General features: G+C 29.5%; 46 protein-coding genes (2 of these 46 running past the window's edge). 17 read left to right on the top strand and 29 right to left on the bottom strand.

Translation table 11 applies throughout. The features are described 5' to 3' along the window. On the bottom strand, window positions 1–746 hold the 5' portion of the coding sequence (locus EGM88_RS06370) for a GH92 family glycosyl hydrolase (protein WP_123897127.1). The gene continues 1,582 nt to the left of window position 1, outside the view; only the first 746 of its 2,328 coding nucleotides appear in the window; the start codon lies at window positions 744–746; its stop codon lies beyond the left edge, outside the window. A gap of 432 nt (window positions 747–1,178) precedes the next feature. On the opposite strand from EGM88_RS06370, the gene EGM88_RS06365 reads away from it, so the two are divergent. Then, window positions 1,179–3,194 carry a T9SS type B sorting domain-containing protein gene (locus EGM88_RS06365; protein ID WP_123897126.1) on the top strand — a complete coding sequence of 672 codons (2,016 nt, stop codon included), beginning with the start codon at window positions 1,179–1,181 and terminating at the stop codon, window positions 3,192–3,194. Between the two features lie 99 nt (window positions 3,195–3,293). Here EGM88_RS06365 and EGM88_RS06360 read toward each other — a convergent pair whose 3' ends face one another. The 14 genes from EGM88_RS06360 to EGM88_RS06295 form a co-directional block, all read right to left on the bottom strand. Next, window positions 3,294–4,802, bottom strand: coding sequence for a carboxypeptidase regulatory-like domain-containing protein (locus EGM88_RS06360; RefSeq protein ID WP_123897125.1), 1,509 nt, complete (start codon window positions 4,800–4,802; stop codon window positions 3,294–3,296). Between the two features lie 27 nt (window positions 4,803–4,829). Beyond that, the gene (locus EGM88_RS06355) at window positions 4,830–6,215 is read right to left on the bottom strand and encodes a CsgG/HfaB family protein (RefSeq protein WP_123897124.1); all 1,386 of its coding nucleotides are present in this window, start codon (window positions 6,213–6,215) and stop codon (window positions 4,830–4,832) included. Window positions 6,216–6,221: 6 nt separating this feature from the next. Then, window positions 6,222–6,623: a curli assembly protein CsgF gene (locus EGM88_RS06350; protein ID WP_123897123.1), complete on the bottom strand. Its 402-nt coding sequence runs from the start codon at window positions 6,621–6,623 to the stop codon at window positions 6,222–6,224. Window positions 6,624–6,634: 11 nt separating this feature from the next. After that, the gene (locus EGM88_RS06345) at window positions 6,635–7,351 is read right to left on the bottom strand and encodes a CsgE family curli-type amyloid fiber assembly protein (RefSeq protein WP_123897122.1); all 717 of its coding nucleotides are present in this window, start codon (window positions 7,349–7,351) and stop codon (window positions 6,635–6,637) included. 68 nt (window positions 7,352–7,419) lie between these two features. Continuing rightward, window positions 7,420–7,848, bottom strand: a complete 429-nt coding sequence (locus tag EGM88_RS06340) for a hypothetical protein (protein WP_123897121.1) — start codon at window positions 7,846–7,848, stop codon at window positions 7,420–7,422. An 88-nt stretch (window positions 7,849–7,936) separates the two neighbouring features. Further along, window positions 7,937–9,337, bottom strand: a complete 1,401-nt coding sequence (locus tag EGM88_RS06335) for a hypothetical protein (protein ID WP_123897120.1) — start codon at window positions 9,335–9,337, stop codon at window positions 7,937–7,939. Between the two features lie 1,006 nt (window positions 9,338–10,343). Next, a complete protein-coding gene (locus EGM88_RS06330; RefSeq protein WP_123897119.1) occupies window positions 10,344–11,675 on the bottom strand; it encodes a Gfo/Idh/MocA family protein in 1,332 nt (443 codons plus the stop codon). A 12-nt stretch (window positions 11,676–11,687) separates the two neighbouring features. Further along, window positions 11,688–12,485: a 3-keto-disaccharide hydrolase gene (locus EGM88_RS06325; RefSeq protein ID WP_123897118.1), complete on the bottom strand. Its 798-nt coding sequence runs from the start codon at window positions 12,483–12,485 to the stop codon at window positions 11,688–11,690. A 121-nt stretch (window positions 12,486–12,606) separates the two neighbouring features. Further along, entirely contained in the window at window positions 12,607–14,916 is a 2,310-nt protein-coding gene (locus EGM88_RS06320) for a beta-N-acetylhexosaminidase (RefSeq protein ID WP_123897117.1), read from the bottom strand. A gap of 3 nt (window positions 14,917–14,919) precedes the next feature. Then, window positions 14,920–17,127, bottom strand: coding sequence for a GH92 family glycosyl hydrolase (locus EGM88_RS06315; RefSeq protein WP_123897116.1), 2,208 nt, complete (start codon window positions 17,125–17,127; stop codon window positions 14,920–14,922). Between the two features lie 72 nt (window positions 17,128–17,199). After that, on the bottom strand, window positions 17,200–18,273 hold the full coding sequence (locus tag EGM88_RS06310) for a carbohydrate-binding family 9-like protein (protein WP_123897115.1): 1,074 nt from the start codon (window positions 18,271–18,273) through the stop codon (window positions 17,200–17,202). A gap of 77 nt (window positions 18,274–18,350) precedes the next feature. Further along, window positions 18,351–19,340, bottom strand: coding sequence for a glycoside hydrolase family 130 protein (locus tag EGM88_RS06305; protein WP_317126534.1), 990 nt, complete (start codon window positions 19,338–19,340; stop codon window positions 18,351–18,353). Window positions 19,341–19,395: 55 nt separating this feature from the next. Then, window positions 19,396–21,273 carry a sodium:solute symporter family protein gene (locus EGM88_RS06300; RefSeq protein ID WP_123897114.1) on the bottom strand — a complete coding sequence of 626 codons (1,878 nt, stop codon included), beginning with the start codon at window positions 21,271–21,273 and terminating at the stop codon, window positions 19,396–19,398. Then, the gene (locus EGM88_RS06295; protein WP_123897113.1) at window positions 21,273–23,528 is read right to left on the bottom strand and encodes a GH92 family glycosyl hydrolase; all 2,256 of its coding nucleotides are present in this window, start codon (window positions 23,526–23,528) and stop codon (window positions 21,273–21,275) included. The genes EGM88_RS06300 and EGM88_RS06295 overlap by 1 nt, the downstream gene beginning before the upstream one ends. Window positions 23,529–23,952: 424 nt before the next feature. Here EGM88_RS06295 and EGM88_RS06290 point away from each other — a divergent pair, with 424 nt between their 5' ends. Next, window positions 23,953–24,753: a sensor histidine kinase gene (locus EGM88_RS06290; protein WP_317126533.1), complete on the top strand. Its 801-nt coding sequence runs from the start codon at window positions 23,953–23,955 to the stop codon at window positions 24,751–24,753. Continuing rightward, window positions 24,750–25,451, top strand: a complete 702-nt coding sequence (locus EGM88_RS06285; protein WP_123897112.1) for a LytR/AlgR family response regulator transcription factor — start codon at window positions 24,750–24,752, stop codon at window positions 25,449–25,451. The genes EGM88_RS06290 and EGM88_RS06285 overlap by 4 nt, the downstream gene beginning before the upstream one ends. Window positions 25,452–25,581: 130 nt before the next feature. Here EGM88_RS06285 and nagB read toward each other — a convergent pair whose 3' ends face one another. After that, window positions 25,582–27,495 carry a glucosamine-6-phosphate deaminase gene (nagB, locus tag EGM88_RS06280; RefSeq protein ID WP_123897111.1) on the bottom strand — a complete coding sequence of 638 codons (1,914 nt, stop codon included), beginning with the start codon at window positions 27,493–27,495 and terminating at the stop codon, window positions 25,582–25,584. 187 nt (window positions 27,496–27,682) lie between these two features. Here nagB and EGM88_RS06275 point away from each other — a divergent pair, with 187 nt between their 5' ends. The 3 genes from EGM88_RS06275 (at window position 27,683) to EGM88_RS06265 (ending at window position 32,172) form a co-directional block, all read left to right on the top strand. Beyond that, window positions 27,683–28,807, top strand: coding sequence for a DegT/DnrJ/EryC1/StrS family aminotransferase (locus EGM88_RS06275; protein WP_123897110.1), 1,125 nt, complete (start codon window positions 27,683–27,685; stop codon window positions 28,805–28,807). Window positions 28,808–28,921: 114 nt separating this feature from the next. Beyond that, complete coding sequence (locus EGM88_RS06270) at window positions 28,922–29,719, top strand: polysaccharide biosynthesis/export family protein (protein ID WP_123897109.1); 798 nt, start codon at window positions 28,922–28,924, stop codon at window positions 29,717–29,719. A gap of 17 nt (window positions 29,720–29,736) precedes the next feature. Continuing rightward, the gene (locus tag EGM88_RS06265; RefSeq protein ID WP_123897108.1) at window positions 29,737–32,172 is read left to right on the top strand and encodes a GumC family protein; all 2,436 of its coding nucleotides are present in this window, start codon (window positions 29,737–29,739) and stop codon (window positions 32,170–32,172) included. 78 nt (window positions 32,173–32,250) lie between these two features. Here EGM88_RS06265 and ppk2 (EGM88_RS06260) read toward each other — a convergent pair whose 3' ends face one another. The 8 genes from ppk2 (EGM88_RS06260) to EGM88_RS06225 all read right to left on the bottom strand — a co-directional run bounded on the left by ppk2 (EGM88_RS06260) (window position 32,251) and on the right by EGM88_RS06225 (window position 39,784). Then, a complete protein-coding gene (gene ppk2 / locus EGM88_RS06260; RefSeq protein WP_123897107.1) occupies window positions 32,251–33,039 on the bottom strand; it encodes a polyphosphate kinase 2 in 789 nt (262 codons plus the stop codon). 2 nt (window positions 33,040–33,041) lie between these two features. Continuing rightward, a complete protein-coding gene (gene ppk2 / locus EGM88_RS06255; RefSeq protein WP_123897106.1) occupies window positions 33,042–33,905 on the bottom strand; it encodes a polyphosphate kinase 2 in 864 nt (287 codons plus the stop codon). 359 nt (window positions 33,906–34,264) lie between these two features. Beyond that, the gene (gene rocD / locus EGM88_RS06250; RefSeq protein ID WP_123897105.1) at window positions 34,265–35,506 is read right to left on the bottom strand and encodes an ornithine--oxo-acid transaminase; all 1,242 of its coding nucleotides are present in this window, start codon (window positions 35,504–35,506) and stop codon (window positions 34,265–34,267) included. A 65-nt stretch (window positions 35,507–35,571) separates the two neighbouring features. Continuing rightward, window positions 35,572–36,492 carry a prolipoprotein diacylglyceryl transferase gene (gene lgt / locus EGM88_RS06245; protein ID WP_123897104.1) on the bottom strand — a complete coding sequence of 307 codons (921 nt, stop codon included), beginning with the start codon at window positions 36,490–36,492 and terminating at the stop codon, window positions 35,572–35,574. Between the two features lie 395 nt (window positions 36,493–36,887). Further along, on the bottom strand, window positions 36,888–37,601 hold the full coding sequence (locus EGM88_RS06240) for a head GIN domain-containing protein (RefSeq protein WP_123897103.1): 714 nt from the start codon (window positions 37,599–37,601) through the stop codon (window positions 36,888–36,890). A 24-nt stretch (window positions 37,602–37,625) separates the two neighbouring features. Beyond that, on the bottom strand, window positions 37,626–38,705 hold the full coding sequence (locus tag EGM88_RS06235) for a DUF4097 family beta strand repeat-containing protein (RefSeq protein WP_123897102.1): 1,080 nt from the start codon (window positions 38,703–38,705) through the stop codon (window positions 37,626–37,628). After that, window positions 38,686–39,243, bottom strand: coding sequence for a hypothetical protein (locus EGM88_RS06230; RefSeq protein WP_123897101.1), 558 nt, complete (start codon window positions 39,241–39,243; stop codon window positions 38,686–38,688). The genes EGM88_RS06235 and EGM88_RS06230 overlap by 20 nt, the downstream gene beginning before the upstream one ends. Then, the gene (locus EGM88_RS06225; protein WP_123897100.1) at window positions 39,233–39,784 is read right to left on the bottom strand and encodes an RNA polymerase sigma factor; all 552 of its coding nucleotides are present in this window, start codon (window positions 39,782–39,784) and stop codon (window positions 39,233–39,235) included. Before EGM88_RS06225 ends, EGM88_RS06230 begins: the two co-directional genes overlap by 11 nt. Window positions 39,785–40,046: 262 nt before the next feature. On the opposite strand from EGM88_RS06225, the gene lon reads away from it, so the two are divergent. Then, window positions 40,047–42,476, top strand: a complete 2,430-nt coding sequence (gene lon, locus EGM88_RS06220) for an endopeptidase La (RefSeq protein ID WP_123897099.1) — start codon at window positions 40,047–40,049, stop codon at window positions 42,474–42,476. Window positions 42,477–42,571: 95 nt separating this feature from the next. Next, window positions 42,572–43,390 carry a sterol desaturase family protein gene (locus tag EGM88_RS06215; protein WP_123897098.1) on the top strand — a complete coding sequence of 273 codons (819 nt, stop codon included), beginning with the start codon at window positions 42,572–42,574 and terminating at the stop codon, window positions 43,388–43,390. A gap of 41 nt (window positions 43,391–43,431) precedes the next feature. Here the strand turns inward: EGM88_RS06215 and EGM88_RS06210 are convergent, their stop codons facing one another. Then, complete coding sequence (locus EGM88_RS06210; RefSeq protein WP_123897097.1) at window positions 43,432–43,923, bottom strand: type III secretion system chaperone family protein; 492 nt, start codon at window positions 43,921–43,923, stop codon at window positions 43,432–43,434. A 158-nt stretch (window positions 43,924–44,081) separates the two neighbouring features. On the opposite strand from EGM88_RS06210, the gene EGM88_RS06205 reads away from it, so the two are divergent. The 6 genes from EGM88_RS06205 (at window position 44,082) to EGM88_RS06180 (ending at window position 51,095) form a co-directional block, all read left to right on the top strand. Continuing rightward, a complete protein-coding gene (locus EGM88_RS06205) occupies window positions 44,082–46,025 on the top strand; it encodes a BatA domain-containing protein (RefSeq protein WP_123897096.1) in 1,944 nt (647 codons plus the stop codon). Window positions 46,026–46,101: 76 nt separating this feature from the next. Beyond that, window positions 46,102–47,358, top strand: a complete 1,257-nt coding sequence (locus EGM88_RS06200) for a dihydroorotase (RefSeq protein ID WP_123897095.1) — start codon at window positions 46,102–46,104, stop codon at window positions 47,356–47,358. Between the two features lie 49 nt (window positions 47,359–47,407). Further along, window positions 47,408–47,740 carry a DUF4870 domain-containing protein gene (locus EGM88_RS06195; RefSeq protein ID WP_123897094.1) on the top strand — a complete coding sequence of 111 codons (333 nt, stop codon included), beginning with the start codon at window positions 47,408–47,410 and terminating at the stop codon, window positions 47,738–47,740. Between the two features lie 101 nt (window positions 47,741–47,841). Beyond that, window positions 47,842–48,492 carry an alpha/beta hydrolase gene (locus EGM88_RS06190; protein WP_123897093.1) on the top strand — a complete coding sequence of 217 codons (651 nt, stop codon included), beginning with the start codon at window positions 47,842–47,844 and terminating at the stop codon, window positions 48,490–48,492. Window positions 48,493–48,535: 43 nt separating this feature from the next. Next, entirely contained in the window at window positions 48,536–49,390 is an 855-nt protein-coding gene (locus EGM88_RS06185; RefSeq protein ID WP_123897092.1) for a metallophosphoesterase, read from the top strand. Then, window positions 49,386–51,095 carry a phytoene desaturase family protein gene (locus tag EGM88_RS06180; protein WP_317126536.1) on the top strand — a complete coding sequence of 570 codons (1,710 nt, stop codon included), beginning with the start codon at window positions 49,386–49,388 and terminating at the stop codon, window positions 51,093–51,095. The genes EGM88_RS06185 and EGM88_RS06180 overlap by 5 nt, the downstream gene beginning before the upstream one ends. A 12-nt stretch (window positions 51,096–51,107) precedes the next feature. Here the strand turns inward: EGM88_RS06180 and EGM88_RS06175 are convergent, their stop codons facing one another. Continuing rightward, window positions 51,108–51,869 (bottom strand): MBL fold metallo-hydrolase, encoded by a 762-nt coding sequence (locus EGM88_RS06175; protein WP_123897090.1) that lies wholly within the window; start codon window positions 51,867–51,869, stop codon window positions 51,108–51,110. Window positions 51,870–51,956: 87 nt separating this feature from the next. Here EGM88_RS06175 and EGM88_RS06170 point away from each other — a divergent pair, with 87 nt between their 5' ends. Further along, a complete protein-coding gene (locus EGM88_RS06170) occupies window positions 51,957–53,417 on the top strand; it encodes a TonB-dependent receptor (protein ID WP_123897089.1) in 1,461 nt (486 codons plus the stop codon). A gap of 34 nt (window positions 53,418–53,451) precedes the next feature. On the opposite strand, the gene EGM88_RS06165 is transcribed toward EGM88_RS06170, so the two are convergent. Beyond that, the gene (locus EGM88_RS06165; RefSeq protein WP_123897088.1) at window positions 53,452–54,936 is read right to left on the bottom strand and encodes a sulfatase family protein; all 1,485 of its coding nucleotides are present in this window, start codon (window positions 54,934–54,936) and stop codon (window positions 53,452–53,454) included. A 210-nt stretch (window positions 54,937–55,146) separates the two neighbouring features. Continuing rightward, on the bottom strand, window positions 55,147–55,596 hold the full coding sequence (bcp, locus tag EGM88_RS06160; RefSeq protein ID WP_123897087.1) for a thioredoxin-dependent thiol peroxidase: 450 nt from the start codon (window positions 55,594–55,596) through the stop codon (window positions 55,147–55,149). Between the two features lie 46 nt (window positions 55,597–55,642). Between bcp and EGM88_RS06155 the strand changes: the two genes are divergently transcribed. Next, window positions 55,643–56,305 (top strand): endonuclease III domain-containing protein, encoded by a 663-nt coding sequence (locus EGM88_RS06155; protein ID WP_123897086.1) that lies wholly within the window; start codon window positions 55,643–55,645, stop codon window positions 56,303–56,305. Between the two features lie 443 nt (window positions 56,306–56,748). On the opposite strand, the gene EGM88_RS06150 is transcribed toward EGM88_RS06155, so the two are convergent. Then, window positions 56,749–57,333, bottom strand: coding sequence for an RNA polymerase sigma factor (locus EGM88_RS06150; RefSeq protein ID WP_123897085.1), 585 nt, complete (start codon window positions 57,331–57,333; stop codon window positions 56,749–56,751). 264 nt (window positions 57,334–57,597) lie between these two features. On the opposite strand from EGM88_RS06150, the gene uvrA reads away from it, so the two are divergent. After that, window positions 57,598–57,671: the start of an excinuclease ABC subunit UvrA gene (gene uvrA / locus EGM88_RS06145; protein ID WP_123897084.1), read on the top strand. 2,704 nt of this gene lie beyond the right edge of the window; the window shows 74 of its 2,778 coding nt (coding positions 1–74); it begins with the start codon at window positions 57,598–57,600; its stop codon lies beyond the right edge, outside the window.

Raw genomic sequence — 57,671 nt, 5'->3', positions numbered from 1 at the left:
ATTGCTCCTACATGCCCTCCTTCACTTGTTATAGTATTTTCCAATAATTTCCAATTGTCTGTCCATGTATGGTTAACATTAAAATCTTTATCAAATTCAGCTACAAAATAATTGTGAAAGTTTTCAGGCACTCCTCCATGATTATTTCTACAATACCCAATTATTTTACGTTGATCAGGTAATATTTTTACCATAGAGCCTTTAAAAAAAGCATCTAAAATTATATGTGATTTTTCAGATTCTGGAAATGTAAATTTAAAATGAGCTGCTCTTTCTGTAGGAGTAACTTCTGCAGTAACATCATAATCCGCTAAATATACTTTATAATAATGAGGTTTAACTATTTCTGCTTTATGAGAAAACCAAGAAGCCCTTTCATCTTCTTTAAACTTTAAGTCTCCTGTAGTTGCCATTAAAGAAAAAGCCGCATAATCATTTAACCAAGGACTTGGCTGGTGGGTTTGTTTAATTCCTCGTATTTTATATTCGTCATATTTATATGTCCATCCATCTCCCATTTTAGAAGTCATAGGTGTCCAAAAATTCATTCCCCATGGCGTTGCTATTGCTGGATACGTATTTCCATTTGATAAACTAAATTCAGAATCAGTACCCATCAATGGATTTACATAATCTACTAAATTAATTGATGGATTATCTAAAGATTTTGTTTTAGATAAATCAGTTTCTTTTTGGCAAGAAACAGTAAAGATTAATAATGATAGAGCTAAGTATTTAATTTTCATTTTTAATATAATTGGTTGATTTTATTCTAATAAATAACTATCTTGTAGCAGTTATTTAAATTTTAAAGCAGTTTAGCAAAAAAAAATGAAACATTTATCTTTTTTCGACCAACGACCTTTTTTTTATTCTAAAAGATAAAAACACTAATAAATGAAACTTACCACTACAGAATACCTGTTAATTTCACCTCAGATTATTGGACTACTAAAATAGCGAAAACCCTATTTATTTAACTATTCTCCTTTATCCTCAAACTAGAAAATCTTTACTTTTATAGAAAGAAAACCTAATTTGATTAAAGTCCTAATAATTATTTAGTCATCATCAGGCTATTACTTTTAACCCTTTATTACTTAGATGTATACAATTATTACCTTTTTTATCGTTTTATTAGGATATTTGCTTATTTTTAACACAAATTGCCCTATTTAATGCACTTAAAATCCTATTATAGTATTCTTTTTTTTTTGCTAGTCTCTTTGTTTGGTCATACACAAAATGGCAGTTCAAAAGAAACTACCAACCAAGCTTACTGCCCATTATCTGAAATTAAAATTGCTCCAAATTTTACAACAAAAAATAACTCTATAAATAGTATAACAATTAAAATTACTAATGGTTATCAAAAAAACAATGATCTATTAAAATTAACAGATGCTTTAAATCATTTATCAATTTCGTCTCGGTGGATTGTAGCCAAAGGAGAATTGGCTTTAACAGCTAATGAAAACAAGCCACTATCTGCTGAAAAATGGATTTCTGCCGTTAGAAATGTTGTGTTTACAAACAACAATCCTCAAGTTTCAGGAAAACGTACATTCTCTATTTCTGTAAATAAAAACACTATAAAAACACAACTATTTGTACCAACTGTTATAGAAGTTATCTCTGCAGAAAGATGTGGCCCTGGAAGTGTAACCTTAACAGCAAAAGCTGAAGGCGATGTTTATTGGTATGACTCTCCAACACTTGGTGTACCTATTTTTAGAGGTGAAAACTTTATAACTCCATTTCTTTCAAATACCACCACTTATTATGTAGTTTCTGGTACTTCAGATTGTCTAGACGGTAAAAGGACACCTATAACTGCTACTATATTAAATATACCTACCGCTCAAAAAAAGACTAAATTAGTGAATTGTGACGAAGATGGTGTTGCCGATGGTTTTACGTTTTTTAACTTAAAAGAAGCTACAAATTTTATAACATTGGGCTATACCGATGATGTAAATATTAGCTATTATTTAACAGAAGCAGATGCCCAAACAAAACGAAATGCTATAAAAAACCCTGATACCTTTAGTAATGAAAATGCAATTACAGTTTATGCTCGAATAGAAAACAAAGTGGGTTGTTATGTAATTTCCGACCTCATACTAAGCGTTTCAACCACCTCTTTTCCTGAGAGTTACCACCGTAATCTAGTCGGTTGTGACAACGACATGGTCAATGACGGAATAACTGCTTTTGACTTAACAATGGCAGGTACAGATTTTATAGCACAATTTCCTACGGAACAAAATTTAGAAGTATCTTATTATAGAAGTTTTATAGATGCTCAACTAGAAAAAAATAGAATTTTAAACGAAACAAATTATTTTAATAAAACTCCGTATAACGAAACTCTTTTTGTAAGGGTTGAAAATAAAGATAATGGTGCCTGCTTTGGTATTGGAGCTCATTTAACCTTAACAGTAATGCCTACACCTGAATTTAAGGTAAAACCAACAGAAATACTTTGTTGGGAAGAAGGTTCTGTAACTCTAGACATTCTTGAACCAAAAGACAGTTACCGTTACGAATGGTTTAAAGATGGTGTTTTTGTGGGCAACACCAGAACTTTAAAAGTGAAAGAAGGAGGCGAATACAAAGTTGTTGGTATATCTACTTACGGATGTAGATCTATACCAAGAACAATTAATGTAAGAGAAGTTAATATTGCTGAAGTTTCTTTTGATGATATTATGATAAATCAAGATATTTCAAGTAATACAATTACTATAAATGATAAAAACTTAGGCTTAGGTGATTATGAATACGCTCTTGATTCTATAGAAGGAGCATACCAAACTCAACCTATTTTTAAAAATGTATCTTCTGGTAATCATACAATTTATATAAGAGAAAAACATCAATGCGGAACGTCAAATATAAAAGTAACCGTATTGGAATATCCTAGAGTTTTTACACCTAATAATGATGGTATTGATGATTATTGGCAAATAACCGAAGGATTAGATGCTAAACTTTATACAATTACAAACCTTTCTATTTATAATCAATTAGGAAAACTAGTTGCTGAAATAAATCCATTTGATATCGGTTGGGATGGCAATAGCAAAGGGAAACCCTTACCAGAAGGTGAATACTCATTTGCTATAACTTTAATAGACAAATCTGGTAAAAAACAAGAACGAAAAGGCAATTTTAAATTAAATAGAAATTAACATGTAGTTTGTAATTACACGTTAATTATAATTTGCGTTTTTTAACACCTCTAAAATAAAAATTAAGATTGTTCTACTATTAACTTGACAAACACTATCCTATTCCCAATCAGGCATTAAACTATTAGAAAACAATAATACTCGCTCTCCACTTTCAGTAATTTTCTGAATATAAACATCCTTTTGAGAAATACCGTCATTGGATGTATTTACAAAAATAACATAGGCTTCATTTGGTGAAAAACGCACATCCAAATCATTAGTTCCAAGTTCTTTATTATCTTCTGATAAATCTATTACATTGTCAGTAGATAGATTATAAATAAAAATATGAGAGTCTAACTGTCTGTTTGAAACATTTTCAAAACCTGAAATATCTCTAGTATACAATAACTGCTGACCGTCAACCGAAATATTCAAACCTCCTGCGGCTCCAACTTCACCACTTAAAATATTTTTTAACACGTTTCCATTCATATCAATTGTAAAAATTTTAACACCATATCCATTGACGTCATTAGTTTTTAAAGCAATAAAACTTTCATCGAAACTCCAGTCTACTTCAGTTATAAAACTTCCATCTGTTGTTTGATAAATCTGTTGTAAGCCACTACCATCTTTATTAATTACATAGAGTTTATCAAAATTAGGATATAAAAAACGATCTCCATTGGCTGACCAAGCAAAGTCAATTTCATTTTGATTGAACCCAGCAACTGGAACAGCTGATGTTACTTTTTTTACATTAGAGCCATCAGGAAACATTGTAAACAAATGAGATTCAGTGTTCACAGTCCTTAGAAAACCAATTAACCCCGAGGCTTGATTTGCCCTTGGTCTCCAACTATTTTGATTATTTGTAGTTAAGGCTATTTCAGAAGTCCCCTCTTGATTGTTTGAATAAATAATAGTATTATGATAAATAGAATCCTTTTTCACATAAAAAAATCTATTTTCTGGAAATTGATTTACTTGGAACTTGTGCACAGCAGTTAAAACATCGTCATTAATACCATCAGAGACCGCAATTTGCCAAAAATATTTTACGCCATATCTTAAATTAGTCAAAGTATATGTTGTGTCAATTATACTTTCTACTTTTATAACACTATCATCATAATCATTTTTTACAATTATGGTATATTCTAATTCATCATCTTCATCAACATCTTCAGCAGAAAACCATGTTAACGGAACACTAATTGGCAATCCTGTAGCATTATCTACAGGACTATCAATAACTGGAGCTGATGGCGGTTTATTTAATGCGGTATCATCCTCTAATTCAAATATTAAATTAGTAGCATTGTCTGCAGTTACTGTGACTGCTTCAATTTTAGCTAAATACCCATCTTTTTCTGCTTGCCCAGAATAATCACCAGCTGGTACATCAAAAATTGTAAAATTACCTGTAGAATCTGTAAATGCAGTATTATTAGTTGGACTTATTGAAACTTTAACATTAGCAATTGGTTCAAAACTTTTTGCTTTAACAACCTTACCAGTAATTGTACCTTCTCCAATTGGATCTATACGATCTTCACTACAAGAGGTAAGCAACACTCCAGTAATTACAAAAAGAGTTATTATTTTATAAAAATGCTTCATTTTAGTAAGTTTTTAAATCCTTAAATACTAGTATTTAGTTTTTGCTCTATTGTAAGTTTGTCCTAGATATAAAGTAATTCCGACCCCAAATCTCCAATAATAATCATCTCGTTTTCCTGCTACCAAATTGTCTAAATTATCATCAAATAACACATTTTGCTCGCCATAGACCTTAAAACCGATTTTTTTTGTTAGTAAATATTCTAATCCTAAACCATATTGTAATTTAGGAGCATCGAATCCTTTTCCAAGCATTACTCCACCACCGGCAAATATGTAAGGACTCAACCGGTCGTAGGGCAACATAATATATTCTAAATTAGCGTCTAAAGCAGTAAAGGTTTTATTAAAAATATTCTTATTTCGTAATTTAAACACACTACCATTTACTCCAAAATTAAAATTGGGGCCAAAAAGAAAAGTTTTAAAACCAAATGTAGTTTGTAGCCCCATTCGCGGGTTTGCATAATCACCATCCATTAATGAAGTACCTGCCAAAAAATCAAATCCTGTTTTTCCTCTGCTATCTCTAAAATTTCTGTCTAACAATTTCGTAGATTCTGCTAATGCTTGTTCAGCTTGATAATCTGCCTTTATTTTATCAATCACTTTTTGTCCTCCTTTTGGTTGCCATAAACCATCTATAATACCTTCTATAATTAAATTTTCTACAGCTTTTTCAATAGCTTCTTTCACAGCCATTTGAGCAGGTTCATTTTGAGTAACTCCAGTTTCTACTTCTAACAATCGTTTTACATTAACATATCTAAATAAGCTAACATCAATAGCTTGTGAAAGAATTGTTTTAGAAATATAAACTGTTTTTAAGATTTTACCATTTGATGTAGAAACTGCTCTTAAATATATTGAAATGATATCTTGTCTGTACTGAGTAGAAGCACCTGCTCCAAAATATCGTGCTCCTGCACCACCAGTTATCATATTGGTATCATACGAAATTATACCACCTTCTAATAAAATTCCTGCAAAAAGTAATGGTGGCAAATTCCCTGTTTGGTCTACAGCAAGATTGTTTTTTCTATTGTATTCTTGCCTAGTTGAGCGAATAATCTGACGTTCGTTTAATAGATTACTAACATTTTCTCGTTCTATTGGTGTAAACCATTTAGAATCGTCAAGAGCTTTTATAAGAATAGAAGTAGCACCTTGAGTAACAGCAGTACTATAACTCACACCACCTTCTACCAATTTATATTGTCCAGTTTGGTCTCTAAATTTATAAACACCAACCTCAATAGGTTTAATAGGACTTATATTATTCAATCTACTTTTAAAACTAGTTTCTCCTATACGTGCAGGTTGTGTAGTTAGGGGCTGATTCATATAAGCTCCACAACTAGCAAATAGTAGTATTATCGCAAATAGCGATCCTATTTTTACTTTATTTAGCATCAAAAATTAATTTGGTATGAATATTTGTGATTGTTCTCCGGTATCTGTATCTAAAATACCTATTGACAAACCTGTACTAGTAGGTACCATATCCACTACCAAACTACCAAAGGTAAAGGTACCTTCTTTAAAAGATTCGTTTCCAAAAGTATTGGAAAATAAATCTCTTGATAATGAACTCAACAATTGTCTATTTAAAGTTTCTGTAAACTGCTCAAGCTCTGTAGATTGATTATTAGCGTTAGTCTCCTCTTTTAATTTATTTTGAGATTCTGCTGAACTCAACAACCAAGATGCATTAAAAGAATTTCCTCCTAAAAAGGAAGGGTTGATAGGACTATAAACGAGTTGTTGTGCGGTTAATATAGTAGGTATAAAAAATAGTAAAAAAAGTAATATTTTTTTCATTTCAATTGGGTTTAGAATCTTATTTTTCGCTTAGAAAACAATGCTCGTTGTTTAGCATAGTTGTTAATTGCCAGAATAGCTTGTTGTGCCATTACCTCCAAATATTCCTGTTTTGGATTTGTCATGGTTTTAAAAATATCTACATCATCAATAACAATAGTAATTTCACTACTTATACCTATCATTGGTTTTTCATTAACATGAATAATGAATGGGTATTTTAAACTACTAGAACTGTATTTCTGATAAAAATAATCATAAAAGTCTTTACCAAGTTTAGTAATTACATCGTCTACAACTAAACCAATCATTTCATAATTTTCAGCTTCAGCTTGATTAAAAGCCCGTTCTTTTTTATTAGAAATAACTAATGTGTCTTTTGATATTAAAAGTTTTTCTTTTCGAATATACAAGAACAATTTAATTTCTTCATCAGGTTGAATATTGATTTTTAATGTAGATAGCTTTTTACTTTCTTTAGGCGAAAGGGAAAATTTACCAGACTGAGAATTTTTAGACAAATTACCTGTCTTACCAGTTTTTAATGACAAAAGTAAGTACTCAAGATCTGACTGAAATATATCTTCTAAGTTTTCAGCATAACCTTCAACATCTATTAATCCTTCTGAATTATCTACTTTAAGATTAGCTTTTACAGCAATATGATTTTCTTGCCCGAAAAGAATTAAACAAAAAAAGAAACATAATATGGTCAAAGAAAATCGCATAGTTCTTGATTAATTTAGTAGGTAATGTTGATACAAATTTTATGAGTTTAGATAGTTATTAAATACACTTATTTATAATTAGTAATAAAAATATGTTGATTATTGGATTGTTGATTTATAATTAAATCTTTACTTAAATTATTCTCTCCATAAATGTAAACCCCATTATTATTCCCTTTTTGAAAAACCTGAATGTTACTATCTTTTGAACCATAATAGCTGATAAACTCATAAAAATTATCATTTCCTTGTTGAGAGACTTCCAATTTATTTTTAACTGACGTATTAATATTCATGTAATTATTATCTCCTATTTGGTATAATGAAGTTTGAGAAAGTAAACTATTTTTCTGATTAGATTCCTTATTTTTAACAAAATTATTACTCTGATTAAAATAGGCATTTATCAAAGCAGAATTATCGTCTTGTAATAACTGAGCATTACAAAATGATACAGTAACTAATAAAATTACAGAAGCTATATATTTTAAATTCATATTTTTTTGTAATAATTTGAAGACTAATCAAATATAATAAATAAAAATTAAAAGAAGCGAAAACTAAGTTTTCGCTTCTTTTTTAAATTTAGTTAGACTGAATTACACCAGCAGTATTTCCATTTCCAACTTGATGTACGGTATTAACATGATTTGCTCCAACTTGAATAGTTCCTGAAACATTCCCCATTCCATTTTGAAGAGAATAAACCTTGTTATTATTTCCAAACTGAGCTACTCCTGAAATGTTTAGAGTACCATCTTGAGTTATCCAAGCTCCATTACGATTTCCTAATTGAGCTACACCAGAAACATTGGATAATCCATCTTGATCAATTACAGCATTATTTCTATTACCTAATTGATAAATTCCACTTAAATTTGATATTCCATCTTGATTCACAGTAGTTTTATTTCTATTTCCTTCTTGCACTGAATGACTACTATTATTAGCAGTTAATAAAGCTAAAGTTTGTCCCTGATTTACGTCAGATTCATTAAGGTTTCCATCTTGCTCTTGAACTGAAACATTAGAAGCTCCGCTTTGAGTAGCTTCTACACGGTTGTCATTACCAACTTGAAACTGATATGCCTCATTACTATATGAATTAGCGTTTTGATTAACTGTAGCTCTATTTCTATTTCCATCTTGAACTTGTAATGCAAGATTATTGTTAGAAGCAAATAACCAAGAAGCATCATCTTGATTAACTTTAGCCACATTCTCATTACCATTCATTTGTGTTTGATAAGACTCGTTATCAAAACTTTTTTGGAAAGAATAAGCTTCATTATCATTACCGCCTAATTGATATTGCTCTGCATAATTATTTTCAGCATAATCACCATCTCCACCTTGATGAATTAATGCATAATTGCGGTTACCACTTTGAAATTGTGAAGCATAATTTTCTCCACTATAGCTAGATAAGTTCTGGTAAATATCTGCATGGTTTTTATTTCCAAATTGTGTTTGATAAGCTTCATTAAACTCATCACCTTGAAAAATATGAGCCCAGTTACCATTACCATATTGCTCTTGATAAGCCGTATTGATAAAACTAGAATTATAGTTTTGCCCAACTATAGCTTCATTATTACGTCCATCTTGATATTGATCTGAAAAATTTCCAAAACCTTCTTGAGTTGATTTTGCTAAATTATTGTAGCCATATTGCTCTTGATATGCTTCATTTAACAAACCATCTTGGTTTATCATGGCAGAATTCATAGTACCTGATTGGAAAACTTCACCATAATTAAATGCTCCTGCTTGGTCAACATCAGATACATTCTTGTTCCCATTTTGTGAAACCCATGTAAAGTTGTCGTTGTCGACTTGATCTACATATGATTTGTTTTGGCTACCAATTTGACCAACCAAGGCGGCTTGATTAGTCCCAGTCTGGTTAACTGTACTCTCATTACCCTGAGCAAAGGAAATACTAGTTGCACCTATAACAAGTGCAGCAATCATTAAATTTTTCATTGTAAAAAATTTTAAGTTAAAATTAAAGTTTAATATAAAGTTAGTTCATACGTTTTATAAAGTTTTAAGACCTTATAGAGCATATGTAATTAATTAAATTTTCTTTTTTTTAAATTTAATTAATGGGTCAAAAAAAATAGAGTTACTTAAAATTTTTGCTAACAAGCAAGCACAACCTTATTTTTTCCATAAAAGCATAAAGCTTCATAAAAAATAAGTAATTAGATAAACCTTAATTTCTAAATTTATCTAACAGATCCAAACAATAATGTAGAGTTACTTAAAATTTTTGCTACAAAGTAAACATAACAATAGCAATAAAAAGTTTTGAATTTTAATTCTGTATTCTTTTTCATAGCAAATTAAAATAAATAACATCTTTTTAATACATTTTTTACATAATAAACACCTTAATTTATTAAGACTTTAAGAAAAATATATATTAAAATTATTTGAATTTTTTGCTACAAAGCAAGTGTGAAGAATGCAATAGAAATTGGTTGATTGTAATCTTGTTGTCTTTTTCATAGCAAATAAAATCAATAACACAACAAATTTAACATTTTTTTTCAATTAATCAAACCCAACTAAAAAAAAGGGGGAAAACACCCGTTTAAAAGGGGAAAAACCCCTTTTAAAAATTTCAACCTACAACACTAATAATCAACAAAATAAAAACAAACATTCAAAATAACCTCCTAGTTAGCAGGTAATATATGATAAAAATTACCATATTAATATAAGAAAGACTTACAGAGATTTTTTTAACAATTATCATAAAATATGACATGTTATTTTGCTAGAAAACTGATTAAAAACACAAAAATAACGTTCAAAAAATTACTTCTATAAACACAGTACTATCTCCTATTTTTATTGTAAAATTCTATCAAAATAATTTTTAATAAAAACTTGTGTTATTACAAATTTTTAACAAACCAAATAAACATTTATTACAGGCATTGTTATTATTTGGTATAAGATGCGTCTATTTTAATTCTTTCTCTTAAAATTTTCGATACGGATTATCTAAAAACTCATTAACCTCTTCTTCCAAAAATTTTCCATTTTTGCTATCCCAATGTAAAGTTTTATTTGGAAAACGACCAGCAATTACTCCTAACAAAATAGTTTCAGTTAACCTTGAAGCATATGAAAACGGTGCAGAACATTTGCCTTTACCTAAACAAGCATCTACAAATTCATGATAATGTTTTAGGCTATCTTTATCATAATCACTTACAGGCTCTCCTAATGTAGCATATTTTGAAAGGTCTAAATCTAAATATTCCCCATTAACAATATGTCTAGGTAGTAACATAAAATGTGGTAATAATAGTCGACCTTTTTCACCTACAAACATAGCTCCTTGATTTGGTAATTTTTCATTATTTGGCAACATTAAGTCTTTATGTTTTTTAGGAGCTCCTTTACCATCATACCAATGCCATGACATTTCTTCTGTAGTATATTTTGTTCCTGGAAAAATATAGGTTACCTCATTTTGTTCAGGAAAGCCAACTCCATTAGGTTTTCTACATTTATTTTTAATTGTTTTGGGAACATCTAATTCTAACGCATTATAAGGTGTATCAAAAATATGCACCCCCATATCACCTAATGTACCACAACCAAAATCTAATAATTTACGCCAATTCATAGGATGATAAAAGCCTTTCTTATAAGATCTTTCCTCAGCTGTACCTAACCATAAATTCCAATCTAACGTATCTGGAATAGGATCTACATCTTTAGATAAAGTCCCATCATATCCCCAATTTTTGGGAGACCATGCATGAACAGATTTTACTTTTCCGATTATTCCATCTCTAATTAATAAGGTAGCTAGTTTATAATCATAAAAAGAATGCACTTGAATTCCCATCTGAGTCACCAAATTTTTCTCTTCAGCAATTTTTCTCATTACTCTAGCTTCAGATACAAGGTGTGTTAATGGTTTTTGACAATAAACAGCTTTTCCTTTCTCCATTGCCATAATTGATGCTGGAGCATGAGTGTGATCAGGAGTAGAAACTACAACTGCATCTATACCTTCAGACATTTCTTCAAACATGACTCTATAATCTGCATATGTTTTAGCCGCAGGATGTAATTTTTTTGCATCAGCCAAATATTTAGAATCTACATCACACAATGCAACTATTTCAACCATTGAGTGTTTAGATATAGCCTCGAGATCTGCAGCCCCCATATTACCCACTCCAATTTGAGCAACTCTTAATTGATGCTTATTTTTGGCCAAAGACCAAACAGAACCTGGCATAGCTGTTACAGCTGCTAATGCCACTGCACTTTTTAAAAATGTTCTTTTATCCATAATGAGTAGCTTCTATAATTTTCTTATTTTAATATTTCTAAACCAAATTGGACTCGAATGATCTTGAAAGCCAATATAACCAGTTTTAAATGAGCCATAAAGTTCTTCATTTTTCCATTTACCAGCATTTTTTCTAGCATACCAATCTTCAGACCAAGGAACAAACTCTAAAACTTTTTTACCATTTAACCAATGTTCAACTTTTTCTGATGTAAAAATTATCCGAGTACTATTCCACTCTCCAGCTGGATTTAATTGTTTTACTTCTGTATTAGCAGGATACATTGCATAGTCAGCCGCAGTAGCTTGTAAGGGATGTAATTCTGAAGGGTTTTCGTAACCTAAACTAGTGTTATATTCGGTTAAATCATGAATTTTAGCATAATTTTCATCATCAATCAATTGATATTCTGGAGCAATATCTGGAGGACCTGCATTTGGAATATTTTCTTTTAAGTGATAAAAAATACCACTATTACCACCTTCTGGTATTTTCCACTCTACGTATAATTCAAAATTATCAAATTCTTCATCTCCATAAATGATATCTTTTCCTCCAGTATAGTCTTGCTCTAACCCTAGTTCTGTATCAAACGTTAAAACACTATCTTTTACTATCCATCCTGGAGGCATTGCATCTCCATTATAAGCTCGCCAACCTTTAGTATCTACACCATTAAAAAGAGAAATCCAATCTTCTGAATTTTCCATCTCTTTTTGTGCTACTTCTTTATTTTGATGATTATTTTTCTCTTTTTTACAAGAAAAAGCTATAAACAAGATTAATAAAACTGCAATTTGTTTTTTCATAAGTTTGATTTTTGTTGTTGAACGCTAATATCTAAAACAAACTTCTATACAAAACCAATTGATTACCTATTTATAAAAAAGAATAGGATTTTATAAAAGGAAAAAATTGTTAGAATTTTTATTACTCTACCAAAATTTCATCAATAAATAAAAACACACCTCCATTTGAAGGGGTTTTCTTTAAATTAGTAGCAATAACTTTAATAAATTTTGTTTTAGTTTCTCCAAATTTAATAATAAAATCTTTTAAGACTGCATCTTTATTTTCTGTATATGGCCTTTCTACTTTGCCTAAACTTTTAAATTTTGCACCATCATTAGAAGCTAAAACTTCTATTTTTACTGGAAAATAAATTCCTGGCCCTTGATTTTCCATAGATCCAACAGTAACTTTACTAACAGAAGTTGGTTCTTCAAACTCAATAACTACATCCATATCATCTTGTAACCAAGCCTGCCATTGTCCGTCATGGAAATTTTTAGACCCCCTTAAACTATTCACTAACGTATATTCTCCACTTCCTTTGTATCTATTATTATAAGGCGTTAAATACTCAACTTTTTTAGCTATAGCTTTATGAAATTTTATGGTATCTGTATATATACTACCAACTGGTTTATTATTTTCAAACAACGAAGCTTTTACTATAGTTGATTTATCAATCTCAATTGGTTTTTTATAAGAAATCGCATCACTATTTATATCACCTTCTCCCAATACATAGCGTATGTCTGAATTTGGAAATTCGTTTTTCAACTCCATACTTACTGCTTTTTTTTCAAGATTAACATCCATCTCTGCAGTAACTAAATATGCACTTTTAGAATAATTAATACCTAAAGCTTCATATCTTTTAAATTGAGTTTTTAATCTTTTTGTAAAATCGTTCCAATCTCTCAATTTTATTGGTGACCAAATTGCTTCTGATAATGCTGATAATCTTGGAAAAATCATATATTCAGAATGTTCAGTAGTTGGTATATATTCTGCCCACAAGTTAGCTTGACCACCTAATACATGCTTGGCTTGTTGTTCAGTCATTTCTTCTGTAATGGGATTAAACTGATACACTTTGTTTAAAGGCAAATATCCTCCTTGGGCAATAGGCTCAGCATCCTGAGGACCTTGATAATGGTCGAAATAGCAAAAACTACCAGGAGTCATAATAACATCATGTCCTTGTTCTGTAGCTTCCACTCCCCCTTTAAACCCTCTCCAACTCATAACGGTTGCTTCAGGAGCTAGACCACCTTCTAAAATTTCATCCCAACCTATTAATTTTTTTCCTTTACTATTAATAAACTTCTCTATACGTTTTACAAAATAGCTTTGCAGTTCTTCAACATTTTTTAATCCTTCACTTTTCATTCTTCGCTGACAATCTGGACATTTTTCCCATTCAGTTTTTGTTGCTTCATCACCTCCAATATGAATATATTTAGAAGGAAAAACTTCCATGACTTCTAACAGCACATCTTCTAAAAATTGAAAAGTTGTTTCTTTCCCTGCACAGTAAATATCAGTAATTGGCCAAACACCTCCAGAAGGAACAGCTACAGGTTTTCCATGACAAGACAAATGTGGATAAGCAGACATAACACAAGTTACATGAGCTGGCATTTCTATTTCTGGAATTACTTCTACATTATTTTTCTTAGCATAAGCAACAATTTCTTTAAGTTCATCTTGGGTTAAAAATCCTCCATAGGTTCCTTTTTGTTCAGGATTGTTTTTATTTCTTGCATTCCAATGTTTATTTTCTTGATCTACTCTCCAAGCTGCTACCTCAGTTAACTTTGGATATTTTTTAATTTCCATACGCCACCCCTGATCATCAACTAAATGAAGATGTAATACATTCATTTTATGCATTGCCAATCGATCAATAGTTTTTATAATATATTCTTTAGGAAAGAAGTGTCTAGATAAATCTAACATTAATCCTCTATATTTAAAACGTGGATTATCTTTAATTTCAACTGATGGTAAAATTAAATTAGCGACATTACTTCCATAAATTTCTGCAGGTAATAATTGCAACATACTTTGAACCCCATATAAAAAACCACCATAACTATTTGCAGAAATAGTTATTTTTTGATTATTAATGGATAAATGATAAGCCTCCTTTTCTAAGTTATCAGCTACCTGAAATTCAATAACATTGTTATCTTGCACATCATTTTCTATAAAACCAATTTCTATATTTGCAGACAATTTTACTTTATCTACTAGAATATTAGCAACACTCTTTAAACTATCATGAGCTACTATTTTAGTAGCAGCATCAATTTTAAATGAGCCTTTATTTAAAGTTACCTCTACTGGTTTGGGTATGATATTAATATCATTTTCAGTAAAAACTATAGATTTTTCTTTACAAGAAATTGCAAACAATACAAAAATTAATAGGATACTAATATTTTTCATAATTTAATTTTTAATTGGAGTATCAGCCATTTTAATTACTAGTTTTCCACCTTTTAAAATGTCTGAATGGTTTATTGTTGTCTTATTTAACTTTTGCCCATTTAAGGTAATAGATTGGATATATATATTTTCTTTTGAATTATTTAGCACTTCTATTTCAAAAAATTTTCCGTTTGAGAGATTCAATATTGCATTTTCTATAATTGGAGAGCCAAAACTATAAACACCTGTTGCTGGATTAACTGGATAAAAACCCAATGCACTAAAAATATACCAAGATGACATTTGTCCACAATCTTCATTACCACAATGTCCATCAGGCGAATTCTGGTATTGTGATTCTAAAATTTGTCTGATTATTTTCTGAGTTTTATAAGGTTTATCAATATAATTATATAAATATGCCACATGATGACTGGGCTCGTTACCATGAGCATATTGACCAATCATACCTGTACTAAAAATAGGTAATTTATCTGTTGGTAATGGATTTAAAGTGAACATAGAATCTAATTTCTCTTCGAAGCGTTTATTACCCCCTGTAATTTCTATGAGCCCTTCTATATTATGAGGTACTGACCAAAAATATTGCCATGCATTACTCTCACAGAAATAAGGAGAATAATCTTTAGGTATAAAATCATTTATAAACCTTCCATTTGATAATTTAGGACGCATAAAAGAGCTAGACTTATCATAAACATTACGCCAATATTCAGATCGTTTTATAAAATATTCATAATCTTCATTTTTATTCAGATCCTTCGCAAATTGAGCAATACACCAATCGTCATAAGCATATTCTAAGGTTTTAGAAACCGACCAATTTTCGCTTTCTTCATTAACTGGAACATAACCTAATTCTCTGTAAACATCAATTTCTCTAGCATTATCCATAGCACTTGTTTTACAAGCTTCATAAGCTAAGTTTATATCAAAACCTTTAATTCCTTTAAAATAAGCATCAACAATAACTGGTACAGCATGATAACCTATCATCATATTTGTTTCATTTCCTTGCATTGACCAAACAGGTAACAAGCCCGTTTCCTTATAGTGTGCCAACATAGATTTTATAAAATCCGTTACTCTATTTGGATGTAAAATTGTATATAAAGGATGAGCAGCTCTGTACGTATCCCAGAGAGAAAAAGTATCATATCTATCAAAACCTGATGCTTTCATTATTGTATCATTAGCTCCTTTATAATTTCCATTATGATCACTTAATAAAGTAGGTGCTAACATAGATTGATAAAGCATGGAATAAAAAATATGAGTTTGCTCTTCGGTAAGCATTGTCACTTCAATTTTTTGAAGTTGTTTTTCCCAAATATCATCTGCTTTTTTTCGATAATTATCAAAATTAAAATTAGGAGCTTCTAATTCTATAGACTTTTTTGCCCCTTCTATATTTGCTGTTGAAAGTCCTGTTTTTAATACAATTTGTTCATTTTCTTTAAGATTTTTATAATTTAATACAATTTTAGTATTTGTACCTTTTGTGGGAGATTCTACCAGAGTATCATTTTTATACAAATGATAAGAGTCAAAATCTTTAGAAAGTTGAATTGTAAAATAAATTCTTTGATCTCTTGCCCAGCCTGTTGATTTTCTATATCCTTCAATGGTATTTTTATTAACGACATTAATATACGTATCTGTTGGGCGATCCCAATTTAAAGCATATCCCAAATCGATATGAATTTGCGATAGACTATCTTTTGGAAAAGTATAACGATGAATACCTGTTCTATCTGTAGCTGTTAATTCTGCTTTGATATTATAATCTAATAAATCTACAGCATAATATCCTGGGGAAGCCTCTTCTTTATCATGTGAAAAATTTGAAAATGGTTTAAAGCTATTTTCTTTGATTATTTTATTAGATCTGCTATTTGTAGGCATTACTAAAATATCATACAAATCACCTGCACCTGTACCTGACAAATGTGTATGAGAAAAACCAGAAATAATTGAATCTGGGTAAAAATAACCTGCAATCCTATCCCAACCAGCAATACCAATATCTGGACTTAATTGTACCATCCCGTAGGGCACAGTTGCTCCCGGATAGGTATTTCCAGGACCATCAGTACCGATAAATGTATTCACATAAGAAGTTAATTTTTTTTGTTTTTTATTTTCTTGTTTTGAACACCCTATCGCAATAAGTACTATTAAAATAAGTAATGTTTTTACTTTTAGCATTTCGTTCAATTTTAATTTATCAGAAAACATGAGAGGATTAATTGCTTAAATTATCTAACCCCTATGATTATTTTATTTCACAATAATTTTACCGTCTTCTTTAATGATAATAGTTTTCTTCGTAAAAGGACTTTTCGCACTAATATTAAACCCAGTTGTATGATTATCCATTATGAATGGAATAGTTTTCCCCTTCAAAGAAAAACTAGAAAAGCCTAAATCTTCTAAAGAAGTTGCCCACTTTGAATGTTTATTTATAAAACTTTTTTGAGTTCTATATAGTTCTGCTAATTTCCATTTGATATGTTCGTCATATGGAATGGTAAATTCTGCTTTTTCTCCAGCTTTTTTTGTAGAAAAATAAACATATCCCCATTTTTCAGGTTCATGCATATTTATAACTCCCATTGGTGACCAAACCCAATTGTATTCAGGTAAAAACTTACCATTACTATCTTTCTTTCTACGATAGTTACCATTTACCAAATCAAAACCCCAATTAACTCTTGAAAAATTCACTCTCCAAAAATTGTCACGCGGCACATTATCTTCAAAATAGGATTTTCTAAATGTTTTCCAAGGTATAGCTATTTCAACTGTCCACCCTTTATCGGTATCTATAGAGTTATTCAATGTTCCTTCTACATGAACAGCTGTTTTTAAACCCGTAATATTCCAATCATTAAGTACTGGTCCTCCTGGTTCTCTATATGGTTTTGCAACAAACAATTCCCAAACAGTATTTAAGGCATTAACCTCAATTTCAAAATAATTATGTGTATCACCATCAGGATCTATAAAAATCTCAAAATCATTATTATAAAAAATAATGGTGTCACGCTGTTTCAAATTACCCCACACATGAGGTTCTTCCATTTTAGCTAAAATATAGTAGTAATTTTCGTCCCATAACATTTTAATATTAGTTTTATATGTTGGGTCTTTAACACCTTCAATGTCGATAAATTTTTCTGACCAAGGCACATATTGCCACGCTTTTTCATTTGCAAAACCATCAATTGATATTTCTTCTTGGGTTTGATATGCAATATAAGTACGAGGTACTAATGGATTATTTTGGGCACAGTTAGTAGCTATACCTATAATAAAAAATAAACTAACTATTTTAAATTTTAATGTACTCATACAAGATTTAATTTATGGTTCTCTGTTTATCTATATGCAACGTAGTCGCACTCTTTTATTTCAAGTCTAAAATTAAATCAAAGACTATTATCCTTTGTAAATTCAACAACCTTACTCAACCTTCCAAATGCTAATGCTACAGAAGTATCTGCAGCTCCATAATAGATAGCCAATTTATCTTGTTCAGTATCATGCAACGCTGCACAAGGAAAAACAACATTTGGCACATCACCAATCATTTCATAATCTACTGCAGGACCTAACAAATAATCTCTAGTTCTATATTTTACGTGATTAGGATTGTCTTTGTCTAAAATGGCTGAACCCATAGCATACCTAAAGCCATTGCAAGTATTAATTACACCATGGTAAATCATCAACCAGCCCTCTTCTGTTAAAATAGGAATTGGCCCAGCTCCTATTTTAGTACATTGCCAAGCACTTTCTTCAAAAGGAGTAGCTTTCATAACTATTCTATGTTCGCCCCAATATTTCATATCAGGACTATAACTAATATAAATATCGCCAAAAGGTGTATGTCCATTATCACTTGGCCTACTTAACATTGCATATTTACCATTAATTTTTTGCGGAAACAACACCCCATTTCTATTAAATGGTAAAAAAGCATTTTCACATTGAAAAAATTCAATAAAATCAAAAGTATAACCAATACCTATTGTTGGTCCATGATAACCATTACACCAAGTAATCCAATATCTATCTTCTATAAATACAACTCTAGGATCATATTTATAAGAAGATTCAATCATTTGCGTATTACCAGCCTGCATTTTAATTGGTTCATGATTGATTTCCCAATTAATTCCATCTTTGCTAAAACCAGCAAAAATATTCATCTGAACTGCTTTGTTATCACATCTAAAAACTCCGGCATACCCATCTTTATAAGGCACAACAGCACTATTAAAAATACTATTAGAGCTTGGTATGTCGTATCTATTTATTATAGGATTTTTTGAATACCTCCAGATAATATCATTACTTCCCTTTGGTTTTTCTTGCCAAGGAATATCAAATTTTATTTTTTGTGTATTTGTGTTCAATTTTATAATATTTATTAATAAGAGTTAAGTAGTTTATTTACATAGGTTTATTTAATTAATTTTCAATTTTTTTTACTTTATCTAACCATGTAAATTTAAGGATTACACTAGTTAAAATAAAGATTATTAAAGCAATAATTGTTTTTGGATAATCTCTAATCATAAAATAAATTGGCAATACAATCATACTAGATTGCCAAACAATACCAATGGCACTATTAAGCATATCCATACCAAAATTATTATTACTTTTAATGTTTTTATCATCTTTTTTCAATTCATATAATACAGGTTTCCACCATCCCCATGGCCTAACATTTTTATAAAATGATTTAAGCACAACCATATCTGTTGGTTTACTAAAATATGTTCCTAAAAATGATCCTAACAATGAAACTCCAAAAATTATTGGAAATAAATAAATGGCATGAACGTGAGCCATATCGTATAAAATAGTACCTTCATGAAAAGAATTTTTATTTTGATCCATAAAAAATTGCAAACTAGCTATAACCAGCCCCGCCAACATACCCCAAAAGTATCCCCATCCATTAAATCGCCACCAAACCCATTTTAAAAAGTTTGCAGCTACATATCCTCCAAACAATGCACTTGTAATCCACAAGGTTAGAGAATTAATAGACTCAGCGAAAAAGCCCATAAAAACGCCTAATCCAACTACTATAAAGGAAGCTATATGACTTATTTTTATATAATGCTTGGGCGATGCATTAGGTTTATAGTATTTTTTATAAATATCATTAACTATATAGGCAGGTCCGGCATTTACAAAAGCTGAAAAAGTTGACATAAATGCTGCCAATAATCCCGCCAATAACAACCCTTTTATTCCAACAGGGACATGAAAATTAATAACTTTTGGTAAAATAACTTCTAAATCAATACCTGCAAGATTTGGGTTAGCAGCCATTTCTGGAGCCAACACAACAAGAGCAATAACAACAATACCTGCAATTAATAAATAACGAGGTATAAACAGAATTAAATTTGTAAACCCTGCCATATATGCAGCTTCTTTTACTGTTTTTGTAGACAAAATTCGTTGCATATCAAAACTAGGAACGGGACCTGCAATACTTGCAAAAAAACCTTTAAAAAGACTCATCCCTATTAAAGCTCCAAACATTTTATATCCTTCAGAGTCAATTAATTTATTAAATTCTTGATACTTACTTGTCCAATGTGAGCCTAATTCCCAATCAAAAAAAACATTACTCCACTCTTCTGTGATAACACTAGTTATTTCCACATCTGTAAATGCAAAAAAAGCATAACCAGCAACTAATACTCCTGCAATAACCATAATTCCATATTGTAATACTTCTGTAGCAACTACAGAAAACATACCTCCTTTTATGGTATATATTGTCGTAAGTATAATAATAATTAAAGCATAGGATTGGTCTGAGCTAAAAAAAACTGCATTACCAATTTGAAAAGTCATATCCCAAGGTAAAATCACGGTCATAAATTTACCAACGCCTTCAAAAAAATAGGCTATAAATCCTATGGCTGCAACCACAGCAAAAATAGCTACGATTAAATGTGATGCTCTTCCTGCTTTATCATCACCAAAACGAGTAAGAATCCATTCAGAACCAGTCATTATGTTAGACCTTCTAATCCAAATGGCTAAAAACATCATAACAAAAATTTGATTCCAAATTGGCCAAAGCCACATAAACATAAAACTTTTTACACCATAAAGAAATAAAATACCCACCATCCAAGCAGTTCCTGAAACATCAAACATTCCAGATCCATTGCTTAGACCTAAAAAGTACCACTTTATATTATTACCTCCTAAAAAATAAGAGTTTAAGCCTTTTGAAGCTTTTTTACTAACCCAAATACCAACAACTAATGTTAATACCACATAAGTTATTATAATGCTAATATCAATAATATCCATCAGTTCTTAGGCCAATTTTTATTAGGTTCTGCACCCATTTCTAATTCTAGTGTTCCTCCTGACATCAACTCCTTGTGAGTTATGTATGTTCTATTTAATTCCTCATTATTTAATTTGGCTGACTGAATATAAATATTAAGGTCCGAATTATTTTTTGTAATAATTTTAAATGTGGTATTACTTGAAGTTTTAATAGAAGCTTCATCAAAAATAGGACTACCAATTTGATATTCACCCGAGACAGGATTCATAGGATAAATCCCTATAGAACTCAAAATATACCAAGCTGACATTTGCCCAGCATCTTCATTACCACTTAATCCGTCTGGCTTAGTACTATATTGAGTATTTAAAATTTCACGAACCCAATATTGTGTTCGCCACGGCTGTTTGGCTTTGTTAAACATATAAGCTATATGATGACTAGGTTCATTACCATGAGCATATTGACCAATTAACCCAGTAATATCAGCAGAAACATTATCTCCAACCAACTCTGAACTTTCTAAAAACAACTGATTCGTTTTTTCTGCAAAGTTTTCGTTACCACCGTGTAAATTAATTAAACCTTCTGTATCATGTATTACATTCCAACTATGCTGCCAAGCATTACCTTCTGTATAATCGGTATCTTCTAAATGGTTTGACATTTTAGGATTAAAAGGCTCTCTAAAATCTTTACCGTTAGGTGATTTTCCACGAAGAAAACCAGATTCTTTATCAAAAAAATTCTCGTAAGCTTTAGAACGATTTAAAAATAATTTATAATCATCTTCTTTACCTAAGTCCTTTGCCATTTGAGCTACACAATAGTCATTATAAGCGTAATTTAAAGTGATAGAAACAGATTGATGTTCTTTATTATAAGGAATATATCCGTATTTTTTATAATGATTTAATCCACGAACATCTCCCATCATAGTATTTTTCATTGCTTGATAGGCTTTTTCTACATCATAATCTCTTATTCCTTTTAAATAAGCATCAGCTATTACCGAGATTGAATGATACCCTGGCATTGTTCCTGTTTCATTACCATACAAGGTCCAGACTGGTAATGTCCCTTGCTCATCATAATAAACTAACATAGACCGAATGATATCGTTTAATCTTTGAGAATCAATAATAGATAACAACGGTGTTTCTGCTCTAAACACATCCCATAAAGATAAAGTTGAATAGGCGTTAAAATTTGAAGTTTTTACAATACTATCATTTTGTAAACGAAATTCACCGTTTACATCATTAAATAAAACTGGTGCTAATTGAGCATGATAAAGAGCAGTATAAAAAATGGTTTTTAAACTATCTTTATCCGTTTTAATTCTAATTTTAGAAAGCATTGCTTCCCATTTCTCTTGAACATCTAGTCTGGCATCATTAAAATTGGTATTACTTGCTTTTTTATCTAAATTATCAATAGCATTTTCTATACTTACAGAAGAAAGAGCTATTTTAACTTCTACTTCTTTAACAGATTTGTCAAAAGTAAATTGACCTCCTGTTTTAATTCCCTTAATAGAATTTACTTCGGACACTACCTTTCCATCTTGAATAAATTTACTAGATTGGATTGGTTTTGATGTTTCAATTACAAAGAAAACCTTTTGATTTTTTGCCCATCCCGTACTAAAACGGGTACCTGTAATTCTATTATTATCAATTAAATTAAGACTAGTTGATGTTGCCTTATCCCAATTTAAAGCAAATCCTAAATCTATAATAAAAGAAGGAAGTTCACTATTATTAAAAGTATATTTATGAAAAGCAACATAATCATTTGCCGTAAGTTCAACTTGAATATTATTGTTCAATTTAACTCTATAATACCCGGGAGAAGCTTCCTCATTATCATGTGAAAAATAACTTGTATAAGGTAAACTATCCCTTGTTGTACTAAAATACTTAAGATTAACTTCTTTATTCGTTGGCATTAACAAAACATCAACTAAATCTCCAATACCTGTTCCACTTAAATGCAATTGGCTAAACCCACTAATTATAGTGTCTGAAATATGATACCCTGAACACCAATCCCACCCAGGAGTTCCGTTGTCAGGGCTTGGCTGTACCATACCAAACGGAGCAGAAGCCCCAGGATAAGTATGTCCATGTCCGCCAGTTCCAATAAAAGGATTTACAAAAGAGGTTAATAGTTCTGTTTTTGCTTTCAATTGTTGTTCCTCATTATTACTTTTACAAGAAATAATTAAACAATTAATTAAGAATAAAAATATAATTTTGAGGTGTTTCATTAGTTATATTGATTATATTTATATTTATTTTAATTTTATGTTGTTTCATAAAACAATATAAATATGAACAAATTTTACTGTTTCAAAAATAAAATTAGACGGATAACACAGCAACAGAGCTAAACATCATTTTAAAAATATAATTACATCATTGATTCGCTTTAATAACACTTCAAATTCTCCATATTTCACAAGAATTACATGGCAATATCATGTTTTTTTTTGGATAATATATTTTGCTATAAATGTATTGCGTTGGGGCAGTTATTACGATGATTATTTATATTCTACACAGGCCAATTTAATAGGTTTTCCTATACACATAACACTCTGTTATTTAAACATTTTTGTTCTAATGCCTTTTTTTGTTTTTCGAAAAAAGTATCTTACATACATCATTCTAATTCTGCTAGCCATTTTTTTAATGGTTGTTCTAAAATTTAATCTAACTTATTACTTATTAAATACTAATGTTTGGCCTGAAGGTCCGGAAGTAACAAGTTCATTAACTTTTAATTACACTATGGATATGATGATTGGTGAATTATATGTGATTACGTTTGTTACTGCAATAAAAATAACAGCAGATTGGCTAAAAGAAAATAAAAGATTAGCCGATTTAGAAAAGCTACAATTAGAAACTGAATTATTATTTTTAAAAACCCAAATTTCACCACATTTTTTCTTTAATACATTAAATAATATATATTCACTTTCTATAGAAAAATCTGATAAAACCCCTAAAATAATTCTAAAACTTTCTGAATTAATGCGATACCTCTTATATGAGACAAAACGCAAAAAACAAAGTCTATCAAATGAAATTATTTGCATTCAAAATTATTTAGAAATTGAACAGATTAGACATGGAGAAAATTTAGAAATTAATATGGAAATTAGTGGTGATATATCAGATAAAAAAATTGCCCCAATTTTGTTATTATCTTTTGTAGAAAATGCTTTTAAACACGGAGCAAATAAAAATATAGGAAAAGTTAAAATTGATATTCATTTCACAATTAAAAAAGATTTTCTTTACTTTACCATCACTAATCCAACTCCTGCCGAAACCAAATACCTACAAAGGATGAATACCTCTGGTGGAATTGGCTTAGATAACGTAAAAAAAAGATTAGCTTTAGGTTACAAAAAGGATCAGTACGACTTAAAAATTTTAAATGATAAAAATTTATTCACTGTAAAATTAAAAATTAAAGTATCATGAATGTAAAGTGCCTGATTATTGATGATGAACCGTTGGCGATAAACGTAATTAAAAATTATGTATCACAAATTAATGATGCAACTTTAGTAAACACCTTTAGTAATGCTGTAGACGCTTTAAATTTCTTAAAAAATAATACGGTAGACCTTATTTTCTTAGACATAAATATGCCGTTACTGGACGGATTAAGTTTTATTAAAAGCCTAGAACATAAACCTGAAATTATTATTACTACTGCTCATGTAGAATTTGCTGTTAAATCTTTTGAACTCGACGTTTTAGATTACTTAGTAAAGCCAATTGCTTTTCCGCGATTTTTAAAAGCAATGAATAAAGTTTTTAAAATTTATAATGATAAAAGCTCACACCATTTAATTCCTGAAAAGCCTTATTTATTTATAAAAATTGACAAAAAAAAATTAAAAAAAATATATTTAGATGAACTTTTAGTCGTTGAAAGCTTAAAAGACTATTTAAAAATAACCACAGTTACTGACCGATTTATTATTCATCAAACACTAAGTAGTTTTACAGATCAATTACCTCCAGAAAACTTTATACGTATACATAGATCATATACTATTGCCATAGATAAAGTAGACACTATCGAAGGCAATAGTTTAGAAATAGCAGGAGTTAGATATACCATAGGACGAACCTATATAGACGATGTTAAAAGTAAGATATTAAACGCCTAACCTAAACCATTATCTTTTTGTAAAAAGAACTAAAATCTTACAACCAAATTATTATCGGTAAATATTTTAAAGTTCTTTCCAACAATCAAAAATCACATTTTTATATAGCCATCCAACAGTATTAAAAATCTTACTTAAAATAGTATCTTTTAAATGCCTCTATAGCCGCATAATCTGCCAAACCAAGATTATTATATTTCTGTGCTGTCAGCTTGTTTCTATCTTCTACTCTAACCCAAAATTCTCTAGAATCGTCACCTTGGAACATGGCTCCATCTTTTTGAGATTGGTGAAAAAATATAGCTGTTCTTTTCTTCAAAACTTGATCTGGACTTAGTGGCACTGCCATTTCAATTTCGTGTGTATCCCATTCGTGCCAAGCTCCTCTATATAACCACACCCAACAATCATCCATAAATGGTTTATGTTTCAACTCATCTAATGCTTTAAATAAGGCATCCAAACATACTTTATGTGTCCCATGAGGATCGGCTAAATCTCCTGCTGCATAAATTTGATGAGGCTTCACTTTCTCAATTAGATTAATAATAATATTAATATCTTCAGCGGATAATTTATTCTTCTTTACAGTTCCAGTTTCATAAAAAGGAAGGTCTAAAAAGTGAACATTTTCATCAGGAACTCCTAAATAACGAGTTGCACCAAAAGACTCTCCACGCCTAATCATCCCTTTTAATTTCCTTACTTCAAGCGTATCAATACTATTTTTCCCTTTATTATTTATACTACTGATAATTTTCTCAACCTCAGTAGTTGATTTAGACATAAATTTACATACTTCTGCAAACTTTAGAGCTTCATTATCTGCAACTGCAATATTTCCTGAAGTTTGATAAGCCACGTGCACATCATGCCCTTGCTCAACTAATCTATCAAAAGTACCTCCCATTGAAATAACGTCATCATCAGGATGAGGACTAAAAATAATAACTCTTTTTTTAGCTGGAATTGCTCTTTCTGGCCTGTGCGTATCATCTGCATTAGGCTTACCTCCTGGCCAACCAGTTATACTATGCTGCAGAACATTAAACATCTTAATATTCAAATCGTAAGCAGTTCCTTCTTCAACTAACAAGTTAGACATTCCGTTATCATTATAATCTTTATCTGTTAGTTTTAAAATAGATTTTCCTAAACGCTCACTTAGCCAAACAACTGCTTTTCTTTTTAATTCTTCATTCCATTTTAACGAAGTCACCAACCATGGTGTTTTAACTCGTGTTAATTCTGAAGATGCATCTTTATCTAAAACAAAAGTAGTATTATCATGTGTTTGTAAATAAGTAGCTGGTATTTGTGAAGACACCTCTCCTTCAATTGCCTTTTTAACAATACTTGCTTTATTAATACCCCAAGCTACTAAAACAATTCTTTTTGCTTTTCTAATGGTTGCAATTCCCATTGTAATGGCTTTTCTAGGTACTTTATCAATACCTAAAAATCCAGGAGCCGCGTCTGATCTAGTAACATAATCTAAAGTAATAGTTCTTGTACCAGAATTAAAGTGAGAACCTGGCTCATTGAAGCCAACATGACCTGTTCTACCTATACCTAATAATTGAAAATCCAAACCTCCTACCTCATCAATTTTATTATCATACGACATACAATAATCATAAATATCACTTTTTATAGTTCCGTCTGGAATATTAATATTTTCTGGAAGAATATCTATGTGATTAAAAAGATGATCATGCATAAAGTAATAGTAACTTTGTATGCTTTCTTTTTCCATAGGGAAATACTCATCTAAATTAAATGTTATAACATTTTTAAAACTAAGACCTTCTTCTTTATGCATTCTTACCAATTCTTCATAAATCTTAATAGGCGAAGAACCTGTTGCTAAACCCAAAACACAATTTTTGTTTTGAGCTTGTTTATTTTTTATTAAACTAGCAATTTCCTTAGCTACTAATATTGAAGCTTCGTTAGAACTTTCAAAAATAACATTATGTATTTTCTCAAATCTTGTTTCTTCAAATTTTCCTGCTTTCTGATGAGTAATCGAATTAATTGACATTGATTAATGGATTTAAATAAAGTGTAAATGTAAAAATTTATTACAAGTTTTCATTTAAAATTCGACCAATTACTTGTTAAAATCGCTAAAAACATGACTTATATAAATAATTTCAAGTCATTTCATTTTATCAAACCTAAAAGACTAATTTTTTATACCTTTGCCATTAACTCGACTAAAATGTGCTATGACCTCTAAAATATGGGTTTCACCTCCACATATGACAGGTGAAGAACTGAATTATATTGAAAGTTCAATTACCGGAAATTGGATTTCTTCAACAGGTCCATATATAGATAAGTTTGAAGATGAAATTAAATATTATTTAGATAATAAAATTGAAGTAGCAGCTCTAAATTCTGGTACTTCTGCCATTCATCTAGCATTAATTCAATTGGGTATAAAAGAAGGTGATGAAGTTATTTGCCAGAGTTTTACATTTTCAGCATCTGCAAATCCCATCCTTTATCTCAAAGCTAAGCCTATTTTTGTAGATAGTGAAGAAGAAACATGGAATATGTGCCCAATATTACTAGAAGAAGCTATAGAAGATAGAATAAAAAAAGGAAAAAAACCAAAGGCTATTATTGCTGTACATTTATATGGCATGCCTTACAAAGTTAATCAGATACATTCAATTGCTAATAAATATAGCATCCCAATGATAGAAGATGCTGCTGAAGCATTTGGTAGCTCTTACAACAAAATTAAATGCGGTTCTTTTGGTGATTTTGGTATTTTATCCTTTAACGGAAACAAAATTATTACCACATCTTCTGGAGGAGCTTTACTCTGTAAATCAAAATCTATAAAGAAAAATAGTATCTACTTGGCAACTCAAGCAAAAGATGATGCTCCACATTACCAACACTCTAAAATTGGATACAATTATAGAATGTCAAATATTTTAGCTGGAATAGGTTTAGCTCAAATTAAAGTACTGGATAAAAGGGTTAAAGCTCGTCGTGAAATTTTTAAATACTATTACAAAAATCTTAACAAAGAGTTAAACATATCGTTTTCAATTGAAAATCCTGAAATGTATTCAAATAGATGGATGACTACTATTTTAACTAAATCATTTGAGCAACGTGAAAAAATTAGGTTAGCTTTAGAAAAAAATAATATAGAATCAAAACCATTATGGAAACCTCTACATTTACAACCTGTTTTTACTTCAACTCCAAAATATTGTAATGGTGTATCTGTAAATTTATTCAAAAAAGGCTTATGTTTGCCTAGTGGTTCAAACTTATCAAAGTTCGAACTTGAACAGATAGTGGGAATAATTAAAAATTCCTTATTTTTATAACGTGCTTATTATTAATTCATTTGTAAAATAATAATATGTTAACAACTAACGTTATTTAATTACAAAAAAAATATGAGCAAAGTAAATATCTATTATTTTTGCAAAAAAAAAGTTATGATTAAAAAGCCAAATTTCTCAAGCCTTAAAAAAGGCATAATACTAACTTCACTTTCTATTTTATTATTTTCTTGTGGCAGCCGTCAAGATATTGTTTATTTTCAAGATGCAGATATGGCAGCTGTTAGTAGACCTATAGAAAATTACAATCCTATAATCAAACCTGATGATGCTCTAACTATTACAGTTTCTTCATTAGATTTAGAAGGAGTAAGACCTTTTAATCTAAGTGCAGTTTCTTATGCTGATAACCAAGGAGCTTATGGCGGAGTTAAATTACAAAGCTATTTAGTTGACAGTAATGGCAATATCGATTTCCCTGTATTAGGAAAATTAAAGTTAGCTGGTTTAACAAGAATACAAGCAACTGCAATGATAGAAGACATGTTAAAGGAGTATTTAACTGATGCAATTGTAATTATAAGAAATGTTAACTTTAAAGTATCTGTCTTAGGAGAAGTAAATAGACCAGGTGTGTATACAATTGAAAATGATAGAATTACTATATTGGAAGCTTTAGCTATGGCTGGAGACCTTACAATAAATGCAGAAAGACATAATGTACTCGTAATTAGAGAAGAAGGAAATAAAAAGACCTACAATAGAGTTAATTTAACTTCAGAACAAATATTTAATTCTCCTCTTTATTACCTAACTCAGAATGATGTAATTTATGTAACTCCTAATAATTCTAGAATAAAAGGATCAACAATAGGACCTAGTACAGGTACAACCTTAACTGCAATTTCAATATTAATTACAGCAACTGCTTTAGTTTTTAGTATAACTAAGTAAAACCTATACCTTTGTAAATGGAATTTGAAAATTTAGATAATAAAGCTATCAACGATGATAGCAGTGAAGAAAACAGTTTAGACTTAAGAGAACAGGTTGAAAAATATCTAAGACATTGGAAATGGTTTGTAATAGCTATTCTAATTTCGTTCTTATATACTTTTTACAATTTAAACTTTACAAGGTCAAGCTATGAAGCGGAGTCAACCATAAAAATTAAAAACGAAAATAGTGGTGATAAATCAGCCTTGTCTGCTTTTGAAGATATGGGTATTATGAGTGGTGCTTCTAAAGATAATATTGATGATGAAATAGAGGTCCTAAAGTCTAAAACATTAGTGTCAGAAGTAATTAAATCTCTTAAATTAAATATTCAGTTTTATACAGATAAAAATGGGTTAAGTAATTTTTTAGATAATAATTTAGGTTTTAATACAGAGTACTATGAAACCGAAAATTACGAAAAACCTCCGTTACATCTAAACTTTTTCATTAATGATTCTGTATTATACCAAACAGAATCTCAGTTCTTGATAAGAGTAGATTCTGACACTCAATATACGTTTAGTACTACTGACAAGTCGGTAGTTAAGAAACATTCATTTGGTGAAAAAATCACTACAAATTTTGGTGATTTAATTGTACTCCCTAATGTAGATTTTAAAGAAGCGAATCTTATTGGCAAAAACATATTAGTCAGTATAACTCCAGTATCAATTTTAACAAATAATTACCGTGAAGGACTTAACATTGAACCAAAATCCGAATTTTCAAATGTTTTAAGTTTATCGGTCGTAGCTAGTCATAAAAGAAAAGCAGAAGATTTTTTAGATGAATTAGTAGAACGTTACAACTTAAGAGCTATCCGATTAAAAGAAGAATTATCAAAAAGCACATCAGAGTTCGTAAGTGAAAGGTTACAAAAGATATCTGAAGAATTAGCAGATGTTGACGAAGATGTAGAAAGTGTTAAATCTAAATACGGAGTATCTTCTGCAGCTTCTAGTGCTGGTTTAAATATGCAAGCCGCAAAACAAATAGAACAAGAAAAGAATCAAACAAGCACACAGTTAGATCAGATAAAACAAATTAAAGAAATTGTTGCTACCAAAGGCGAAAATGAAATGATTCCTAGCGTTGGTATTACTGATCCGAATGTGGCCAATAGCGTTGCTAAATACAATGAACTTTTAGTAGCAAAACAAACCAGATTAAAAGGTGGGTCTACAGAAAAAAACCCTATTGTAGTTGCCCTTGACGACCAACTTAAATCTTTAGAATCTGCGATTAATAAAGGACTACAAAGTGCTGAAAATTCAACAAAGATTGCATTAGACGCCTATAATCAACAATATAATATTGCACAAAGTAGAATTTTTGGAGCTCCGATTCAAGAAACTCAAATAAGAGATGTTACTAGAAAGCAACAAACCAAAGAAGCGTTATTTTTATATTTATTACAGAAAAGAGAAGAAACTGCAATCACTTTAGGAGTAGCAGATCCAAACGCCAAAATTATTGACAAAGCTGAAAGTAAGCCCAACAGAGTTGCTCCTAAAAAGAAAATGGCATTTATTTTTGCATTATTAATAGGATTATTAATTCCTTTTTCAATTTTGTATCTAAGAGACATTTTAGATTCTAAAATACATACAAGAGAAGATATTGAAAAGATTTTAAGTATTCCCATTATTGGTGACATTCCAAAATTAGAAGGTAAAAAAATGAGATACTTAATAAAAAAAGAAGATCATTCTAGTATCGCAGAGGCCTTTAGAATTTTACGTACAAATCTAAGTTTCATATTACCGAAAACGGGTGATAATAATGATGGAAAAGTTGTATTTATAACCTCGTCAATTGCTCATGAAGGTAAATCTTTGGTCTCTACAAATTTAGCCACTGCACTTTCATTTGCTAAGAAAAAAACATTAATTCTAGGATTAGATATTCGAGCTCCAAAAATAGAACCTTATTTAGGAGTAAGAAGCAAATTGGGAGTTACAAATTTTATTGTTAATTCAGATATTTCTCCGAATGATATTTTAGTTTCGGCTCCTGACAATCCAAATCTTGATATTATTTCATCTGGAGATTTAGCTCCTAATCCTGCAGAATTATTAATGAATGCTAGAATTAAAGAATTGTTTGATTTTGCTAAAGAGAATTATGAATATGTAATTGTAGATACTGCTGCATTTAGTATGGTTACTGACACATTACTCTTAAGCAAATTTGCTGATGCATTTATTTACGTAATTAGAGCTAACTATTTGGACAAAAGGATGCTAAAATATATTAAATTCTTATACAAAGAAAAGCGATTACCTAACATGGCATTATTACTCAATGGAGTAGATCAAAAGAAAACATACGGTTATGGTTACGGATATGGCTATGGTACAACATTTGAAAATTCGCAAAAAAAATGGTGGCAATTTGGCAAATCATAATAATTTTACAATTCATAAAAAAAAGCTGAAAGTTTAAAACTTTCAGCTTTTTTTTATGACATATGAACTTAAAAATTTTTAAATCTTTAAATTTTTATCATAGGGTATTGATGATAATATATGCTTTATGGCATTTACCCTTGCAATAGTTTTTCTATTTGCTTTTATTACTTTAAATGGAATGCCACCATTTTCAGTATTTTTAAACATCAGTTTTTTATACTTAGTATAAACATCCCATAGTTCTTGTGCTCTTTCATCAACATCAGTCATTTTCCAATGTTTTAAGGGATCACTTTTTATATCAGCAAAACGTTCTGCTTGTTCAGATTTAGAGATAGACATATATATTTTTACCAAAATAATACCAGACTCTGTTATCATACGTTCAAAATCATTAACCTGATTCATAAACGTCTTATATTCTTCTTCTGTACAAAATCCATTTACAGGTTCAACAACTGCCCTATTATACCAGCTTCTATCAAAAAACACCATCTGCCCAGCTCTAGGAAATTGTTTTACATAGCGTTGAAAATACCATTGAGTTTTTTCCTCTTCTGTAGGTTTTGGCAAAGCAATTATTCTAACATGTCTTGGGTTTATACGTTCTGTAATTCTACGTATCGCTCCACCTTTACCAGCAGCATCTCTACCTTCAAAAACAATTATTATTCGTTCATTATTATTAATAGCCCATGTTTGTAGCTTTACCAATTCTATTTGTAATTTTTTTAATTTTCTCTCATAATCAATATATCGTAAGGCTTTAGCAACATTATAAGGTTCTTTAGCCAATAAAGCTCTTAACCCTTTCTTAGTATTAAGTTTTTTTACATCAGCTTCTGTTAAATTATATTTATCCATATTTAATAATCTATTTGTTCTGCAGATCTATAATATCTCATTATAATATTTGGATCTGGTAATAATGTAGTTAATGCTTTCTCTTTTCCAGGGTATTCAAATTGAGACAAAACATATCTCATACTTTCTAATCTAGCCGTTTTTTTGTCATTAGCTTTAACAATAATCCAAGGACAATAGGTGGTGTGTGTTCTACTAAACATTTGCTCTTTATAGGTAGTATATTTATCCCATAATTCTTGTCCTTTTTGATCAACAGGACTAAATTTCCATCTTTTTAATGGTGTTTTTAATCTAGCATCAAATCGAGCTTTTTGTTCTTCTTTGGATATTGAAAACCAAAATTTAATAATTTTTACTCCATCTTCATACAACATATGTTCAAAATCTGGTACTTGCAACATAAATTTTCTATATTGTTCTTCAGTACAAAAACCCATTACAGGTTCTACAACCGCTCTATTGTACCAGCTTCTATCAAAAAAAACAATTTCACCAGGATTAGACAACTCTTTTATATAGCGTCTAAAATACCATTGCCCTTGCTCTATCTCTGTTGGTTTAGTAAGAGCAACCAAATTCATAGATCTTGGATTTAAATGCTCTGTAAAACGTCTAATATTACCTCCTTTCCCTGCAGCATCTCTACCTTCAAAAATAACAACAACACGCTTTTTATTCTTAGATATCCATTGCTGTAACTTAATCAATTCAATTTGAAGTTTCCTTAACTCATCTTCATACTTTAACTTTTTTAATACATCTTCAATATCTATTCCTTTTTTATTGATTAAATCCAATAATTCTTGATTTGAAGAAACACTCTCAAAATCTTCTTTGGTTAATTGTAAATTTGTTTTTTCCATTAATTATAGTTATTGAATTTTTCTTCCTATCAATTATATAAAATATTTTTCAAATTTCCTCATCTTTAAATAACTAAAATAAACTAACATTAAAATGACTGAAATTGTATTAAACCATGTTAACAAAAACTAATCTTTCAGTCACTAAGTTTTTTTGTTACTTAAAAACTAAATAATGAAGCTTCATTATTTAACAACTCTATAAATAAGCATAAATAGTTAACATATTAATATAATAGTAACTACTTTAATGTTAATGAATGTAATAAAAAAATTATTACTTTCTTAAGCACTAGTTACAATAGGCTCTTTGAAGGCTTTATGAATTAAAAATCTAACTAAGAAAATTTAAAATTTATTTAAGGTTTAAAATTTAGAATGGTACGACTAATAATAGAAATACAATCATCTAATTGTTCTTCAGTTATTATTAATGGTGGAGCAAATCTAATAATGTTACCATGTGTAGGTTTCGCTAATAATCCATTTTCTTTTAATGCCACACAAATATCCCAAGCTGTAGAACTGTCTTCGATATCATTTATTACAATTGCATTCAAAAGACCCTTACCCCTAACTAACTTAATTAAATCTGTTTTTTTAATTAAGTTTTCCATTTCTTTTCTAAAGATTTCACCTAATTTAAAAGCCTTTTCCGAAAGCTTCTCTTCTTTTACAACTTCTAAAGCTGCAATAGCAACCACACAAGCTAAAGGATTTCCTCCGAAAGTTGAACCGTGATTACCAGGTTTAATAACATCCATAATATGATTGTCAGCTAACACTGCAGAAACAGGAAATACTCCTCCAGAAATTGCTTTCCCTAAAATTAAAACATCAGGTTTAATCTCTGCATAATTTACCGCAAGAAGCTTCCCTGTACGAGCAATTCCTGTTTGAACTTCATCAGCAATAAACAATACATTTTTTTCTTTACAAAGGGTAAATGCATTTTTTATGTAATTTTCATCAGGAACATATACACCAGCTTCCCCTTGGATAGGTTCTACTAGAAATGCAGCAACATTTACATCTTCTAAAGCTTTACGTAATGCCTCTAAATCATTATATTTAATCGAAACAATACCTGGTGTAAAAGGTCCAAAATTCTCGGTTGCTACTGGATCATTAGATGCAGAAATAATAGTAACCGTTCTGCCATGAAAATTATTTTGACAAACTATTATTTTAGCTTCATTTGCAGGAATTCCTTTTTTCTCATATCCCCATTTTCTAGCAATTTTAATTGCTGTTTCTACGGCTTCTGCACCCGTATTCATTGGTAAAACCTTGTCGAAATTAAAATATTCAGTCACAAATTTTTCGTATGGACCTAATTTATCATTGTAAAATGCTCTTGAAGTTAATGTAAGTACCTCTGCCTGCTCTTTTAAGGCATTAATTATTTTTGGATGACAATGTCCTTGGTTCACTGCTGAATATGCTGATAAAAAATCATAATATTTTTTACCTTCAACATCCCATACATAAACCCCTTCTCCTCTACTTAAAACTACAGGCAATGGATGATAATTATGAGCTCCATACTTATCCTCTAATTCTATTACTTTTTTTGATGAAATTTGATCTTTTACTATCATCTTCTAAAGATTTAAAATTTAACATTCAAAATTCCTTCTTAAAGGAGAGAAATCATCCATAAATTTTAAACTGTTCTTATTTTTATTGGTCTAAACATAAAAAATAATCCAACCAATACTAGCGGAATACTTAACAATTGTCCTGTATTTAAGTTTACATTAAATAAAGTTTCTATACCTCCTTGCCATTCTTTATAAAATTCAATTATAAATCGAATTGACCATAACATAACCATAAACACACCAAAAATGTAACCTAATTTTTGTTTTTTATCTGTTTTCCAGTAGATATACCAAAGCACTATAAAAGTAAATAAATACCCTACTGCTTCATAAATTTGTGTAGGATATCTATTTGGAACTTGTGCCAATTCTTCTTGAAAACGAGAACTATTTGCAATTAAGTCGTATGCTTTATTGACACTTTTTGCTTGCGTAATAGCCATTGCTTTATACTCGCTTATATCATTTCTAATAAACTTAAAACCAAAATCTGTTCCTGTAGGCTTTCCTACAATTTCAGAATTAAATAAATTTCCTAATCTTACAAATATGGCTCCTAACGCTGTTGGTATTACCAATCTATCTAATGTCCATAAAAGAGGCTTTTTTACTACTTTTTTACTATAAAAATACATTGCAATAATTATACCTATCGCAGCTCCATGGCTAGCTAATCCCTGAAAGCCTGTATACTCAAAAGGATGTAATTTAAAAGGTAAAAACACTTCTGCAAGTGTATAATTTTCTTCATAGAATAAGTAATGTCCAATTCTGGCACCTAATAACATCGATACTACTGTATAAATAAAAATAGAATCTAACTTTTCTAATGAAATATTATCTTTTATATAGATTCTCTTCATTAATTGAAGCCCTATAACAAAAGCTAAAACATACATTAGACTATAGTATTTAATAGGAAATGAGCCTATTTTAAAGATATCAGGATTAAAATTCCAATCGATAGATAAAGAAAAAATCATAAATTTAATTTAGACTGTAAATATAGTTATTGTTGAGTAAAATTGAGTTTTAAGCTTAAAAGATTTTAAACCTCACACAAAATACATCTGTTTTACTAATACTAAAAATATTCACTTCCTATTTTCACATAAGTTTTACACTATTTATAATTAAATGTTAATTTTTTCATAAAAAATTATAATAAACGCAACAATAATGAATAACAGACGTCTTACTCTTTCAATTTAAAAGCACAAAATTATGACAACTTTAAAATTAAATTTAGAAAAAACAAATGGAACCATTTGGAATCGTAAAAGACGCTATCGTTAAAACCTTTGTTTTTTTTATTAAACTAAAAAGGGATAAGTTAATGTTAACTTATCCCTTTTATTTTTATTGAATTGACTTTAAATTATAACGATCTTACACTACCAGAGCCACTTACTTTAGAAATATTTTTTTTAGGATTTCCTTTATAGCTAATATCTCCAGAACCAGAAACTACTGCATCAAGAACTTGATTTACATGAATAGAAACATCTGCAGAACCAGACACACGAATAGTAGAATTGTCTGTAATTAAATCATCTGCATCTACATCTGCGGAACCTGAAACTGCACAATCAAAATTTATGGTTTCACCTCTTAAACTAAGATCTCCAGAACCTGAAATAGCAGATTTTAACTTAACAACTTTAAGTTTTAAATCTATATCACCTGAACCAGCTAAATTTATCTTAAATTCATCTGCTGTAATAGTAGCATTAGAGGTTATATCTCCAGAGCCAGCTAAAGCTATCTCATTAATATCTTTAAATGGAACTGTAATTTTTATTTTTTTAGAAGTTCTTATACGAATTCCTCTTTTCCATTTTATTTTTAATTCTTTACCATCTACTTCGGTAATAATATACCGTAACAAATTATCTTCCCCTTCAATAGTAATATCACCTTCAGAAGCTTCAATTAATTCTACATCAAACGAACCTGCTACTCCAATTTTATCGTAGTCAGACACAGTTCTAGTAATGGTAGTTATATTCCCATTTCCTTTTATTCTCTTTAGCTGAGCACTAGTATATGTAGTGAATAAAACAACAAGTAAAAATGTGATTATTTTTTTCATTCTTTTTAATTATTAAGTTAGCATTTAGTTAAAAGTTACACTTCCGTAACCTGAATTTATAATTATTTTAGATCGTGTATTAGATTTTCCATAAGTTCCTTGATAAGATTTTAATCTTGATTTCACAATCTGACTAGTAATATTTACCATGTCAGTATCATATTTAAATCCTCCATAACTAATGTTAACGTCAAACATAAATCCTTTTTCTTTAGGAACCCCTATTTTAATCCCCGTATAACTTCCGTCAATATCAACTATATCAAATCCGTCTATAAGACTTTCAATTTTAATAAATCCATAATCTGATTCAATAATAGCCTTTTTTAAAACCGTTCCAATTTTCAAAGACAAATAATCTCCGTTACCATCAATACTTACCCCATTATCTATTTTTAAACTTCCATAATCACAATTGTAATTTAGAATTTTAATATTTTCAAAAACTGAAGTGGTATAATCTGCATTAAGTCTTATATGCTCTGCTCTCTCAACAGTAAATTTTGAATAATCAGCATCTATAGTACCACTATTTATGTATCCTATAGTGGAGTTATTACAATAATCAAGTTCTATTTCATTGTTATTACTATGTAATTCTCCAAGAATTATAGAACCATAATCGCAATCAATTTTAGCTTTGCCTTTTAATTCACTTAAAGTAATGTTTCCATAATCATTTTCAATATCTACACTGTTAGTTATAGGTACTTTTACTTTATAATTAATTTGATAATTTACATTGTTACTTTTTCCCCATCCCCATGACCATGAAGATACTTTTTCAATAACAGTTTCTGCCGAAACCTCATTTTTACTCGATTTAAAATCTACATCTATAGCGTTTAACCTTTTTATAACTTGATTTTCATCATTACCTTTTACGGTTATTTTTACTACGACTTCAATTTGATTTCCTTCCCATGAAACGATATCTACATTACCATATTTATTATCAATTTTTAATAATGCGTTAGTATTAACTGTATATTTTTTAGTAATGGTTTTGGTTTTTTCATGTTTATGCCCATCAATTGCATACATTTGATTAGAAATAATTATGCATAGGCAAAAAAGCACTATTTTATATAATTGTATTTTCATTTTTAATATTTTTTAATTGTTCTAATTCATTTAATTGTTGTATCAAAAATTGCAACACCTCTATTCGTTGTTGAAAATTAGCTATCATGGCATATACGATACGCCTATCTTTATTACTTCGTTTAAGCTCTAGAGTTAATTTGTTATAATTCTTCTCTAATTTTTCAAGTTGAGTAAAAGTATCATCAATAATTTGCTTATTATCTTCGTTTCGCTTTAAATCTATCTGTTTTAATTCTTGCTTAATCGTTGAAACAAAAAAACTCTGTGTTTCCTCCATTTTAGGTGAAACATCTGCCAACTCTAAACCATTAGAGGTTTTATCAAAATTATGAAATCCAACACTAAAGATTAAAGCGATTGACGCAGCAATAGCAATCCACTTCCAAATATTAACATTTGTTTTGTGATCAGAAGCTACCCGTCCTTTTAATTTGGACTCAAATCTGTTAAAATGTCCTATTTCAGGTTCTTCTATATCAAATTGATCTTTTAATTTAAAAACCCTTTGTTCTAATTTTTCATTTTTATTTTGCATACGATGAATTCAATATTTTTCGCAATTTATTTTTAGCTCTTGAAATTGTGGTTCTACAATTTTGATTTGTAATATCCATAATTTGAGAGATCTCTTCATAATCATAACCTTCAATTAATTTTAAGGTTAATACAATTCTATAATTGTCTTTTAATTCATTTATTCCATTAATAATTTCTTTAGGACTTAGCATTTCATAGTTTTCATTCTCAACATGTTCTTCTGGTTGTTCTTTTATATTTTCCAAAGGAACTTCAGTAATCTTACTATTTCTTCTTAAATGTGTAATACTTTTATTAATTACTATTTTTTTTAACCATGAACCAAAACTAACTTCTGCTTTAAAAGTGCTCAATTTTGTAAATGCAATTAGAAACGATTCTTGCATAACATCTTCAGCTTCAAAGCTGTCTTTTAAAATCCTTAAAGAAGTATTATACATTGCTTTGTAATACATCTTATAGATTTCGAATTGAGCACTTTGCTTTCCTTTCTTGCATTGTTGCAAAAGTTGGGTTATATGTTGTTGATTATATTGCAATGTATCGTTTCTGAATAAAAGACTAAGTAAATTTTTATTTGTTACAGTTTAAAAAAATTAATATTAAACTAAGTTAATTACTTTGTTTTTAACACTGTAATCTTTTAAATTTTTAACTCATTGGCATAACTATTGAAATATATACTTAGAAAATACATTTTCAACCAGTTAAAATATTGATTATCAAAATATTATTTATCAAACGAAAATGTATTATTTTATTGAAATAAACATTTAATGTCATTTTGACCTAAATATACTTATGAGTGATCTAAAATTTTTAAATATTGACAATTTGTCATTGCAACATATGATTGATGAAGATTCAGAATTAATTCCTTTAATGACCCCTGAAGATGAGGAGGAAATAAAAAATGAAGCTATACCTTCAGTATTACCTATATTAACATTAAAAAATACGGTGTTGTTTCCTGGAGTTGTAGTTCCAATTACAGCGGGTAGAGATCAATCCATTAAATTGATTAAAGAAATTAATGCAGGTAATAAAACTATTGGTGTTGTTGCACAAAATAATGAATCTGTTGAAAACCCTGAACGAAAAGATTTATATAGCATTGGTACCGTTGCCAGAATACTCCGTGTGCTAAAAATGCCCGACGGAAATACAATGGTAGTAATTCAAGGAAAAAAACGATTTGAAGTTGGTGAGTTTGTACAAACCGTACCTTATATAAAAGCAGTTGCTAAAGAATTGGTAGAGGAAATACCAGAAGAAACCGACACAGAATTTAAAGCTATAATTGAGTCTATTAAAGACATTGCTTTAAAAATTATCAAAGAAAATCCAAACTTACCATCAGAAGCTGCATTTGCAATAAAAAACATTCAAAGTGATTCTTTCTTAGTAAATTTTGTTTCATCAAACATGAATTTAAAAGTTCAAGAAAAACAAAAGTTACTAAACACTAATAGTTTAAAAAAGAGAGCTTTAGAAACATTAAAAAAGATGGATGCAGAACTGCAACATCTAGAACTTAAAAATGTTATTCATTCTAAGGTTCGAGAAGATATGGATCAGCAACAGCGTGAATACTACTTACATCAACAAATGAAAACCATTCAAGAAGAATTGGGAGGGGTTTCTTATGATGAGGAGTTAGAAGAAATGCGTAAAAAAGCGAAAAAGAAAAAATGGAGTAAAGAAGTTGCTGAAACTTTTGACAAAGAATTGGGACGTTTAAAACGTATGAATCCACAAGTGGCAGAATATTCTGTACAGCGAAATTACCTTGACTTATTACTGGATTTACCTTGGAATGAATATTCTAAAGATAAATTCGATTTAAAACGTGCTGAAAAAATATTAGACCGTGATCATTTTGGACTTGAAAAAGTAAAAGAGCGTATAATAGAACATTTGGCCGTATTAAAACTTAAAGGCGATATGAAATCGCCAATTATCTGTTTATATGGACCCCCAGGGGTTGGAAAGACTTCTTTAGGTAAATCTATTGCGGAATCTTTAGGTAGAAAATATGTAAGAATGTCTCTTGGTGGATTACGAGATGAGGCTGAAATACGCGGACATAGAAAAACCTACATTGGTGCAATGCCTGGTAGAATTATTCAATGCATTAAAAAAGCTGAAACTTCTAATCCTGTTTTTGTTTTAGATGAGATTGACAAGCTTTCAAATAGCCACAATGGCGATCCTTCTTCTGCCATGTTAGAAGTACTTGACCCTGAACAAAACACTTCTTTTTACGATAATTATTTAGAGGTTGGCTATGATCTTTCAAAAGTATTATTTATAGCAACAGCAAATAGTTTGTCTGATATACCATGGGCTTTACGTGACAGAATGGAGATTATAAATGTTACAGGATATATTGTAGAAGAAAAAATTGAAATTGCTAAAAAACATTTATTACCAAAACAACTAAAAGAACATGGCTTAACTAACAAAGACTTAAAAATTGGTAAACCTCAATTGGAAAGAATTATTGAAGGCTACACAAGAGAGTCTGGCGTAAGAAGTCTTGATAAAATGATTGCTAAAGTAGTAAGGTATGTAGCAAAATCTATCGCTATGGAGCAAGATTATAATGTAAAAATTAGTAATGACGACTTGACAAAAATATTAGGAGCTGCCAATTTAGAACGTAACAAATACGAATCTAATAAAGTTCCTGGTGTTGTAACAGGATTGGCTTGGACAAGTGTTGGTGGAGATATTCTATTTATTGAATCTATCCTATCAAAAGGAAAAGGTAATTTATCCATTACAGGTAACTTAGGTAAAGTGATGAAAGAATCAGCAACTATTGCCATGGAATTTATTAAAGCCAATGCTGAAGAATTTGGTATTGATATAAAAGATTTAGAAACAAAAAATGTGCATATACATGTACCTGAAGGTGCAACTCCAAAAGATGGTCCTAGTGCAGGTATTACTATGTTAACCTCTTTAGTATCTTCATTTACGGGTAAAAAAGTAAAATCAAAATTGGCAATGACAGGTGAAATTACATTACGTGGAAAAGTATTACCTGTGGGTGGAATCAAAGAAAAAATCTTAGCTGCCAAAAGAGCCAATATAAAAGAAATTATCTTATGTAAAGACAATCAAAATGATATTGACGAGATAAAAGAAGAGTACTTAAAAGGTCTAACATTTCATTATGTAGATACAATGAAAGAAGTTATTGATATTGCAATATTAAAATCTTAATACTCAAAAGATTCTATTTTAATTATTTATTGAAAGGCAGTTTATAAATTATTTTATATGCTGCCTTTTTATATATTTGTATAAACCCTAATAAAATGGAATCCTTTTTACAATTTTTTGAACTGATGCCCTCTTGGCAAAAATTAGTTTGGATTATAGCATGTTTACTTTTTAGTTGGTTTTTAGAAGGTATTTATCCTTTAGTAAAACTAAATTATCAAAAATGGAAACATGCTGGTGTAAATCTTGTTTTTCTAACTACAAGTCTAACCATTAATGTGCTATTTGGTATTTTAACTGTTGGCATTTTTTCTTTAATAGCTACTTATAACATAGGACTTTTATATTGGATTGATTTACCCATTTGGGTGGAATTACTAGTTACTATTCTTTTTCTCGATTTTGTAGCTCAATATGTTGTCCATTATTACCTCCATAAAATAAGTTGGATGTGGAGGTTTCATATGATACATCATAGTGACACTAAAGTTGATGCTACTACTGGCACACGTCATCATCCTGGTGATTATGTGCTCCGAGAAATAGCAGCACTAGTAGCTATTTTAATTATTGGTGCTCCGTTTGCTTTTTATGTAGTCTATAAAATTGTAACTATATTTTTTACCTACATTACTCATGCCAATTTTAACATGCCCGTATGGTTAGACAAACCTTTAAGTTGGGTATTTATTACACCTAATATGCATAAATTTCATCACCATTTTGAAAGGCCTTGGACTGACACTAATTTCGGAAACATTTTTTCTTTTTGGGATAGAATTTTTGGCACATTTGTTTATGGTAATCCGAGTAAAGTAGTCTACGGACTTGATGTATTAGATGGCAACTTAGATGAAAATATAGGGTATCAATTTAAAATACCTTTTGACAATAGAATAAAAACTGATTATTAATTTAATTTTAACTATTGATTTTATAATGATATTTGATTCTTCTACATTTTACGTTTACCTTTCTTTTTCTCCAGCTCTTTTTTAGTTGGAAACGTTAATTCACTACTATTGTATGTAGAGCCATAGGTTAATGCAGCTGTATACACCTGTTTAATAGCACTTAGAACCTCTTCTTTTTGTAGTTCTTTAAGTGGATGTACATATAAAGACCATAACAAATCGTCTGCTATTGCATAACGAGCATCTAAGGCAGTATAAGAATTTGCTTCCATTAATTTTAGCAAATCTAAATGAGCTAATTTTCGTTGTTCTATTATAGGAGACATAATTCTTAGTCTGTTATTAACTGTATCTGTTATGCAAAATAACATCTTACCTTTTATCATAAATTGCCAATTTCCATGATTACCTCTTATACTATCAGAAACCACATAAATAATCTTCTCTAAGTCATTATTTGTCATATTTTGAGACTGTACAGAAAATGTAACCACAAAAAATAAAATTATAAAATAGGATGCTTTTGTTTTCATTTTAAAAGAGTATTTCAATAGATAATCAAGTATATAAACGTACGCTTCAAGGTTTTACTATTAGATCAATAAACTATTTTGAATAATTAGAAAAAGAATAATAATATTTTATAGTCAATATCTAATATTTTGCTATTTTTGACAAATCTTTTAGAACAATGCAATTTAAGCATCCAGAATTACTTTACGCTTTATTTTTGCTGGTTATTCCCGTTTTAATTCATCTATTTCAACTACGCAAATTTCAAAAAATTCCTTTTACCAATGTCAAGTTTTTGAAAGAAGTAGAGTTACAAACTCGAAAAAGTTCACGTCTCAAAAAATTTTTAGTTCTATGTACTAGATTATTACTTTTCACTGCATTAATTTTTGCTTTTTCTCAACCTTTTAAATCTACTTCTAAAACCGATGGGCAACTAGAAACTTCAATTTACCTAGACAATTCATTCTCTATGCAAGCCAAGGGAAAACAAGGAGAATTATTAAAAAGAGCTGTTCAAGATGTTTTGGAAAACACCCAACATTTAGAAAACGTTAATTTGTATACCAACAATAACGTATTTAAAAATTTATCTTCAAAAGAATTAAGAAATACTTTATTAGATATTGATTATTACCCAATTAAAACAAATTTATCTTCTATAATACACAAAATAAACAGTACAATTAAAACCTCTAATAGTTCAAACACCATCTTTTTAATATCTGATTTTCAAAAACATAATACAGAACAAAAAGTACAAATTGACACTTCAAGCAACTATTATATTTCTCAATTGCAACCAGAAACAACATCAAACATTAGTATAGATAGTGTTTATATATCTGAGCAAAATAATGAAGCCATTTATTTAACTGCTACCATTAAAAATTATGGTAATACAAAAAAAAACGTTTCGGTAAGTCTGTATAATAACAATATACTTTCAGGAAAATCAACTGTTAACATTGCTAACAAGCAATCAGAAAATATAATTTTTAATATCCCTAATACAGATAGCTTTACTGGTAAACTTCTTGTAAAAGACGAAAACCTAACTTTTGATAATGAATTATTTTTTATTATTGACAACCCAGAAAAAATTAATGTGGCGGCCATAGGCTCTAATAACACCTTCTTGTCAAAAATTTATACCAATGATAAATTCAATTTTACTTCTACCACTTTAAATAATTTTGACTACAATGAGCTAAGTAAATATAATTTACTGATTTTAAACGAATTAAAAACAATCCCTAATTCTTTAAGTAATGCTCTAAAAGCCTATTCAGAAAACGGAGGTAATCTAGTTTTTATTCCTGCTATTGATGCTGATTTAGAATCTTACAACAATCTGTTTTCATCATTAAACATTGGTTCTTTACAAAGCTTGACAGAATCTGAAATTTCTGTAACAACTATAAATTTTGCCCATCCATTGTTAAAAGGAGTATTTGAAAGGCAAATTACAAATTTTCAATATCCTAAAGTAAAAAGTAGTTACAATGTTAATTTTAATAGTGCTAGTACAATTGTTGATTTTGAAAATGGAAAGTCATTTATTTCACAAATAACTACTAATAAAGGTAAAATTTACTGGCTGGCATCTTCTCTATCAAATGACAATTCAAATTTTAAGAATTCGCCATTAATCGTGCCTATTTTTTATAATTTTGGTTTATATAGTCACAATTCATCTCAGTTGTACAATACTATTGGTAATTTAAATACTATTGAAATACCAGAAAAACTTTCTAAAGATGAGGTCTTACACTTGGTACAAAAAAATAAAAAATATATACCATTACAACAAATAAATTCCGATCGTGTAGTTATTACAACAGAATTTGAACCCAATAAAAGTGGTTTTATTAAAGTATTACATAATGAAAATGAAATTGGAAAAATTGCTTATAACTATGATAGATTAGAAAGCGATTTAAACTATATTAATGTCATGGATTATTTTGGAAATACACCAAACATTAATTACTCAACTGATGTTAAAGATGCCTTTTTAAACCTATCAAAAAACACTAAAACAACAAGCTATTGGCAATGGTTTTTAATAGCATCTTTACTGTTTATAATCATTGAAATATTAGTACTCAAATTATTATAATTATGAATCCTCAATGAGGAGATTTACCTTATGTTACTAAAGTTTTTTTAAGGTAACATAGTAAAATAAATAACTTATGAATATTCTTATAAAATCAGCTAAAATTATTGACAGTCAAAGTCCTTTTCATTTAAAAACTCAAGATGTTTTAATTGAAAAAGGAATAGTTACAACCATTGCTTCAACAATAAAAAACACAAATAATATAAAAGAAGTAAAACTCGAAAATTTACATATTTCATCTGGATGGTTTGACTCAAGTGTTTCTTTTGGGGAACCAGGTTTTGAAGAGCGTGAAACAATTGAAAATGGATTAAAGGTTGCTGCTAAAAGTGGTTTTACTGCAGTGGCCATGAATCCTAACACATATCCAGTTCTTGACAATAAATCTGCAGTAGAGTTTTTAATAAATAAAGCCAACGGGAATATAGTAAATTTATACCCTATTGCTAATTTAACTCAGCAAGCTAAAGGATTGGATTTAGCTGAATTGTATGACATGTATAATTCAGGAGCCATAGCTTTTGGAGATTATAACAAATCCATAAACAATGCTAATTTAATGAAATTAGCACTACTCTATGCTCAAAATTTTGACGGACTCGTAATAAGCTTCCCTCAAAACAATTCATTAAGTAATAACGGATTAGCTAATGAAGGAGAAACCTCTACCAAATTAGGCTTAAAAGGAAATCCAGCTATAGCAGAAGAATTGCAAATTGCAAGAGATTTATTTTTGTTAGAATATACCGGTGGCAAATTACACATTCCTACAATTACAACAGAAAAATCAGTAAAATTAATAGCAGATGCTAAGAAAAAAGGATTAAATGTGACATGTAGTGTTAGTGCTCATCATTTATTTTTAACTGATATTGAATTGGAAGAGTTTGACACCAATTACAAAGTTTCACCTCCTTTAAGAACTAAAAAGGACATTAATGCACTAAAAAAAGGAATAATAAATGGTACAATTGATATGATTACATCAGATCATAATCCGATAGATATTGAAAACAAAAAAATAGAATTTAAAAATGCTCTTGACGGAACAATAGGGTTAGAGAGTTTTTTTGGTGCTGTAAATAAACTATTACCCTTAGAAAAAACAATAGAATGTATAACAAATGCTCCTAGAAAACGTTTTAACCTTAAAAATGAAACAATTACTATAGGCAAAACTGCGAATTTAACACTTTTTAATCCAGAGTTGGAGTATGAATTTAATAAAGAAAACATAGTTTCAACCTCAAAAAATTCAGCTTTTTTAGGTAAAAAATTAAAAGGAAAAGTATATGGTATTTTTGCCAATAATAAATTAACAATCAATTAATTTTATAATATATTTGCATTTAAACAACAAAAACTTAAATTAGAAAAACATGGAAAACAATGCTACTGTACAAGAAGGAAAGACTACTGCAATTATTTCATACTTATGGATAATAGGTTTAATAATTGCATTTATTATGAATAATGATAAAAAAAATACTTTTGCTTCATTTCATATTAGACAAATGATTGGACTATCAATACTATCGCTTTTAAACACATTTGTTATTGGAAGATTTGCTGGTTATTATGTAACCAGTATAATTGGAATTGCATTGTTTGTTCTTTGGATTATTGGTCTTATCGGTGCAGTTCAAGGTGAAGAAAAGAAAGTTCCATTGTTGGGAGATATGTTTCAAGATTGGTTTAAATCTATAGGATAAGTAAATTAAATTTTATATTTATAAACCACGCTAATAGCGTGGTTTTTTATTTATCCTTAGGTCATTTTAGTATCTTTACACACAAAATAATAACTTAATAAATGAATTTATCCTTAGAATATTTAGTAAGAAAACCTAAAGTTAATATAGAAAAACCTCCATTGCTAATTATGCTTCACGGTTATGGCAGTAATGAACAAGACTTGTTTTCATTTGCTAACGAATTACCAGATGAATTATTAATTATAAGTGCTAGAGCCCCTTTAACAATGGCTTATGGTAGCTATGCATGGTATACTATTCATTTTGACAATACAGATGGTAAATTTTCTGATACCAATGAAGCTCTAGAAGCTAAGGAAATTATTAATACTTTTATTGATGAAATAATAAATAATTACGAGGTCAATTCTAAAAAAGTATTTTTATTAGGTTTTAGCCAAGGAACCATATTAAGCTATTCAGTAGCCTTAAATTACCCTGCTAAAGTACAATATGTAATTGGTTTAAGTGGCTACATTAATAGTGATTTACTTCCTAAAACTTTGAATAAAGAAAATTATAAAAATTTAGAAATTTATAGTTCTCATGGCTCTGTAGATCAGGTTATTCCTGTAGAATGGGCTAGAAAAACTAAACCTTTTTTAGACCATTTAAACATCAAAAATAATTATGAAGAATTTCCTGTGGGGCATGGAGTAGCCCCACAAAATTTCTATAACTTAAACCAATGGATTAAAGAAAGAATTTAATCTATAACTTTTTATGCTTATCTTAGTCGTCAACTAATTAAAGATGAAAAGATTAAGCTCTATAATTTTAATAGTTTTTCTCCTAATATCTTGTGATAGCACAGAAGATAAAACTGAAAATACGAAAACCAATACTATTATGTTTTCAGTAATTGGAGATGTACCTTATGGTACTACACAACGTGACGGGCTTATAAATTTAATTGAAAAACACAATGCACAAAACGATTCAGAGTTTGTTGTACATGTTGGTGATATAAAAAAGGGAAGCGAACCTTGTGATGAAAATGCATATATAGACATCAATGCTATTTTAAAGAAATTTACAGTTCCTACTTTTATAGTATTAGGTGATAATGAATATAATGATTGTGACAATCCTAATCAGGCTTTCATTTTTTGGAAATCTCATTTTTTAAAGTTTCACGAAAATTGGAATTTCCCATATCCTATAACCTATCAAACCAATAGAACTGAAAATTTTAGTTGGGTTCAAGACAAGATATTATTTATTGGATTAAATATTGTAGGTAGTTCTGTCCATGATGAAAATGAATGGCAAAAACGCTTAACAGATAATGGAAATTGGGTAAAACAATTATTAGAAATACATAAAAAACACATTGAAGCAACTGTTATATTTGCCCATGCCAATATAATAGAAGCTGGTTCTAAAAAATTTGAACCATTTACCAACCTATTTAAAGCTTCTGCAAAAACATTTGAAAAACCAATATTATTTTTAAATGGCGATGGTCATTTTTGGATAAAAAATAATCCTTGGGAAGAAAAAAACATTACAAGAGTTCAAATAAATGGAGGTGTTGATGCTTTAAAAGTTATCATAAACCCCAATTTAGAAAATCCTTTTTCTTTCGATAATAGTTTTTTAGATTAAGAACTCTATCTTTAATGTTAAATATAATAAACTGGAAAATTTAAATAATTTAAAATTTGATACTATTATTGTTGGATCTGGTGTTGGAGGTCTTTCAACTGCAATTTGTTTGTCTAGAGCTGGGCAAAAAGTTTTAGTATTAGAACAACACGATGTACCTGGTGGTTGGTGTCATAGCTTTTACCTTAATGGATATCGTTTTACTCCAGGTGTTCACTATATTGGTTTATTAGGAAAAGGAGAAGCAACAAGTTTACTATATGAAGGTCTTGGTATAGCTAATGATTTAGTTTTTTACAAAATGAATCCCAATGGCTATGAACATTGTTGGATTGGAGACAAAAAATTTGATTTTCCTGCAAATATTAATGATTTAAAACATTCACTTTCTGTCCGTTTTCCTGAAGAAAAAAAACAAATACATAAGTATTTAACACTTGTTGAAAATGTGTCAACTGAATTGCAACTTATTCCCAAATTAAAAGGTTTTTGGCAACACCTTACCATACCTTATAGAACCAGACATATGGGCAAATATGCCCTTTTCAGTCTAAAAAAAGTTATCAATTGGCACATTAAAAATCCTTTATTAAAAAAAATATTAAATATTCAATATGGTGATCATGGCTTACCGCCATCAAAGGCTCCTTTTCCCTTACATTGTGCGGTTATGGGACATTATTTTAATGGAGGTTATTATCCTATGGGAGGTGGAGGTGCCATTGTAAAAGCAATGACTAAAAGTATAAAAAATTATGGCGGTAAAGTACGAACTAACCATAGTGTAAAATCAATAGTATTAGAAGGTATTAAAAAGAAAAAAGCAATTGGTGTAGTTCTTGAAAATGGACAAAAGGTATTTGCTAATACAATAGTTTCTAACGCAGATCCTGGAATTACTTTTCTTAACTTAATAGGTAAAAAAAACATAAGTACTAAGCTTTTAAATCGATTAAATAAAACTAAGTATTCATGCACTTCTTTAATGCTATTTTTAACTGTTGATATGGATTTAAAAAAAGCGGGAATAGATTCTGGAAATATTTGGATGATGCCTAATAAAAATATGGATGATTTATATGACGACATGCAAAAAGTCAATATTTTAGATGGTGAAGAGTTTTCAGGATTATTTATTAGTTGTACCACCCTAAAAGACCCTGCAAGTTTTGATGGGCGTTATCACACCATGGAAGTAATTACCTACATTAATCACAACTCATTTAATCAATTTAAAAATGAAAAAGACAGGAAAAGATCTGCCAAATATAAAGACTTCAAAAATCTGTTGATTGATAAAATTTTACGATCACTGGAAAAGGTAGTTCCAGGAATTTCAGACAACATTGTTTATAAAGATTTAGGCACTCCATTAACTAATAAATTCTATATCAACTCAACAAATGGAAATGTTTATGGTACCGAAAAAAACTTTAACCAAATTGGTCCGTTTGCTTATAAAGCTAATACAGAAATTGAAAATCTCTATTTATGTGGTGCAAGCATTTTATCACACGGAGTAGCCGGTGCAAGCTATTCAGGAGTAGAAACTGCAGCCACTATTTTAGGGTGTAAACAAGATGATTTATTGAAACCTGATAGCACACAAAACATACAAATATATGAAGCCGAAAATGATTGTAATTATCCGGAATGGATGAAAAGCAAAATTAAAGCAAAACGAAATAAGCGTTTATTAAAATAATAATACAACATTTTAAACTGTAATTTTTAAACCATCATAAGCCAAAAAAACATTTTTAGGCAATCGTTTCTGAACCTCTTCATGAAAACCCAAACGATGACTTATATGGGTCAAGTACGCTTTTTGAGGTTGTAAATCTTGGATAAAATGAAGTGCATCTTCTAAATTAAAGTGAGTTGGATGTGGTTCTTCTCTTAAAGCATTAACTACCAAAACATCTAAATTATATAATTTTTCCTTTTCTTTATCTTCTATAGATTTAAGATCTGTCAAATAAGCAAAATTATCAATTTTATATCCAAAAATAGGTAACTTTCCATGCAAAAACTCAATAGGTAACACCTCTTTATCTCCTAAGGTAAAATGCTTATTTTCAACCACTTTAATCTCAGCACTTGGAGCTCCTGGATAACGATTTACTTTGGTAAAAATATAATTAAATCGCTGTTCTAAATTACCTATAATTCGTTCTGGAACATATAATGGCAAATTACTCATTTTATGGGAAAAAGGTCTAATATCGTCTAATCCGGCTGTATGATCTGCATGCTCATGTGTAAATAAAATTCCATTAATATTTTTTACCTGCTCTCTAAGCATTTGTTGTCTAAAATCAGGACCACAATCAACAATATAGCAATAGTCATCCCATGTAATCATTATTGAACTACGCAACCTTTTATCTTTTGAGTCATCTGACAAACATACTGGATGATTACAACCAATAATAGGAATTCCTTGTGAGGTACCCGTACCTAAAAAAGTAATATTCATATCAAATGTTTTTACAAAAATAACGTTTAAAATTAAACTATATTAACGTATATTATTACATTTGTACACATAACAAAATAGCTAGAAATGTCAGTTACACTAAAAGGTGATAAGGAAATTGCGAATATCCCTTCAACGAAAAGAAAATCTTTAAAGATAAATCTGAACGATAATATTTACGGAACTTTTGCTGAAATTGGAGCTGGTCAAGAAACTGTGCGTAACTTTTTTAGGGCTGGTGGTGCGTCTGGTACTATTGCCAAAGCGATGTCTGCTTATGACAAAGATTTCTCCGATGCTATTTATGGAGTAGAATCTGATAATAGGTATGTTACTCAACCTAGATTAAAACGGATGCTTACTCACGAAATAGAGTTAATGGAAGATCGATTAAGTAGATCTAAACATCCTGAAAAGTTATTTTTTTCCTATGCTAACACTGTGGCTACAATTGATTTTGCAAAAAAATTTAAAGGTCATGGTTGGGTTGGTATAAAATTTCAATTAGATCCGTTAGAAGATTATAATGAAATAGTCTTACATATTAGATTTAAACAAACAGATGCTCGTTTACAACAAGAAACCTTAGGAGTTTTAGGGGTGAATCTCATTTATGGTGCATTTTACATGAATGATAGACCTAAAGAATTATTAAAATCATTTTATGATAATTTGGATAAAGACCAAATTGAAATAGATATGATTAACTTTTCTGGGCCTCGTTTTATGTATGTTGATAATCGATTAATGAGCTTGCAACTGGTAAAAAACGGAATGACAGATGCTGTAATGTTTGGTCCTGATGGTAATAACTTATTGCCTGCACAAGTGCTCTACAAAAAGAACATTTTGGCTTTACGAGGTAGCTTTAGACCTGTTACTAAAGTGAACATGGATATGTTTGAAAATGCTCAAAAAATGTTCTTGAACGAAAAAACAGTATCTGAAGAAAATGCTAAAATAATTTTTGAAATTACCCTAACTAATTTAAGAGCTGAAGGCGAAATTAATGAACGTGACTTCTTAGACAGAGCAGAATTGCTCTGTTCTTTAGGTCAAAATGTTATGATTACAAACTTTCAGGAATATTATAGACTAGTAGAGTATTTTGCTCAATTTACAAAAGCTAGAATGGCATTGGCAATGGGTGTATATAACCTTGTTCAAATCTTTGATGAAAAATATTATCGCCATTTAAGTGGGGGTATTCTTGAAGCATTTGGTAAACTATTCTTTAAAGATTTAAAAGTATATTTATATCCACTTAAAGATCAAGATTCTGGAGAATTTATTACGAGCGAAACACTAAAAGTACACCCTCGTATGAAAGAATTATATAAATTCTTTAAATACAATGGTAAAATGTTAGATATCAAAAACTTTAATCCTGAAATATTAGATATCTTTTCAAGAAATGTATTACAAATGATTGCTGATGGTAAAGAAGGGTGGGAAGAAATGATACCTGACCGTGTTGCTGAACTTATTAAAGATCATCGTTTATTTGGATATTCTAGTAGAAAGTTTGCAGCTAAGCAAAATAGATAATATAAAAAAGGCCTCGAAATTCGAGGCTTTTTTTTTAATACTTTCCAACGTTCTGTTTCATCCAATTTTCATAAGCAGTTTTTAAAAAAGTTACCTTTTCAGGATATTTATCTGCTAAATTTACTCTCTCACTAGAATCATTAGTTAAGTTAAATAATTTTAAGGTAAAATCATCTGCTATTGGTTTTATATATAAGTTTGAAGGTCTCCCCTTCCAACTATTTTCATTAGTATTGGTTAGTTTCCAATCCCCTTTCCGCACTGCCCAAGTCTTTTGCCATTTCCAAACCAGTAAACGATTTTTTCTAGGCTTTAATAAATTAATTCCATCTAAAGTATCATCGGCTATTTCTATAGCTGCTGCTTTTAATAAAGTAGGCATTATATCTAAAGTAGAAACATAATCGTCCACAACAAGCCCCTCCTCTATTTTTCCTGGCCAACTTATTGCCATAGGTACTCTAATACCACCTTCCCAAATAGAATATTTACCTGCAGTAAGTGGTGCATTATTTGCTCCATTTAATGGGGTTCCTCCATTATCAGAAACAAAAACAATAATGGTGTTTTTATCTAACTTCTCAGATTCTAAAACATCTAAAACTCTACCAATATTATCATCCAAACAATTAAGATTAGCCAAATAATATTTACGTAAATTTTCATCATTTATAGCTCCTAAACGAGAATATTTGTCATAATATGCTGAATAAGTACCTGCTTTATGTTTACCAAATACTACTAAACTATCAGGATCATAATTGGGAATAGCTTCTACATTATATTTATCTAAATACTTTTGTGGTACTTGATGTATTAAGTGATGTACAGAATTATAGGCCAAAGTTAAAAAAAATGGTTTGTCTTTTTTACGTTTGATAAAATCTATAGCCTCATTAGTAAAAATGTCTGTCAGATATCCTTCTTCATAACTTTTCTCATTCATATTATGCATCAAAGGACCTAATAAAGCACTTGTTCCATATGGATCAGGAGTTCTTTCTTTAATTTCTTGCGAATTTAACCAATAATCATGTGCATGAGCCGAAAATCCGAGAAATTCATCATAACCATGATGTAAAGGATATTCACGAACATCATTTCTATGAAATTTTTGTCCTAAATCATTTTTACCAATTCTAGATGTAGTATAGCCAGCATCTTTTAAATATTCTGCCATAGTTTTTACACTATCAGGTAATCCAGGTCCCCAGCTAGCGTGTTTATCCCATCTAAATTGATTTTTCCCTGTTAACATCCCTGCTCTTGAAGGGCTACAAACTGGTGCGGTAGTATACGCTTGTGTAAACACCATACCAGCATTAGCAATTCTAGCCATATTTGGTGTTGAAATGTCTGAACTTTTATTCTCCAAAGGTTCAAAATCAGCATAACCAAGATCGTCAACTACAATTAGTAAAATATTAGGTTTATCAAGTTCATTTACCTTTTTTTTGGACTTTTCTTTAGTACAAGCAAAGGTAAAAAGTAAAATAGGAATAAGGAGTAAGTTTTTCATTACATCATATTAATTGAAATTTAAAAAATCCTATTCCTTGATATATAAATTTATTTCTTTATTTTTTAATTAAAAAACGTATCGTAAATAAAGTTCAGGAATAGTAAAATTACAATAATTGAAAAGATTAAAATAGCAAGTTTTACAAGCTGTTTTTTGTTTCTGTTTATCTTAATTTTCTTTTTCATTTTAGGTTATATTGCATTATTCCTATAAAATTTGAGCTGCGTGATCTTTAGTTTTTACTTTAGTAATTACATCTACAATAATTCCATTTTCATCAATAACAAAAGTTGTTCGATATATTCCATCAAACTCTTTTCCCATAAATTTTTTTGGCCCCCACACTTTATATGAATTTATAACTGTTTTATCAACATCAGCTAAAAGAGGAAAAGGTAAAGAATTCTTATTTATAAAATTCTCTTGTTTCTTAGCTGTATCTGCACTAACTCCTAATAACTCGTATCCTTTTTCTTTTAAAATGGTGTAATTATCACGTAAATTGCAAACCTCTGCTGTACAACCTGGTGTACTTGCTCTAGGGTAAAAAAACAATACTAATTTTTTTCCTTTATAGTCAGTTAATTTAACTGTTTTACCATTTTGATCTTTAGCTTCAAAATCAGGTGCCTTATCCCCTATTTTTAATGTCGTCATTATTCTTACTTTTGTTAAACTTAAGTTTTACCAAAGTTAATTAAAAATGACTAAAAAAGAAAGTGTTGATTTTGTAATAGAAACATTAGAAAAATTATATCCAGAACCACCTATACCTCTAAAACATAAAGACCCTTACACTTTATTAATTGCTGTACTCCTTTCAGCACAGAGTACCGATGAAAGAGTAAATACCATTACTCCTATTCTATTTGCTAAAGCGAATAATCCTCATGATATGATTAAATTAAGTGTAGATGAAATTAAAGAAATTATTAGACCTGTAGGACTATCCCCTATGAAATCTAAAGGAATTTATGGCTTATCACATATACTAATTGACAAACATAATGGAAAAGTTCCTCAAAATTTCGAAGATTTAGAAGCATTACCTGCTGTAGGTCATAAAACGGCTTCTGTTGTAATGAGCCAAGCCTTTAACATTCCAGCCTTTCCGGTAGATACTCATATTCACAGATTAATGTATCGTTGGAATCTAAGCTCTGGGAAAAATGTAATACAAACAGAAAAGGATGCAAAAAGATTATTCCCAAAAGAGTTATGGAATAAGTTACATTTACAAATAATATACTATGCTAGAGAATATTCACCAGCACGAGGATGGAATTTGGAAAAAGATATAATTACCAAAACCATAGGAAGAAAAAGTGTAATTGCTAAATATTATAAAGATAATAACAAGAATTAAACTCAAAAAAATTCTAAAACAAATTTAATTGGTATCAAATTCTATAAAAATACATTTAACTTCACTTGTTTAACAAAATGCTAATTATCAATATTTTAACAGTCTTAAAGATTAAAAATATAACACTATTATAAACTAGCTATTGAGAATAAAATAAATATCCCGCTCTAAAAAGCAGGATAAATTCGAATAAAACTTCTCACAAAAAGAAGGCTTGTAATTTCTTACAAGCCTTCTTTTTTAATTCAAATTAAACAACATTTTTTTATCTTCTTTATTCTTTACTACTTCAATGGATTTCGAGTAATTTAAAATAAATGAGATTGTACTTTTTTTAGGGGAAAGTTGTTTATTCAACAACTCTTCAGTGTAAATTTTCTTCATATATACTAAAATTAATATGTTAGGGTTAAGTATATAACGAAGAAAAATCTACATTATTGTTAATTAGTCAAAACTATTTTATTTTTTTCAATAATTTTTCTCAAATTAATCAAAGCATAACGCATTCTTCCTAAGGCCGTATTAATGCTAACCCCTGTATTTTCAGAGATTTCCTTAAAACTCATGTCTCTATAAATACGCATTATTAAAACTTCTTTTTGATCTTCAGGTAATTCTTCAATTATCCTTCTTACATCAAAATGTATCTGATTTTTTATAATTTCTTTTTCCGCGTTTAAAGAAGAATCACTTAAAACTGAAAAAATATCAAATTCTTCTGTATTTTTAAAAGATGGCATTCTATTGCTTTTTCTAAAATGGTCAATAACCAAATTATGTGCAATTCTCATCACCCAAGGCAAAAATTTACCTTCTTCATTGTAGTTACCTAATTTTAAAGTTCTGATAACTTTAATAAAAGCATCTTGAAAAATATCTTCTGCGATATCTCTATCTAGTACTTTCGAATAAATAAAACTGTAGATTTTTTGTTTGTGACGACCAACTAAAATTTCTAATGATCTTTCACTACCATTAATGTAGTTTTTAACTAAGACGCTATCGTCTAACTTTTGTTTTTGCATAATTCCCTTTTGTTTGTTAATGAAGCTATGAGACTTCGTTAATTGTTTATAAAGTAGAACTATACTATAAGCGTTGTTTTTTTAGTTAAAGGGGAAACTAGTTCCTTATTATTTTCATTCAATTGGTTAGATTGAACGGGACAAATATAATGACAAACTTTTTAATAAAACAAATTTTTTTCAAAAATATTTTATTCAACACCCTAATTTTTTTCAAAAATAAGTCACTATATTTGTCGCTATTTCATATTTTAAAAGGCTTCCGTGAAGATAGACAATTTAAATCCAAAAGAACAAATAATTATAAAAAAAGCTGCTTTACACAATTTAAAAGATGT

This window comes from Aureibaculum marinum (assembly GCF_003813905.1).
In the GTDB taxonomy this organism is placed as follows: Bacteria; Bacteroidota; Bacteroidia; order Flavobacteriales; family Flavobacteriaceae; genus Aureibaculum; species Aureibaculum marinum.
The sequence above is the reverse complement of the archived record's forward strand: the minus strand, read 5'-3'. Positions and strand labels throughout refer to the sequence as shown.

Coding starts and splice junctions, on each gene's coding strand:
- EGM88_RS06195 (WP_123897094.1), top strand. CDS start 47,408: ATGGAAAACAATGCTACTGTACAAGAAGGAAAGACTACTGCAATTATT.
- EGM88_RS06175 (WP_123897090.1), bottom strand. CDS start 51,869: ATGAATATTACTTTTTTAGGTACGGGTACCTCACAAGGAATTCCTATT.
- EGM88_RS06285 (WP_123897112.1), top strand. CDS start 24,750: ATGAATGTAAAGTGCCTGATTATTGATGATGAACCGTTGGCGATAAAC.
- EGM88_RS06330 (WP_123897119.1), bottom strand. CDS start 11,675: ATGGATAAAAGAACATTTTTAAAAAGTGCAGTGGCATTAGCAGCTGTA.
- EGM88_RS06230 (WP_123897101.1), bottom strand. CDS start 39,243: ATGCAAAATAAAAATGAAAAATTAGAACAAAGGGTTTTTAAATTAAAA.
- EGM88_RS06205 (WP_123897096.1), top strand. CDS start 44,082: ATGCAATTTAAGCATCCAGAATTACTTTACGCTTTATTTTTGCTGGTT.
- EGM88_RS06170 (WP_123897089.1), top strand. CDS start 51,957: ATGTCAGTTACACTAAAAGGTGATAAGGAAATTGCGAATATCCCTTCA.
- EGM88_RS06300 (WP_123897114.1), bottom strand. CDS start 21,273: ATGGATATTATTGATATTAGCATTATAATAACTTATGTGGTATTAACA.
- EGM88_RS06275 (WP_123897110.1), top strand. CDS start 27,683: ATGACCTCTAAAATATGGGTTTCACCTCCACATATGACAGGTGAAGAA.
- EGM88_RS06345 (WP_123897122.1), bottom strand. CDS start 7,351: ATGCGATTTTCTTTGACCATATTATGTTTCTTTTTTTGTTTAATTCTT.
- EGM88_RS06325 (WP_123897118.1), bottom strand. CDS start 12,485: ATGAAAAAACAAATTGCAGTTTTATTAATCTTGTTTATAGCTTTTTCT.
- EGM88_RS06295 (WP_123897113.1), bottom strand. CDS start 23,528: ATGAAACACCTCAAAATTATATTTTTATTCTTAATTAATTGTTTAATT.
- EGM88_RS06335 (WP_123897120.1), bottom strand. CDS start 9,337: ATGAAAAATTTAATGATTGCTGCACTTGTTATAGGTGCAACTAGTATT.
- EGM88_RS06355 (WP_123897124.1), bottom strand. CDS start 6,215: ATGCTAAATAAAGTAAAAATAGGATCGCTATTTGCGATAATACTACTA.
- EGM88_RS06365 (WP_123897126.1), top strand. CDS start 1,179: ATGCACTTAAAATCCTATTATAGTATTCTTTTTTTTTTGCTAGTCTCT.
- EGM88_RS06210 (WP_123897097.1), bottom strand. CDS start 43,923: ATGAAAACAAAAGCATCCTATTTTATAATTTTATTTTTTGTGGTTACA.
- EGM88_RS06350 (WP_123897123.1), bottom strand. CDS start 6,623: ATGAAAAAAATATTACTTTTTTTACTATTTTTTATACCTACTATATTA.
- EGM88_RS06360 (WP_123897125.1), bottom strand. CDS start 4,802: ATGAAGCATTTTTATAAAATAATAACTCTTTTTGTAATTACTGGAGTG.
- EGM88_RS06290 (WP_317126533.1), top strand. CDS start 23,953: ATGGTTGTTCTAAAATTTAATCTAACTTATTACTTATTAAATACTAAT.
- EGM88_RS06200 (WP_123897095.1), top strand. CDS start 46,102: ATGAATATTCTTATAAAATCAGCTAAAATTATTGACAGTCAAAGTCCT.
- lon (WP_123897099.1), top strand. CDS start 40,047: ATGAGTGATCTAAAATTTTTAAATATTGACAATTTGTCATTGCAACAT.
- EGM88_RS06155 (WP_123897086.1), top strand. CDS start 55,643: ATGACTAAAAAAGAAAGTGTTGATTTTGTAATAGAAACATTAGAAAAA.
- EGM88_RS06340 (WP_123897121.1), bottom strand. CDS start 7,848: ATGAATTTAAAATATATAGCTTCTGTAATTTTATTAGTTACTGTATCA.
- EGM88_RS06150 (WP_123897085.1), bottom strand. CDS start 57,333: ATGCAAAAACAAAAGTTAGACGATAGCGTCTTAGTTAAAAACTACATT.
- EGM88_RS06215 (WP_123897098.1), top strand. CDS start 42,572: ATGGAATCCTTTTTACAATTTTTTGAACTGATGCCCTCTTGGCAAAAA.
- EGM88_RS06320 (WP_123897117.1), bottom strand. CDS start 14,916: ATGAAAAATATTAGTATCCTATTAATTTTTGTATTGTTTGCAATTTCT.
- EGM88_RS06270 (WP_123897109.1), top strand. CDS start 28,922: ATGATTAAAAAGCCAAATTTCTCAAGCCTTAAAAAAGGCATAATACTA.
- lgt (WP_123897104.1), bottom strand. CDS start 36,492: ATGATTTTTTCTTTATCTATCGATTGGAATTTTAATCCTGATATCTTT.
- EGM88_RS06165 (WP_123897088.1), bottom strand. CDS start 54,936: ATGAAAAACTTACTCCTTATTCCTATTTTACTTTTTACCTTTGCTTGT.
- EGM88_RS06310 (WP_123897115.1), bottom strand. CDS start 18,273: ATGAGTACATTAAAATTTAAAATAGTTAGTTTATTTTTTATTATAGGT.
- EGM88_RS06240 (WP_123897103.1), bottom strand. CDS start 37,601: ATGAAAAAAATAATCACATTTTTACTTGTTGTTTTATTCACTACATAT.
- bcp (WP_123897087.1), bottom strand. CDS start 55,596: ATGACGACATTAAAAATAGGGGATAAGGCACCTGATTTTGAAGCTAAA.
- EGM88_RS06315 (WP_123897116.1), bottom strand. CDS start 17,127: ATGCTAAAAGTAAAAACATTACTTATTTTAATAGTACTTATTGCGATA.
- EGM88_RS06190 (WP_123897093.1), top strand. CDS start 47,842: ATGAATTTATCCTTAGAATATTTAGTAAGAAAACCTAAAGTTAATATA.
- rocD (WP_123897105.1), bottom strand. CDS start 35,506: ATGATAGTAAAAGATCAAATTTCATCAAAAAAAGTAATAGAATTAGAG.
- ppk2 (WP_123897107.1), bottom strand. CDS start 33,039: ATGGATAAATATAATTTAACAGAAGCTGATGTAAAAAAACTTAATACT.
- ppk2 (WP_123897106.1), bottom strand. CDS start 33,905: ATGGAAAAAACAAATTTACAATTAACCAAAGAAGATTTTGAGAGTGTT.
- nagB (WP_123897111.1), bottom strand. CDS start 27,495: ATGTCAATTAATTCGATTACTCATCAGAAAGCAGGAAAATTTGAAGAA.
- EGM88_RS06185 (WP_123897092.1), top strand. CDS start 48,536: ATGAAAAGATTAAGCTCTATAATTTTAATAGTTTTTCTCCTAATATCT.
- EGM88_RS06265 (WP_123897108.1), top strand. CDS start 29,737: ATGGAATTTGAAAATTTAGATAATAAAGCTATCAACGATGATAGCAGT.
- EGM88_RS06235 (WP_123897102.1), bottom strand. CDS start 38,705: ATGAAAATACAATTATATAAAATAGTGCTTTTTTGCCTATGCATAATT.